This window comes from Haemophilus sp. SZY H35 (genome assembly GCF_018829705.1).
GTDB lineage: Bacteria > Pseudomonadota > Gammaproteobacteria > Enterobacterales > Pasteurellaceae > Haemophilus > Haemophilus haemolyticus_K.
Map to the genome: position 1 here is coordinate 1 of NZ_JAHKJZ010000006.1, position 57,671 is coordinate 57,671.

At 39.1% G+C, this 57,671-nt stretch carries 54 protein-coding genes (1 of these 54 running past the window's edge); 29 read left to right on the forward strand and 25 right to left on the reverse strand.

Annotated features, from left to right (window positions below; all coding sequences use genetic code 11):
• Positions 1-294: 294 nt before the first annotated feature.
• On the reverse strand, positions 295-849 hold the full coding sequence (gene gmhB, locus KP710_RS08570) for a D-glycero-beta-D-manno-heptose 1,7-bisphosphate 7-phosphatase (RefSeq protein ID WP_048953075.1): 555 nt from the start codon (positions 847-849) through the stop codon (positions 295-297).
• Between the two features lie 175 nt (positions 850-1,024).
• Here gmhB and metN point away from each other — a divergent pair, with 175 nt between their 5' ends.
• From metN to ilvA, 9 genes are all read left to right on the forward strand, one after another.
• On the forward strand, positions 1,025-2,062 hold the full coding sequence (metN, locus tag KP710_RS08575; RefSeq protein WP_048953076.1) for a methionine ABC transporter ATP-binding protein MetN: 1,038 nt from the start codon (positions 1,025-1,027) through the stop codon (positions 2,060-2,062).
• Positions 2,052-2,741 (forward strand): methionine ABC transporter permease, encoded by a 690-nt coding sequence (locus KP710_RS08580; protein WP_005629721.1) that lies wholly within the window; start codon positions 2,052-2,054, stop codon positions 2,739-2,741. Before metN ends, KP710_RS08580 begins: the two co-directional genes overlap by 11 nt.
• Positions 2,742-2,779: 38 nt before the next feature.
• Complete coding sequence (locus tag KP710_RS08585) at positions 2,780-3,601, forward strand: MetQ/NlpA family lipoprotein (protein WP_048953077.1); 822 nt, start codon at positions 2,780-2,782, stop codon at positions 3,599-3,601.
• Between the two features lie 76 nt (positions 3,602-3,677).
• On the forward strand, positions 3,678-4,133 hold the full coding sequence (locus tag KP710_RS08590) for a DUF3290 family protein (protein ID WP_048953078.1): 456 nt from the start codon (positions 3,678-3,680) through the stop codon (positions 4,131-4,133).
• The gene (locus KP710_RS08595) at positions 4,133-4,768 is read left to right on the forward strand and encodes a DUF421 domain-containing protein (protein WP_048953079.1); all 636 of its coding nucleotides are present in this window, start codon (positions 4,133-4,135) and stop codon (positions 4,766-4,768) included. The genes KP710_RS08590 and KP710_RS08595 overlap by 1 nt, the downstream gene beginning before the upstream one ends.
• 163 nt (positions 4,769-4,931) lie before the next feature.
• Positions 4,932-6,590 (forward strand): acetolactate synthase 2 catalytic subunit, encoded by a 1,659-nt coding sequence (gene ilvG / locus KP710_RS08600; protein WP_048953080.1) that lies wholly within the window; start codon positions 4,932-4,934, stop codon positions 6,588-6,590.
• Positions 6,590-6,808 (forward strand): acetolactate synthase 2 small subunit, encoded by a 219-nt coding sequence (gene ilvM, locus KP710_RS08605; protein WP_048953081.1) that lies wholly within the window; start codon positions 6,590-6,592, stop codon positions 6,806-6,808. Before ilvG ends, ilvM begins: the two co-directional genes overlap by 1 nt.
• 59 nt (positions 6,809-6,867) lie before the next feature.
• Entirely contained in the window at positions 6,868-8,706 is a 1,839-nt protein-coding gene (gene ilvD / locus KP710_RS08610) for a dihydroxy-acid dehydratase (RefSeq protein WP_048953082.1), read from the forward strand.
• Between the two features lie 81 nt (positions 8,707-8,787).
• Complete coding sequence (gene ilvA, locus KP710_RS08615) at positions 8,788-10,329, forward strand: threonine ammonia-lyase, biosynthetic (RefSeq protein WP_048953083.1); 1,542 nt, start codon at positions 8,788-8,790, stop codon at positions 10,327-10,329.
• 38 nt (positions 10,330-10,367) lie between these two features.
• Here the strand turns inward: ilvA and dnaE are convergent, their stop codons facing one another.
• Positions 10,368-13,847, reverse strand: coding sequence for a DNA polymerase III subunit alpha (gene dnaE, locus KP710_RS08620; RefSeq protein ID WP_048953084.1), 3,480 nt, complete (start codon positions 13,845-13,847; stop codon positions 10,368-10,370).
• 235 nt (positions 13,848-14,082) lie between these two features.
• Between dnaE and KP710_RS08625 the strand changes: the two genes are divergently transcribed.
• A complete protein-coding gene (locus tag KP710_RS08625) occupies positions 14,083-15,735 on the forward strand; it encodes a phospho-sugar mutase (protein ID WP_048953085.1) in 1,653 nt (550 codons plus the stop codon).
• A gap of 601 nt (positions 15,736-16,336) precedes the next feature.
• Here KP710_RS08625 and ispF read toward each other — a convergent pair.
• The 3 genes from ispF to ftsB are packed head-to-tail and all read right to left on the reverse strand — an operon-like array spanning position 16,337 to position 17,762.
• Complete coding sequence (ispF, locus tag KP710_RS08630) at positions 16,337-16,810, reverse strand: 2-C-methyl-D-erythritol 2,4-cyclodiphosphate synthase (RefSeq protein WP_048953086.1); 474 nt, start codon at positions 16,808-16,810, stop codon at positions 16,337-16,339.
• Positions 16,807-17,484, reverse strand: coding sequence for a 2-C-methyl-D-erythritol 4-phosphate cytidylyltransferase (gene ispD, locus KP710_RS08635; RefSeq protein WP_048953087.1), 678 nt, complete (start codon positions 17,482-17,484; stop codon positions 16,807-16,809). The genes ispF and ispD overlap by 4 nt, the downstream gene beginning before the upstream one ends.
• Entirely contained in the window at positions 17,484-17,762 is a 279-nt protein-coding gene (gene ftsB / locus KP710_RS08640) for a cell division protein FtsB (protein WP_048953088.1), read from the reverse strand. Before ftsB ends, ispD begins: the two co-directional genes overlap by 1 nt.
• A gap of 221 nt (positions 17,763-17,983) precedes the next feature.
• Between ftsB and KP710_RS08645 the strand changes: the two genes are divergently transcribed.
• Positions 17,984-18,808 carry a 5'-nucleotidase, lipoprotein e(P4) family gene (locus tag KP710_RS08645; protein WP_048953089.1) on the forward strand — a complete coding sequence of 275 codons (825 nt, stop codon included), beginning with the start codon at positions 17,984-17,986 and terminating at the stop codon, positions 18,806-18,808.
• A gap of 64 nt (positions 18,809-18,872) precedes the next feature.
• On the opposite strand, the gene KP710_RS08650 is transcribed toward KP710_RS08645, so the two are convergent.
• The 6 genes from KP710_RS08650 to glpA form a co-directional block, all read right to left on the reverse strand.
• Positions 18,873-19,688, reverse strand: coding sequence for a shikimate 5-dehydrogenase (locus KP710_RS08650; protein WP_048953090.1), 816 nt, complete (start codon positions 19,686-19,688; stop codon positions 18,873-18,875).
• A gap of 9 nt (positions 19,689-19,697) precedes the next feature.
• The gene (cysE, locus tag KP710_RS08655) at positions 19,698-20,501 is read right to left on the reverse strand and encodes a serine O-acetyltransferase (protein ID WP_048953091.1); all 804 of its coding nucleotides are present in this window, start codon (positions 20,499-20,501) and stop codon (positions 19,698-19,700) included.
• 83 nt (positions 20,502-20,584) lie between these two features.
• The gene (locus tag KP710_RS08660) at positions 20,585-23,113 is read right to left on the reverse strand and encodes a class I adenylate cyclase (protein ID WP_048953092.1); all 2,529 of its coding nucleotides are present in this window, start codon (positions 23,111-23,113) and stop codon (positions 20,585-20,587) included.
• Positions 23,114-23,272: 159 nt separating this feature from the next.
• The gene (gene glpC, locus KP710_RS08665) at positions 23,273-24,553 is read right to left on the reverse strand and encodes an anaerobic glycerol-3-phosphate dehydrogenase subunit GlpC (RefSeq protein WP_048953093.1); all 1,281 of its coding nucleotides are present in this window, start codon (positions 24,551-24,553) and stop codon (positions 23,273-23,275) included.
• A gap of 11 nt (positions 24,554-24,564) precedes the next feature.
• Positions 24,565-25,863: a glycerol-3-phosphate dehydrogenase subunit GlpB gene (gene glpB, locus KP710_RS08670; RefSeq protein ID WP_048953094.1), complete on the reverse strand. Its 1,299-nt coding sequence runs from the start codon at positions 25,861-25,863 to the stop codon at positions 24,565-24,567.
• Positions 25,853-27,544 (reverse strand): anaerobic glycerol-3-phosphate dehydrogenase subunit A, encoded by a 1,692-nt coding sequence (gene glpA, locus KP710_RS08675; protein WP_048953095.1) that lies wholly within the window; start codon positions 27,542-27,544, stop codon positions 25,853-25,855. The genes glpB and glpA overlap by 11 nt, the downstream gene beginning before the upstream one ends.
• A gap of 293 nt (positions 27,545-27,837) precedes the next feature.
• Here glpA and glpT point away from each other — a divergent pair, with 293 nt between their 5' ends.
• The 6 genes from glpT to KP710_RS08705 all read left to right on the forward strand — a co-directional run bounded on the left by glpT (position 27,838) and on the right by KP710_RS08705 (position 34,530).
• Positions 27,838-29,280: a glycerol-3-phosphate transporter gene (gene glpT / locus KP710_RS08680; RefSeq protein WP_048953096.1), complete on the forward strand. Its 1,443-nt coding sequence runs from the start codon at positions 27,838-27,840 to the stop codon at positions 29,278-29,280.
• A gap of 103 nt (positions 29,281-29,383) precedes the next feature.
• Complete coding sequence (gene glpQ / locus KP710_RS08685; RefSeq protein ID WP_048953097.1) at positions 29,384-30,478, forward strand: glycerophosphodiester phosphodiesterase; 1,095 nt, start codon at positions 29,384-29,386, stop codon at positions 30,476-30,478.
• 227 nt (positions 30,479-30,705) lie between these two features.
• The gene (locus KP710_RS08690; RefSeq protein ID WP_048953098.1) at positions 30,706-31,500 is read left to right on the forward strand and encodes an MIP/aquaporin family protein; all 795 of its coding nucleotides are present in this window, start codon (positions 30,706-30,708) and stop codon (positions 31,498-31,500) included.
• Positions 31,501-31,520: 20 nt separating this feature from the next.
• Positions 31,521-33,032, forward strand: coding sequence for a glycerol kinase GlpK (glpK, locus tag KP710_RS08695; RefSeq protein WP_005635293.1), 1,512 nt, complete (start codon positions 31,521-31,523; stop codon positions 33,030-33,032).
• 124 nt (positions 33,033-33,156) lie between these two features.
• Positions 33,157-33,834, forward strand: coding sequence for a ribulose-phosphate 3-epimerase (gene rpe / locus KP710_RS08700; protein WP_048953099.1), 678 nt, complete (start codon positions 33,157-33,159; stop codon positions 33,832-33,834).
• 21 nt (positions 33,835-33,855) lie between these two features.
• Entirely contained in the window at positions 33,856-34,530 is a 675-nt protein-coding gene (locus tag KP710_RS08705; RefSeq protein WP_048953100.1) for a phosphoglycolate phosphatase, read from the forward strand.
• A 43-nt stretch (positions 34,531-34,573) separates the two neighbouring features.
• Here KP710_RS08705 and KP710_RS08710 read toward each other — a convergent pair whose 3' ends face one another.
• The gene (locus KP710_RS08710; RefSeq protein ID WP_048953123.1) at positions 34,574-36,496 is read right to left on the reverse strand and encodes an ABC transporter ATP-binding protein; all 1,923 of its coding nucleotides are present in this window, start codon (positions 36,494-36,496) and stop codon (positions 34,574-34,576) included.
• 172 nt (positions 36,497-36,668) lie between these two features.
• Between KP710_RS08710 and KP710_RS08715 the strand changes: the two genes are divergently transcribed.
• The 3 genes from KP710_RS08715 to htpX all read left to right on the forward strand — a co-directional run bounded on the left by KP710_RS08715 (position 36,669) and on the right by htpX (position 38,854).
• Entirely contained in the window at positions 36,669-37,412 is a 744-nt protein-coding gene (locus KP710_RS08715; protein ID WP_048953101.1) for an MlaA family lipoprotein, read from the forward strand.
• 50 nt (positions 37,413-37,462) lie between these two features.
• Positions 37,463-37,852: a RidA family protein gene (locus KP710_RS08720; RefSeq protein WP_215771101.1), complete on the forward strand. Its 390-nt coding sequence runs from the start codon at positions 37,463-37,465 to the stop codon at positions 37,850-37,852.
• 147 nt (positions 37,853-37,999) lie between these two features.
• Complete coding sequence (gene htpX, locus KP710_RS08725; protein WP_164994248.1) at positions 38,000-38,854, forward strand: protease HtpX; 855 nt, start codon at positions 38,000-38,002, stop codon at positions 38,852-38,854.
• A gap of 45 nt (positions 38,855-38,899) precedes the next feature.
• On the opposite strand, the gene tusA is transcribed toward htpX, so the two are convergent.
• The 6 genes from tusA to truD form a co-directional block, all read right to left on the reverse strand.
• The gene (tusA, locus tag KP710_RS08730; RefSeq protein ID WP_048953104.1) at positions 38,900-39,139 is read right to left on the reverse strand and encodes a sulfurtransferase TusA; all 240 of its coding nucleotides are present in this window, start codon (positions 39,137-39,139) and stop codon (positions 38,900-38,902) included.
• Positions 39,140-39,206: 67 nt separating this feature from the next.
• Positions 39,207-40,520 (reverse strand): murein hydrolase activator NlpD, encoded by a 1,314-nt coding sequence (nlpD, locus tag KP710_RS08735; protein ID WP_048953105.1) that lies wholly within the window; start codon positions 40,518-40,520, stop codon positions 39,207-39,209.
• 23 nt (positions 40,521-40,543) lie between these two features.
• Complete coding sequence (locus KP710_RS08740) at positions 40,544-40,729, reverse strand: hypothetical protein (RefSeq protein ID WP_048953106.1); 186 nt, start codon at positions 40,727-40,729, stop codon at positions 40,544-40,546.
• Positions 40,730-40,737: 8 nt separating this feature from the next.
• Entirely contained in the window at positions 40,738-41,316 is a 579-nt protein-coding gene (locus KP710_RS08745) for a YqaA family protein (protein ID WP_048953107.1), read from the reverse strand.
• Between the two features lie 29 nt (positions 41,317-41,345).
• Entirely contained in the window at positions 41,346-42,086 is a 741-nt protein-coding gene (surE, locus tag KP710_RS08750) for a 5'/3'-nucleotidase SurE (protein ID WP_048953108.1), read from the reverse strand.
• A 9-nt stretch (positions 42,087-42,095) separates the two neighbouring features.
• Positions 42,096-43,115: a tRNA pseudouridine(13) synthase TruD gene (truD, locus tag KP710_RS08755; protein ID WP_048953109.1), complete on the reverse strand. Its 1,020-nt coding sequence runs from the start codon at positions 43,113-43,115 to the stop codon at positions 42,096-42,098.
• Between the two features lie 107 nt (positions 43,116-43,222).
• Between truD and rraB the strand changes: the two genes are divergently transcribed.
• Genes rraB through slyD form a run of 3 tightly spaced genes read left to right on the forward strand, consistent with a single transcriptional unit; the run spans position 43,223 to position 45,097 of the window.
• The gene (gene rraB, locus KP710_RS08760; protein ID WP_005638439.1) at positions 43,223-43,645 is read left to right on the forward strand and encodes a ribonuclease E inhibitor RraB; all 423 of its coding nucleotides are present in this window, start codon (positions 43,223-43,225) and stop codon (positions 43,643-43,645) included.
• A gap of 54 nt (positions 43,646-43,699) precedes the next feature.
• The gene (locus tag KP710_RS08765) at positions 43,700-44,422 is read left to right on the forward strand and encodes an SIMPL domain-containing protein (protein ID WP_048953110.1); all 723 of its coding nucleotides are present in this window, start codon (positions 43,700-43,702) and stop codon (positions 44,420-44,422) included.
• A 54-nt stretch (positions 44,423-44,476) separates the two neighbouring features.
• Positions 44,477-45,097 (forward strand): peptidylprolyl isomerase, encoded by a 621-nt coding sequence (gene slyD, locus KP710_RS08770; RefSeq protein ID WP_005644067.1) that lies wholly within the window; start codon positions 44,477-44,479, stop codon positions 45,095-45,097.
• 118 nt (positions 45,098-45,215) lie between these two features.
• On the opposite strand, the gene asnA is transcribed toward slyD, so the two are convergent.
• Complete coding sequence (gene asnA / locus KP710_RS08775; RefSeq protein WP_048953111.1) at positions 45,216-46,208, reverse strand: aspartate--ammonia ligase; 993 nt, start codon at positions 46,206-46,208, stop codon at positions 45,216-45,218.
• A gap of 153 nt (positions 46,209-46,361) precedes the next feature.
• On the opposite strand from asnA, the gene asnC reads away from it, so the two are divergent.
• Positions 46,362-46,814, forward strand: a complete 453-nt coding sequence (gene asnC, locus KP710_RS08780; RefSeq protein ID WP_048953112.1) for a transcriptional regulator AsnC — start codon at positions 46,362-46,364, stop codon at positions 46,812-46,814.
• Positions 46,815-46,860: 46 nt separating this feature from the next.
• On the opposite strand, the gene proS is transcribed toward asnC, so the two are convergent.
• The 3 genes from proS to cyaY all read right to left on the reverse strand — a co-directional run bounded on the left by proS (position 46,861) and on the right by cyaY (position 50,827).
• Positions 46,861-48,576 (reverse strand): proline--tRNA ligase, encoded by a 1,716-nt coding sequence (gene proS / locus KP710_RS08785; protein ID WP_048953113.1) that lies wholly within the window; start codon positions 48,574-48,576, stop codon positions 46,861-46,863.
• An 84-nt stretch (positions 48,577-48,660) separates the two neighbouring features.
• Positions 48,661-50,520, reverse strand: coding sequence for a DNA helicase RecQ (recQ, locus tag KP710_RS08790; RefSeq protein ID WP_048953114.1), 1,860 nt, complete (start codon positions 50,518-50,520; stop codon positions 48,661-48,663).
• Between the two features lies 1 nt (position 50,521).
• Positions 50,522-50,827, reverse strand: a complete 306-nt coding sequence (cyaY, locus tag KP710_RS08795; protein ID WP_005643206.1) for an iron donor protein CyaY — start codon at positions 50,825-50,827, stop codon at positions 50,522-50,524.
• Between the two features lie 97 nt (positions 50,828-50,924).
• Between cyaY and lptM the strand changes: the two genes are divergently transcribed.
• The 3 genes from lptM (at position 50,925) to KP710_RS08805 (ending at position 53,128) form a co-directional block, all read left to right on the forward strand.
• Positions 50,925-51,041, forward strand: a complete 117-nt coding sequence (gene lptM, locus KP710_RS09450; RefSeq protein ID WP_080351536.1) for an LPS translocon maturation chaperone LptM — start codon at positions 50,925-50,927, stop codon at positions 51,039-51,041.
• A gap of 45 nt (positions 51,042-51,086) precedes the next feature.
• On the forward strand, positions 51,087-52,334 hold the full coding sequence (gene lysA, locus KP710_RS08800; RefSeq protein WP_048953115.1) for a diaminopimelate decarboxylase: 1,248 nt from the start codon (positions 51,087-51,089) through the stop codon (positions 52,332-52,334).
• 164 nt (positions 52,335-52,498) lie between these two features.
• Positions 52,499-53,128 carry a response regulator gene (locus KP710_RS08805; RefSeq protein ID WP_048953116.1) on the forward strand — a complete coding sequence of 210 codons (630 nt, stop codon included), beginning with the start codon at positions 52,499-52,501 and terminating at the stop codon, positions 53,126-53,128.
• A 41-nt stretch (positions 53,129-53,169) separates the two neighbouring features.
• Here the strand turns inward: KP710_RS08805 and KP710_RS08810 are convergent, their stop codons facing one another.
• Both KP710_RS08810 and KP710_RS08815 read right to left on the reverse strand, forming a co-directional pair.
• Positions 53,170-53,766 carry a hypothetical protein gene (locus KP710_RS08810; RefSeq protein ID WP_048953117.1) on the reverse strand — a complete coding sequence of 199 codons (597 nt, stop codon included), beginning with the start codon at positions 53,764-53,766 and terminating at the stop codon, positions 53,170-53,172.
• Positions 53,767-53,842: 76 nt separating this feature from the next.
• Positions 53,843-54,526 carry a 2,3-diphosphoglycerate-dependent phosphoglycerate mutase gene (locus KP710_RS08815; RefSeq protein ID WP_005625827.1) on the reverse strand — a complete coding sequence of 228 codons (684 nt, stop codon included), beginning with the start codon at positions 54,524-54,526 and terminating at the stop codon, positions 53,843-53,845.
• A gap of 175 nt (positions 54,527-54,701) precedes the next feature.
• Between KP710_RS08815 and envC the strand changes: the two genes are divergently transcribed.
• Both envC and KP710_RS08825 read left to right on the forward strand, forming a co-directional pair.
• Positions 54,702-55,934 (forward strand): murein hydrolase activator EnvC, encoded by a 1,233-nt coding sequence (gene envC / locus KP710_RS08820; RefSeq protein ID WP_111407925.1) that lies wholly within the window; start codon positions 54,702-54,704, stop codon positions 55,932-55,934.
• The gene (locus tag KP710_RS08825) at positions 55,934-56,776 is read left to right on the forward strand and encodes a divergent polysaccharide deacetylase family protein (RefSeq protein ID WP_111407926.1); all 843 of its coding nucleotides are present in this window, start codon (positions 55,934-55,936) and stop codon (positions 56,774-56,776) included. The genes envC and KP710_RS08825 overlap by 1 nt, the downstream gene beginning before the upstream one ends.
• Positions 56,777-56,805: 29 nt before the next feature.
• Here the strand turns inward: KP710_RS08825 and murQ are convergent, their stop codons facing one another.
• Positions 56,806-57,671, reverse strand: the 3' portion of a protein-coding gene (gene murQ / locus KP710_RS08830; protein WP_111407927.1) for an N-acetylmuramic acid 6-phosphate etherase. It continues 46 nt past the right edge of the window; the window shows 866 of its 912 coding nt (coding positions 47-912); its start codon lies beyond the right edge, outside the window; it ends in the stop codon at positions 56,806-56,808.

Genomic DNA, 57,671 nt, shown 5'->3' on the forward strand with positions numbered 1-57,671 from the left:
CTACTTAAAAAAGTAATTATGAATTTTCAGTTAAGCACCTATTAAGACTTCAAAATTAAAATATTTTAAAACAAGTCAATCAACAAGTGCCCACACAGATTGTCTGATATATTGTTAAAGAGCAAAAAACAACGACGCACTTGGAAACTTAAAGACTTCACAACAGTGCGTCGTTGTGTGCGGTGCATTATAGGGATTTTCAAAACCCTTGCAAGTACTTTTTGTAAAAATATTAAAAAAAATGATCTTTTGATTAAAGCGCAAGCGATTAGAGCAAAATATAGATCTTTTGAGCTATTTTTTTAATCGTTTTAAAATTCTCGGAAGATCAACGAGAGAATCTAACACATAATCAGCTATCCTCTCGCCTTCTTCTGTTACTGGTTTACCTGTACGAACTAATACATTCATTTTCACCTTTGCGCCAATTCCCGCTTTTAGATCTTCAACTTTATCTCCAACCATAATAGATTGAGTAGGATCGATCTTTAATTCTTTGATCGCTTGCAATAACATTCCAGATTTAGGCTTCCGGCAATCACAGTCTTCTTTATATTCACCTTTTCCCTCAGGATGATGTGGGCAATAGTAAATACCATCCAAATCCACATCTTGTTCAGCCAATGACCAATCCATCCATTCTGTTAACTGTAAAAACTGCTCCTCAGAAAAATAACCACGCGCAATTCCAGATTGATTGGTAACCAACACCAATATATATCCCATTTTCTTTAATTCTCGCAATGCATCAATCGCACCATCAATAAACTTAAAGTTATCAATTTCGTGTACATAACCGTAATCAATATTTAACGTGCCATCGCGATCTAAAAATATAGCCTTATTCATTCTCTTACCTTTTATACATGTCAAATTGACGAAAATTATCTATTTAATCCAAGCAATTAGCAAATATAACTCATAACCAATCTGTCTAAAAAAGATAATCTGACATATTGACATAGCAATCTAGACATCTAGAATACCGAAACAGATTTAAAAATAGCAAATAAAAAGGGCTTATATGATTAAGCTAAGCAATATAACGAAGATTTTTGAGCTGCCTAGCAAGAAATTGACTGCGCTTGATAATGTCTCATTAAACATCGAAAAAGGTCAAATTTGCGGAGTAATCGGCGCATCTGGCGCAGGAAAAAGTACGTTAATTCGCTGTGTGAACTTATTAGAAAAACCAACTAGCGGTTCCGTTATTGTGGACGGTGTAGAATTAACAGGACTTTCTGATCGCGAGTTAGTACGTACTCGTCGTCAAATTGGAATGATTTTTCAGCATTTCAATTTACTAAGTTCTCGCACCGTATTTGAAAACGTGGCATTACCCTTAGAATTGGAAGGTGAGCCAAAAGCAAAAATCCAAGAAAAAATTACCGCACTTTTAGAGCTTGTTGGTTTAAGCGAAAAACGTGATGCTTACCCAAGTAATCTTTCTGGCGGGCAAAAACAACGTGTAGCCATTGCACGCGCCTTAGCCAGCGATCCTAAAGTCTTATTATGTGATGAAGCAACTAGCGCATTAGATCCTGCAACGACACAATCTATTCTGAAATTATTAAAAGAAATTAACCGCACTTTAGGTATTACGATTTTGCTGATTACCCATGAAATGGAAGTTGTTAAACAGATTTGTGATCAAGTTGCTGTCATTGATCAAGGTCGCCTAGTTGAACAAGGTACTGTCGGTGAAATTTTTGCAAACCCTAAAACAGAATTAGCACAAGAGTTTATTCGTTCGACCTTCCACATCAGCCTACCTGATGAATATTTGGAAAATCTTACTGATACGCCGAAACATAGCAAAGCGTATCCAATTATCAAATTTGAATTTACCGGTCGCTCAGTCGATGCTCCGTTACTTTCTCAAGCATCAAAAAAATTTGGCGTGGAGCTCAGTATTTTAACCTCACAAATTGATTATGCTGGAGGTGTGAAATTTGGTTATACCATTGCTGAAGTAGAAGGCGATGAAGATGCTATTACTCAAACCAAAGTTTATTTAATGGAAAACAACGTGCGCGTGGAGGTGCTAGGTTATGTTCAATGATTTCTTGGCAACATTCAGCCAGCAATTAACACCTCAAATGTGGGGTGTTGTCGCAACCGCAACTTATGAAACTATTTATATCAGCTTTGCATCTACTTTACTTGCCGTAGTAGTCGGGGTGCCTGTTGGCGTATGGACTTTCTTAACTGGAAAAAATGAGATTTTACAAAATAACCGCACTCATTTTGTGTTAAACACGATCATTAATATTGGACGTTCCATTCCATTTATTATTTTGCTCTTAATATTATTACCTGTAACTCGTTTTATCGTGGGAACCGTATTAGGCACAACGGCAGCGATTATTCCATTAAGTATTTGTGCGATGCCATTCGTAGCTCGCTTAACTGCTAATGCATTAATGGAAATTCCAAATGGTTTAACCGAAGCCGCTCAAGCAATGGGCGCGACTAAATGGCAAATTGTACGTAAATTCTATTTGCCAGAAGCACTACCGACACTAATTAATGGCATCACGCTCACACTAGTCACTTTAGTTGGTTATTCTGCAATGGCGGGGACGCAAGGCGGCGGTGGTTTAGGTAGCCTCGCTATCAACTACGGCGTATATCGCAATATGCCTTATGTCACCTGGGTGGCCACCATTATTATTGTGCTATTCGTTATGATTAGCCAAAAACTCGGCGATACACTGGCTAAAAAAGTGGATCATCGTTAATTAAACACAACTCTTAACTTAAACAGGAAGGAAATCCTATGAAATTAAAACAACTTTTTGCAATCACTGCAATCGCATCAGCTCTCGTTTTAACAGGCTGTAAAGAAGATAAAAAACCTGAAGCTGCAGCTGAACCACTTAAAATCAAAGTCGGCGTGATGTCTGGCCCTGAGCACCAAGTTGCAGAAATTGCCGCAAAAGTCGCTAAAGAAAAATATGGTTTAGACGTTCAATTCGTTGAATTCAATGACTACGCATTACCAAATGAAGCGGTATCTAAAGGTGATTTAGATGCAAACGCAATGCAACATAAACCTTATTTAGATGAAGATGCAAAAGCGAAAAATTTAAATAACTTAGTCATCGTGGGTAATACTTTCGTCTATCCATTAGCGGGTTATTCTAAAAAAATCAAAAATGTGAATGAATTACAAGAAGGTGCTAAAGTTGTTGTTCCTAACGATCCAACAAACCGTGGCCGTGCATTAATTCTTCTTGAAAAACAAGGTTTAATCAAATTAAAAGATGCAAATAACCTTCTTTCAACTGTATTAGATATTGTTGAAAATCCGAAAAAATTAAACATCACTGAAGTAGATACTTCCGTTGCGGCACGCGCATTAGACGATGTTGATTTAGCTGTAGTAAACAATACTTATGCGGGTCAAGTAGGCTTAAATGCTCAAGATAACGGTGTATTTGTAGAAGATAAAGATTCTCCATATGTGAACATTATCGTTTCTCGTACCGATAACAAAGACAGCAAAGCTGTTCAAGACTTCGTAAAATCTTACCAAACAGAAGAAGTTTACCAAGAAGCTAAAAAACACTTTAAAGATGGTGTTGTAAAAGGTTGGTAATTTCTACCGCACTTTAACGCATTACTAAATCCCTTGCTCTGCAAGGGATTTTCTTATCTAAGCTTGGGATATTTTTATGTCTTTTTTTACTTATTTCTATTTAGAAAACCGTATGTATTTTCAAGATTATTTTAAATACATCGCAATTTTTACTTCACTTGGTGCGCTTCTGTTAGTAACAAGTTTATATCTTCGCCATCGTTTAGAAACCAAATACCGAGATCTCAGTATTATTTTTCTGCTCTTAATTATTCTCTTACTTGGTATTCAATATAATCAATATGAACAAAATCAAGTATATGCAAATGATACTTCTCGCATTGTTACATTTTTGAACTCAGTAAAAACATCACAAAATTTACAATTTGAGGATCTACGAGTAAATAACCAGAAAATTACAAATGGTATGATCTTAAATATTAAGGATAAATACTATCAGGTAAATTTTAATAATGATTTTACTGCTTATACACTCTCTGAAATCAATTTAGTCAACCCGAATATCAATATTATTGATAAGGAAAATAAATAATGGAAAGTTATTCATTTCTTGCTATAAAACTTACAATGGGCATTATTGGTCTTGTTTTACAGATTAATTTAATGGGTAAGGGAAACCTTGCTCCAACATCAGCCATGGATCAAGTACAAAATTATGTACTGGGCGGCATTATTGGCGCTGTCATTTATAATGACAATATTGGCATACTACAATTTTCCCTTGTTCTCATTTTATGGACATTATTAATTTTTACACTACGTTTTATCAAAAATCATAACCGATTTGTGAAAAATATTATCGATGGGAGCCCAGTTTGGGTAATTTTAGATGGCAAAGTACAAACTAGTGAATGTATGAAAAATGGTATCTCAGCCCATGATTTAATGTTTAAACTCCGTGCAGCAGGCATATATGAAATCTCTACCGTAAAACGAGCTGTACTTGAACAAAATGGGCAACTATCAATCATTCAATACGGAGATGAAGATTTACGCTATCCATTAATTATTGATGGGCAAATTGATTACGATATTCTTGATATCATTAATCGAGATGAAAATTGGGTTCATGCTGAATTAGATACTAATAAACTCACTGTAAATCAGGTATATATTGGTGAATATTTGAATGGTCAATTAATTACACACCTTTATGACCCAAACTAATCTACTAATGAAAGTCACGACCAATAATTTAAGTTATTGGTCTTTTTTTTAAAATTTCTGTCTCAATATTTGACTTTTTTTCAGGCTAGCCCTACCAATGCTATAAAATTTCGTTACAATGAAAGCTCAGACAAAAATAATAAAAGACCCGGAAACAAACACAATGACAGGTGCACAACTCATCATGGAGTGCCTGAAAGCACACCACGTCACGACTCTTTTTGGCTATCCAGGTGGCGCAATCATGCCAACCTACGATGCCCTTTATGATGCAGGCTTAGATCACTTACTTTGTCGTAATGAACAAGGAGCTGCCATCGCGGCGATCGGTTATGCTCGCTCCACAGGAAAAGTGGGCGTCTGTATTGCAACATCAGGCCCAGGCGCCACCAATTTAGTCACTGGATTAGGCGATGCCATGATGGACTCCATTCCAGTTGTAGCCATTACCGGTCAAGTTTCCTCTCCATTAATCGGCACGGATGCGTTCCAAGAAGCTGATGTTCTAGGACTATCCCTTGCTTGCACTAAACACAGTTTTATCGTGCAAAGTACGGATGAATTAGCCGATGTTTTTGCGGAAGCCTTTGAAATTGCCCAAAGCGGACGCCCCGGCCCAGTTCTTATTGATGTGCCTCGCGATATTCAAATTGGTGAAGTGCCTGAGAATGTAAAAGCCTATGTTAAAACACCAGAAAAACCAACCGCACTTTCAGTAGATAAACTCGCTGAAGCAAAAGAATTATTAAAAAATGCTAAAAAACCGGTGCTTTATGTGGGTGGCGGTGTTGGTATGGCGAAAGCTGTTCCTGCCTTACGCGAATTTTTAGCTCAAACCCAAATGCCATCAGTCTCCACTTTAAAAGGTTTAGGTGCAATTCATCCAAACAATGATGTGTATATGGGAATGATTGGTATGCATGGTACAAAAGCTGCTAATTTTGCCGTGCAAGAAAGCGATTTATTACTCGTATGCGGTGCTCGTTTTGACGATCGTGTAACAGGTAAACTCGATACTTTTGCGCCTCATGCCAAAGTGATTCATTGTGATATTGATGCGGCAGAAATCCATAAATTACGCCGTGCAGATGTTGCATTACAAGGGGATTTAATCCAAGCACTTAATGCACTCAAACAAGATCTTGATATTGAACCTTGGCGTGAACAAATCAGAAATTTCAAAACAAAATTAGATTTCACTTATATTGAAAATCAAGGTAACCGCCCGATTGATCCTTGGGCATTACTCAACACCCTATCTAATCACAAACCAAATAATGCGGTAATTTGTACCGATGTAGGTCAGCATCAAATGTGGTCAGCGCAACATATGAAGCATTTTGCACCAGAGAACTACATTACTTCGGCAGGTTTCGGCACAATGGGCTTTGGCTTACCCGCCGCTGTTGGGGCAAAAAAAGCACGCCCGCAAGATGAAGTCATTTTGGTTACGGGTGATGGCTCACTCATGATGAATATCCAAGAATTGGGCTCAATCAAACGTGGCAATTTACCAGTAAAAATTTTGCTATTAGATAACCAACGCTTAGGTATGGTTCGTCAATGGCAAGATTTATTCTGGAATAAACGGCGCAGTGAAACCATTTTAGATGACAACCCAGATTTTGTGATGCTTGCTAATGCGTTCGGTATTCCTGCAGAACGTATTAAGTCAGCTGATGATGTGGATGCAGCACTCAACCGATTATTAAACAGCAAAACAGCCTATTTATTACAAGTATGTATTCCACCTGATGAATGTGTATGGCCACTTGTGCCACCGGGTGCATGTAACGCGGATATGGTAGAGGAGATGAACTAATGAATGAATATAAAATTGAACTCGTCGCTCGCCATCGTCCTGAAGTACTAGAACGCATTTTGCGTGTAGCACGCCATCGCGGGTTTACCGTTACAACAATGGAAATGACATTGATTGAAACCCAAGTGCGGTTAAAAATCACCGTAAAATCTGACCGCACTTTAGATCTATTAGTGAATCAGTTGGCGAAATTGCCAGATGTAAACGAAATAAAATAAGAATTAAGTGCAAGGCATTGCACACTACTCTAACAAAATTTTACTCGGAGAGATTATTTATGCCAAAACTACGTTCAGCGACTAGTACACAAGGTCGTAATATGGCAGGCGCTCGTGCCTTATGGCGTGCGACAGGAATGAAAGAAAATGACTTTGGTAAACCGATTATTGCGGTGGTGAACTCTTTCACCCAATTTGTGCCAGGGCATGTGCATTTAAAAGATATGGGACAGCTTGTTGCCGCAGAAATTGAAAAAGCGGGCGGTGTAGCAAAAGAATTTAACACCATTGCGGTGGATGATGGTATCGCGATGGGACACGGTGGAATGCTTTATTCTTTGCCAAGCCGTGATTTAATTGCAGACAGCGTGGAATATATGGTCAATGCACACTGTGCTGATGCGATGGTGTGTATTTCCAACTGTGACAAAATCACCCCAGGAATGTTAATGGCGGCAATGCGTTTAAATATTCCGACAATTTTTGTCTCAGGCGGCCCAATGGAAGCGGGTAAAACAAAACTTTCTGATCAATTAATCCGCTTAGATTTGGTTGATGCGATGATTGAGGCAGCCGATCCAAATGTGTCAGATGAACGCATTGATGCCATTGAACGCAGTGCGTGCCCAACTTGTGGTTCTTGCTCAGGAATGTTTACCGCAAACTCTATGAACTGCTTAACTGAAGCGTTAGGTTTATCTTTACCAGGCAATGGTTCTATGTTGGCGACCCATGCTGACCGAAAAGAATTATTCTTAAAAGCTGGTCGTCAAATTGTCGAGCTTTGCAAACGTTATTACGAACAAGATGATGCAAGCGTATTGCCTCGTTCAATCGGTACTTTTGATGCCTTTGAGAATGCAATGAGCCTCGATATCGCAATGGGTGGTTCAAGCAATACAGTTTTACACTTGTTAGCGGCAGCACAAGAAGCTGGCGTAGATTTTAAAATGGCAGATATTGACCGTTTATCGCGCAAAGTACCTTGTTTAAGCAAAATTGCACCAAACACCAATAAATACCACATGGAAGACGTACACCGCGCAGGCGGTATTATGGGATTGTTGGGGGAATTAGATCGCGCTGGATTAATTCATAAAAATACGCACACCGTGCTTGGAATGAGCATGGGAGAACAACTAGACCAATACGATATTATTCGCAATCAAGATGAAGAATTACATAAATTCTTCCGTGCAGGCCCTGCAGGCATCCGCACAACTCAAGCATTCTCACAAGATTGCCGCTGGGATACCGTCGATAATGATCGTGTAAATGGTTGTATTCGCAATAAAGAAAATGCGATTTCACAAGAAGGTGGCTTAGCCGTATTATTCGGTAATCTCGCTGAAGACGGATGTATCGTTAAAACCGCGGGTGTAGATGAATCTATTTGGAAATTCACCGGCCGTGCAATCGTATTTGAAAGCCAAGAAGATGCGGTTGCAGGTATTTTAGGTGGCAAAGTCAAAGAAGGTCATGTCGTTGTTATCCGTTACGAAGGCCCTAAAGGCGGACCTGGTATGCAAGAAATGTTATACCCAACCAGTTACTTAAAATCGATGGGCTTGGGCAAAAAATGTGCTTTATTAACGGATGGTCGTTTCTCTGGTGGTACATCAGGCTTGTCTATTGGACATGCTTCACCAGAAGCCGCTTCTGGCGGTGCAATCGGCTTAGTACGTGATGGCGATATTATCAACATTGATATTCCAAATCGTGCAATTAACTTAGAAATCAGTAATGAAGAACTCGCAGCACGCAGAACTGAACAAGATCAAAAAGGTTGGCAACCAGCTAACCGTGAGCGTGAAGTATCTTTCGCATTGAAAGTATTCGGTCACTTCGCCACCTCTGCGGACAAAGGTGCGGTACGCGATAAAACATTATTAAAATAATTTAACGGTTCCCCCCTCCTTCATAAGAGGGGGATAAAACAAAGGAAAAACTAACCGCACTTCATCATTAAAACAAACACTATGAAAAACCTACTCACCAATCCTCAACCTTCTCAATCAGATTATATCAATGCTATTGTTAAACTTGGTTCACGCGTATATGAAGCTGCGCAAGTGACCCCTTTACAAAAAATGGGAAAACTTTCTGAACGACTGCACAATAATATCTGGATTAAACGCGAAGACCGTCAGCCAGTAAATAGTTTTAAACTACGCGGTGCTTACGCAATGATTTCTAGCCTTTCAGCAGAACAAAAAGAAGCAGGAGTGATAGCGGCATCTGCGGGTAACCATGCACAAGGCGTGGCATTATCAGCGAAACAATTAGGCTTAAAAGCATTGATCGTCATGCCACAAAATACCCCAAGCATTAAAGTGGATGCAGTGCGTGGATTTGGTGGCGAGGTGTTGTTGCACGGTGCTAATTTCGATGAAGCCAAAGCAAAAGCGATTGAGCTTTCAAAAGAAAAAAATATGACATTTATTCCTCCATTCGATCATCCATTAGTGATCGCAGGACAAGGCACGTTAGCGATGGAAATGCTACAACAAGTGGCAGATTTGGATTATGTGTTTGTACAAGTCGGAGGCGGTGGTTTAGCTGCAGGCGTGGCAATTTTGCTTAAGCAATTTATGCCAGAAATTAAAATCATCGGTGTAGAATCAAAGGATTCTGCATGTTTAAAAGCCGCTCTCGATAAAGGCGAACCCACAGATTTAACCCATGTTGGATTATTTGCGGATGGTGTTGCCGTAAAACGCATTGGTGACGAAACATTCCGTCTATGTCAGCAATATCTTGACGATATGGTATTGGTCGATAGTGACGAAGCGTGCGCAGCAATGAAAGATTTATTTGAGAACGTTCGTGCTGTTGCGGAGCCATCAGGTGCATTAGGTTTAGCCGGTTTGAAAAAATATGTGAAACAAAACCATATTGAAGGCCAAAATATGGCGGCAATTTTGTCTGGCGCGAACTTGAATTTCCATACATTACGTTATGTATCTGAACGTTGTGAAATTGGTGAAAACCGAGAGGCTTTATTAGCTGTGACCATGCCTGAGCAACCCGGTAGTTTCTTAAAATTTGCTTATGTATTAGGTAACCGAGCTGTAACCGAATTCAGTTACCGTTATGCAGATGATAAACGTGCTTGCGTGTTTGTTGGGGTAAGAACGACAAATGAGCAAGAAAAAGCAGACATTATTGCAGACCTCACAAAAAATGGTTTTGATGTTGAGGATATGTCTGATGATGATATTGCGAAAACGCACGTTCGCTATTTAATGGGGGGACGAGCAGCCAATGATAACGAACGCTTATATACGTTCGAATTCCCTGAGCAAAAAGGTGCGTTATTAAAATTCTTGGAAACATTACAAAATCGTTGGAATATTTCATTATTCCACTATCGTGCCCACGGCGCGGACTATGGAAATATCCTTGCTGGTTTCCAAATTGAAAAACGCGAACAAGCAGAATTTGAACAGGCACTTGCTCAACTCAATTATGTTTTTGAAGATGTAACAGAAAGCAAATCTTATCGTTATTTCTTACGTTAATCTTATAAAAAAGGCGTGATATTTTTCACGCCTTTGTATTATTCAAACTCTAATTCCACCGCACTTTCGCCAAGTAAATTCACTAATTCTGTCAGAATTTCATCTGTTGGAATGATCGACCATTGCACGCCCAAACGTAACAACGCACGACCTCTCGGACTTTGGTAATACACGTTAATCGGCAAAGTTCCACCACTCACCGGCTCAAGTAATGCTTTAAGTTGTTTAATGAAACTTGGTGTAATTTGATGCTCAGAAAGACTAATAGCTAAGGATTTGACATAACGAGAACGAGCCTCATCTAAGGTCATTAACTCTCGCACCGTCATTTTTAAGCCACCTGAGAAATCATCAACACTGACCTGTCCAGAAGCAATCACTACAGTATCTTTTTGTAACTTTTCACCAAATTGCTCTAAACTTTCACCAAATAAAGTTAAATCTAAACGACCAGAACGATCATCTAATGTTGCAATACCGAGTCGATTACCTTTTTTAGTCATTGCTATACGAGATGAAACTAACAATCCTGCGGCAGTACTTATTTGCCCACGACGATTTGGTGTCAAATCTTTTAAACGTATTGATGTGTAATGAGATAATTCTTTTAAATATCGGCTTACAGGATGACTACTTAAATAAAGCCCTAGTGTTTCACGCTCACCATCAAGAATTTGTTTTTCTGAGTAAGGAGGGGTATTAGCATAGGCATTCTCGACTTCTTCGTGGGTTTCAGTCAGTACCCCAAACATATCCGTTTGTCCCATAGCTTCATCTTTAGCATGTTGATCAGATGCTTTAAGGGCATCTTCTAAATTCTTAGAAAGTGCGGCGCGATGTGGACCTAATTTATCAAAGGCACCGGACATAATTAGGCTTTCAAAAGTCCGGCGGTTAATTTTCTTCAAATCTACTCGAGCACATAAATCAAATAAGTCTTTGAAAATTCCCCCTTCATTTCTAGCGGTCACAAGTGCCTCAATCGGGCCTTCCCCCACACCTTTAATTGCGCCAATACCATATACAATTTCACCTTGGTCATTAACACTAAAATGATGCTTACCCACGTTAATATCTGGTGGAGCAACCTTTAATCCCATACGTAAACATTCATCATATAAACCCACAATTTTATCCGTGTTATCCATTTCAGATGTCATCACCGCAGCCATAAACTCTGCAGGGAAATGGGTTTTGAGCCAAAGCGTTTGGTAAGACACCAAGGCATAAGCAGCGGAGTGAGATTTATTAAAACCATAGCCAGCAAATTTTTCCACCAAGTCGAAAATCTTCATGGAAAGCTCACCATCAACACCGTTTTTTACCGCCCCCTCTTTAAACACAGAACGCTGCTTTGCCATTTCCTCTGGCTTCTTTTTCCCCATCGCTCGACGCAATAAGTCTGCTCCACCCAACGTATAACCAGCCAACACTTGCGCAATCTGCATCACTTGCTCTTGATACAAAATAATACCGTAAGTTGGCTCAAGAATAGGCTTCAAGCTTTCATGTTGATATTCTGCATCAGGGTAGGATACTTCTTCTCGTCCATGTTTACGATCAATAAAATTATCCACCATTCCTGACTGCAAAGGACCAGGACGGAACAATGCTACCAACGCGATAATATCTTCAAAACAGTCAGGTTGAAGGCGTTTGATCAAATCTTTCATACCACGAGATTCTAGCTGGAATACAGCTGTAGTTTCAGAACGTTTAAGCAGTTCAAAAGATTCATGATCATCTAGAGGGATCGCTGCAATATCAACAAGTGGCTTACCTTCTCGAGCCATGCGAGCATTAATCATATCTAATGCCCACTTAATGATAGTCAGAGTACGTAATCCTAAGAAATCAAACTTCACAAGCCCTGCATATTCCACATCGCTTTTATCAAAATGGGTAACAGGGTGAAGCCCTTCATTATCGCAATAAAGCGGCGCAAAATCCGTAATTAAAGTTGGAGAAATTACTACGCCTCCCGCATGTTTACCCGCATTACGGGTTACACCTTCCAACTTACGCGCCATATCTATTAAGGCTTGCACCTCTTCATCACTGTCATACGCCACTTGCAATTGTGGCTCAACTTCAAACGCTTTTGCGAGCGTCATTCCTGGATCTGGAGGAATCAATTTCGAAATACGATCAACGAAACCATAAGGATGTCCCAATACGCGCCCTACATCGCGAATCACCGCTTTTGCCGCCATGGTACCAAAGGTGATAATTTGTGATACTGCACCGCGTCCGTAAGTTTCAGCAACATGCTCAATAACACGATCTCGACCATCCATACAAAAATCCACGTCAAAGTCAGGCATAGATACCCGTTCTGGATTTAAAAAACGCTCAAACAGCAAATCAAACTCAAGCGGATCTAAATCGGTAATTTTCAATGCATAGGCAACTAAAGAACCAGCCCCCGAACCTCGTCCTGGTCCCACTGGAATATCATTATCTTTTGACCACTGAATAAATTCCATCACAATCAAGAAATAACCAGGGAATCCCATTTGGTTGATAACACCTAATTCCACTTCTAAACGTTCATCATATTCTGCCCGTCTTTCGGCCCTAATTTTCTCATCCGGAAATAGAAATACTAAACGCTCCTCTAGTCCTTCTCTGGCTTTTTTTATTAAGAAATCCTCCGTGCTCAATTCACCCGTTGGAAATTTTGGTAAAAAATATTGACCAAGACGAAGCGTTACACTACAACGCTGAGCAATTAAAAGCGTATTTTCTAAAGCTGAGGGAATATCTGCAAATAACTCACACATTTCCTCTTCTGAACGGAAATATTGTTCGGAGGTATAACGTTTTGGGCGTTTAGGATCATCTAAAGTATAACCATCTCTAATCGCCACACGAATTTCGTGGGCTTCAAAATCATCTTGCTTGAGGAATACCACATCATTTGTAGCAACTAACGGTAAATGGTAACGTTCAGCTAATTTTAGTGCTGCGTGGATATAACTTTCTTCATCCGCTCTTCCTGTGCGGCTAAGAGCAAGATAAAAATGCTCGGGAAAAAATTCTTGATAAAATGCGACCGTACTTTCAATCTCATCAGCATTATCTTTTAATAATTTCTTTCCCACATCTCCCTGTATACCACCAGATAAGATAATCACCCCTTCTCGATAATCAATAAGCCAATCTTGATCAATATAAGGTAAGTCGTTATAACCTCGCTGGTAAGCTTTTGATAACAATAAAGTAATATTTTTATAGCCTTCATTATTTTTAGCCAACAAAGTCAGATCAAAGTATTCATCGCCACATAATGTACTTTTGACTTTTACATCTGCCCCGATAATTGGCTTCATCCCTAAAGAAAGCATCTCGCCATAAAAGCGCACCACACCGCAAAAATTTGTAAAATCCGTTAGTGCCATTGCAACCATTTCATTAGCAGCACAGGCTTTTACTAGCGGTTTCACTTTGACGATACTGTCAATCATCGAAAAATCTGTGTGCGTGCGAAGATGGACGAAACGAGGCTGGGATGACATTGAAAATCCTTAAAGTGCGGTTAAATTTTGCCGTAAATATTGAGGCGGTATTATAGCGAATTTTTCAAACAAATGCCTATGCAACAAACGGCTTTCCTAATTAGCTCGGATAACCGATTGCGTGAACAAAAAATGTTAAGTAGATCAAAATTTTGATAATTATCCGTTCCCATTTTGGGTGATTTCGGCTAGTCTAGCAGCGATTTATTTATTTCAAGAGAATAAGGATGATCCTATGACAACTCTTTTTCATGTAGCGCAAAATTGGTTAAACCAAGATCCTGACGCAGAAACTCATGCAGAATTAACCGCACTTTTAGATGCGGCAAAAGGCGGAGATAAAGCAGCAGAAGCAGAATTACATGCGCGTTTTGATGGTCGTTTACAATTTGGTACGGCAGGTTTACGTGGCCGTTTACAAGCTGGCTCAATGGGGATGAACCGAGTGTTAGTTTCTCAAGCTGCTGGCGGTTTAGCGGAATATTTAAAAGATTACGATAAAGAACCATCTATCGTAATTGGTTACGACGGCCGTAAAAACTCTGATGTTTTTGCCCGTGACACGGCTGAAATTATGGCGGGTGCAGGCGTAAAAGCTTATTTATTACCACGTAAATTACCTACGCCAGTATTGGCTTATGCTATCCAATATTTTGATACCACTGCAGGTGTAATGGTGACAGCAAGCCATAATCCACCGGAAGATAACGGTTATAAAGTGTATTTAGGTAAAGCAAATGGCGGCGGTCAAATCGTTTCACCAGCAGATAAAGACATCGCAGCATTAATTGATAAAGTTTCGGCAGGCAATATCCAAGATTTACCACGTAGTGATAATTATGTGGTGTTAAATGATGAAGTGGTAGATGCGTACATTGCAAAAACTGCATCATTAGCTAAAGAGCCAGCTTGCGACATTAACTATGTTTATACCGCTATGCACGGTGTTGGCTATGAAGTTTTAAGTAAGACGCTGGCAAAAGCAGGCTTACCACAACCACACGTAGTCGCAGATCAAGTTTGGCCAGATGGCACATTCCCAACCGTGAACTTTCCAAATCCAGAAGAAAAAGGCGCATTAGATTTAGCAATTAAAGTGGCAAAAGAAAAGAATGCTGAATTTATCATTGCTAATGACCCAGATGCAGACCGTTTAGCGGTTGCTGTGCCTGATGCACAAGGCAACTGGAAATCACTACACGGCAACGTGGTAGGCTGTTTCTTAGGTTGGTACTTAGCAAAACAATATCAAGGCAAACAAGGCACATTGGCTTGCTCACTTGTTTCTTCTCCTGCGCTCGCTGAAATTGCGAAAAAATACGGTTTCCAATCAGAAGAAACCTTAACTGGTTTCAAATATATCGGTAAAGTATCTGGCTTATTGTTTGGTTTTGAAGAAGCATTGGGTTATTTAGTTGACCCAGACAAGGTACGCGATAAAGACGGTATTTCTGCAGCAATCGTGTTCTTAGATCTTGTGCGTAACTTGAAAAAACAAGGCAAAACTTTAGCGGATTATGCTGATGAATTTACCAAAGAATTTGGTGCTTATGTGAGTGGACAAATCTCTATTCGAGTAAGTGATCTTTCAGAAATCGGAAAATTAATGACCGCACTTCGTAACAATCCACTAGCAGAAATCGCTGGAGTGAAAGTGGCACAATTTATCGACCATACTAAAACAGATCGTCAAAGCGATATCCTTGTATTCAACTTGGAAAATGGCGGACGCTTAATTGCTCGTCCTTCAGGTACTGAACCAAAAATTAAATTCTACTTGGATGCGCGCGGTAAAGATCCAAAAGATGCAGATCGCGTATTAGCAGAATTTGATGAAGGTGTTCGTCACATTCTTCGCCAAGATGCTTATGGCAAACAAGCCTGCTAATTAATCGTTTCTAAAAATAAAACGCACTTTGTAGAAAGTGCGTTTTTTTATATCTGAAACCCAATAAATATCAGCAGATAAAATTAGAATTACAAGGATGACTAATAGATTAATAAAAATTAGAATTTGAGATAGTTTGACTAATGGAATGGTTACATCATTACACCCCATATAAGCATTCCATTAGCCAACAACAACTAACAATATCGCACCTAACAACAAGGTTGGTGGACAAAGAAGCGGACTGAAGCCCTCCATTTGCCCCACATCCAGCTATGGATGTTGTCCTATCATCAATGGCCACTTCATAATAAAGGTGAGCGACTCACTCGTTATCATTTCACTGATTAGGATATCGTTCGGGAATGTCAGACAACAGTCCGCCAAACCCAATAGGCAAGATGCACAGCTCTATGCCAAATGGCACAAACGTCCATTCTTGTGCCTAAATCTTGATTTATAGCTTGCGTCATTGACAACAAACTTACTGTGCAGATATATGGTATGACTTTTCACTTTTAGAAACTGTGATCTAGATCACAAAATTTGAAATACGATAAAATTCTTTTAGGCACGCTATCGCACTTACGATATATCACTATCAATATACTAACAATGCAACGGCCTCACAGGCGATGCCTTCACTTCGCCCTGTAAAACCTAATTTTTCCGTGGTCGTGGCCTTTACATTGACTTGCTCAATATCACATTGTAAATCCTCAGCAATTTTTACACGCATTGCATCAATATATGGGCGCATTTTGGGTGACTGAGCAATAATAGTTACATCAACATTCCCAATTTTATATCCCTTTTCTTGAACCTGACGAAAAGCTTCACGTAATAAACCACGACTATCTGCATTTTTATATTGCATATCTGTATCAGGGAAAAGTTTGCCAATATCGCCTAGTGCTGCCGCGCCTAAAATTGCATCAGTCAAGGCATGTAAAGCCACATCACCATCCGAATGTGCTATAAAACCAGTGTGATATGGTACTTCTACACCACCGATAATTAATGGGCGATTCTCTCCAAAAGCATGAACATCAAACCCATGTCCAATTCTCATCATAATTTATTCCTTGTTAAATAAAATTCAGCTAATGCCAAATCCTCGGGACGCGTGACTTTCAAATTATCACTACGACCAGCTACCAAGTGCGGTCGAAAACCCGCATGCTCCATTGCAGAAGCCTCATCCGTAATTTGAAGCCCTTGCTGTAGGGCTGTAGAAAGTGCTTTTTTCAAGCATTCCACTTGAAAAAATTGTGGTGTTTGAGCCTGCCAAAGCTGACTACGATCTTCAGTCACAACTATACGTTGTTGATTATCTGAACGCTTAATTGTGTCTGTTACGGGAATTGCTAAAATTGCCCCCTGTTCATCATCAATGGTTAATAATTTATCAATATCAGTATGCTGTAAACAAGGACGAGCCGCATCATGTACTAGTACCCAAGCATTTTTATCACAAATTGCATTCAAACCATTTAGCACTGATTCAGCCCTCGTTTCACCACCTTCTACCAATTGAATTTTAGGTGAAAGTGATAAATTGGCTATATAAGGATCATCTTTACTCACGACTAATATAATCTTCGAAATCGCTGTATGAGTTAGCATGATATCAAGCGTATGTTCTAACAACGTTTTACCTAACAACGCTAGGTATTGTTTTGGTTTATCCGCTTGCATACGCGAGCCTACTCCAGCTGCAGGTAATACAACAACAATTGGACGATCCATTATTTATTCTCTTTCACAATGTGATAAAACACTTCATTTTCTTTTACCATACCATGCTGCATCCTTGCTCGTTCTTCAATCGATTCAAACCCCTTTGTTAATCCTTGAATTTCCGCATTAATGCGTTGATTACGCTGGGAAAGTTTTTCATTTTCAGCATGATTTTCTACAATTTTTACCGCAGTTTCACGATAATCCCAAAATCCATTGCGTCCAAACCATAAATCATATTGAAACAGTGCCAATATGGCGAAAAGAATAAGAATCAAAAGTCGCATAATCTTTATGTTATACAAGAAAAATGCTGATAGTTTACCGTGAAAAAAGAGGAAAGGCGATAGCATAAAAAAATGCTGTACATATTCGTCACAAAATGAAAAGAAAAATGTGATCCATGTCACAAACTAAAGAGATATTCAGAGAAGATGAAGTAAAAAACCAAAAGACTTGATATACTCCCCACAGTATTTAACTGCCTTAATATGGAGAGTAATTTAACATGAAAACAACCTTAAAAATGACCGCACTTGCTGCAATTTCTGCTTTTGTTCTCGCTGGATGTAGTACTCATTCAATGGATTCAAAGGAACATGCTAATGCACAATTGCAACAACAAGCAGTTCTTGGATTAAACTGGATGCAAGATTCGGGTGAATACCAAGCATTAACTTATCAAGCATACAATGCAGCAAAAGTTGCCTTTGATCACGCAAAAGTTACTAAAGGAAAGAAAAAAGCGGTTGTTGTTGATTTAGATGAAACCATGTTAGATAACAGCCTTTATGCTGGTTGGCAAGTAAAAAACAATAAACCATTTGATGGAAAAGATTGGACGCGTTGGGTTGAAGCTCGCCAATCCCGAGCTATCCCTGGCGCAGTAGAATTTAATAATTATGTAAATTCACATAACGGTAAAATGTTTTACGTGACTAACCGTAAAGATAGCACAGAAAAAACCGGTACCATTGACGATATGAAACGTCTTGGCTTTAAAGGCTTAGATGATTCATCCTTTTACTTTAAAAAAGATAAATCTGCTAAAGCTGCGCGTTTTGCCGAGATTGAAAAACAAGGCTATGAGATTGTTCTTTACGCTGGCGATAACCTAGACGATTTCGGAGATACAGTCTACGGAAAAAGTAACAATGAACGTCGTTCATTTGTACAACAAAATCAGGCTAAATTTGGTAAAACCTTTATTGTATTACCAAATGCAAATTACGGTGGCTGGGAAGGTGGATTAGCTGACGGTTACTTTAAAAAAGATACCCAAGGCAAAATTAAAGCACGTCTAGATGCCGTACAAGCATGGGATGGTAAATAGTCTGTTATCATTAATAGTAGTTGATAAAAAATCTCCATTAAATGTTATTTAATGGAGATTTTATTTAACTTCTTGTTCTTGCAAATGCTGCCGCTTCTTCTATTAATTCATTACTTGGACGCTGATGCGTGTAAAGTTCAAATTGTTCAACCGCTTGTAAAACAATAACCTCAGCACCTGAAATAACCTTTTTCCCTTTAGATTCTGCATAACGGATAAAGGGGGTTTCAGCCGGAATAGCAACAACATCAAAAGCGATATTTGCAGCATTAATCATAGATTGTGGAAAAGCCAACTCAGTTTCTTCTTTTCCACCTTTCATGCCTATCGGGGTGACATTTACCAAAATTTCTGCACACTGATTTACCAACGAATCAATATATTCATAACCATAAAGTGCGGCTAAATATCGCCCTGTTTTTGCATTGCGAGCATAAATTTTAAGCTTCTCAAAGCCCCTATTTTTAAATGCAGCAACAACGGCCTTCGCCATCCCGCCACTGCCTTGTACAATCACGGAAGCATAATTATTCAGTTGATATTTCTCAATTAATTTTACAATAGCAATATAATCTGTGTTATAAGCACGTAAGAAACCATCATCATTCACAATAGTATTTACTGATTCTATCGCTTTTGCTGAAGAATGGATTTCATCTAAAAAAGGCATACAACTTTCTTTAAACGGCATAGAAACAGCACAACCACGAACACCTAATGCTCGTATACCTTTCACTGCATGTTCAATATCTTGTGTCGTAAAGGCTTTATAAATGAAATTTAACCCTAACTTTTCATATAAATAATTATGAAATGTGGTTCCAAAATTACCTGGTCGTCCTGACAACGACATACAGAGTTGAGTATCTTTATTTATCATTTTACTTTTCTAAATATTTAAATTCATACCATCATCAAGTCCAATAAAATATTGGTTCATATCAAATGCAGGTTTTGCAGCTTTATCTTGCCCAACAATTCTCGCCGGTACCCCAGCAGCTGTCGCGTATTCTGGTACAGGATGAAGCACGACTGAATTAGCCCCAATTTTGGCATATTTTCCAACTTCGATATTACCTAAAATTTTAGCACCAGCACCAATCATCACGCCCTCGCGTACTTTTGGATGACGATCACCAGATTCTTTACCTGTTCCGCCAAGTGTTACACCTTGCAAAATAGACACATCATTCTCAATTATAGAGGTCTCCCCTACGACAATTCCTGTGGCATGATCAAACATGATGCCATGACCAATTTTAGCTGCAGGATGAATATCTACATCAAAGGCTACTGAAATCTGATTTTGCAAATAAAGCGCAAGCGCTTTTCGATTCTGATTCCACAAATAATGTGTAATCCGATAACTCTGAATAGCATGGAAACCTTTTAAATAAAGTAATGGCGTAGTCCACAATTCCACCGCTGGATCGCGCTGACGCACAGCTTTAATATCACTTGCTGCACAATCAATAATTGAAGGATTAGCTTGATAGGCTTCTTCAATGATTTCTCGTAAAGAGATCGCTGGCATAATAGGATTCGCTAATTTATTAGCAAGTAAATAACTCAATGCACTACCAAGATTTTGATGTTTCAAAATAGTAGAGTGAAAGAAACTTGCTAACATAGGCTCATGCTCTGCGAGCATTTTGGCCTCTTGACGGATGTACTGCCATACCTCTAATGTCATATTATATCCCCTTTCTCCGCCCATTTTATTGGCAAGCCTGGCCATATCTTAATTTATCCAACAAAATTATAACGCAATATCAACTAAACATTAGCTAAACGAAATTGAAAAGGCACTATCACCCTTCCTTTTTCACTATTTTGTAATTGATAAAATTGCGGATAATTAAAATTACGCAAAATGATATTATAAGGATTATTATCTCCCTCATGCTTAGCATTTTGGTAAAGTTGATTAATCTCACGCACTTTATCATCCTTTTCACCATCACATCGGCGATAAATTTCAAGACGATTAGCTTCATCTAAAATATAAACATTAAAACTGTGATCTGGATTATCTTCAAAGAAAAACTGTAAGAAACCTTCTCGAGCAAACGCATCCATTTCTGCTGGATAACAACGGCTTTCTTGGGTCATTTCACTATCCTTAATAGGATTTTGTAAAACTTCATCAAAATCTACCGCACTTTTTATATCATCAAGCGCAGAATCATTCTGGATTTCTTGTAAAGTGATACCACGCTCTTCAAAGAAGAATTGCCAATTTTTACCGGCAACACGTAAACGAGAGGAATGACTTAATGACGTCTCTCCAACCTGAATACTCACACAACGATTAACTAACCCGCTAACAAGCTGGCATAAATCTTGTCTATAACGTTTGCTATAACAATATACTTGAATCGAATCAGGTCGATTCACTCCACGATAAATTTTGTTAGAAAGCACTTTTAGAGCAAGCAAAATCGCATTTTGACCTTCAAAATGAAGGGTACGAATTTCATTCCAAATATTACGATAAGTAAAATCAATACTTCCTACAAGGCTTTGCTCCATTGCACCAAAACTAAATAAATCTCTTGATGAAATATCTGTTAATACTTCTTCTACATTCGCTGTTGGATCTAACGTCAGATTAATAGCAATAAACAAACTACGAATTTCACACTGATTTAATAAATCACTATTACTTGGTTGAGGTGCGACAGTACTTGGAAATGCCACTCGAAGATTACTTACAAAACGATATAATGTTGCTGAACTCACTTTTTTACTGAAAATAGATAAGTGCGTCTTCTCAGTTAAAAGACGATTAAAATATGCCCATGCGACGAGTTTATTTAAGCTCTCACCATATTCAATCACTCGCTCTTTAGAAAACATAATATGATTTGGCGACTGATTAATAAGATACCAGCCATCTTTAAAATGCTTATTTCCTCGTACTTCTAAGAAGGTAATATGATCTTCCGACAAATTATGGGAAATTTGCGTGTTGAGTAAAGTGACCTTACCCGGAATTGCTTCAAAGGCCGTATAAAGTTTACGTGAAAGAATATTAATATCTTGTGGTACAACACTTGAGTGAATTCGATGTTTTCGAGCAAACTCAACTAAGTTACGGTAACTCAACATCAAAAACTTCACCACATTATCATGATTTTCTTTGACTGCTTTGATTTTCCAAAGTGGGCGACAATTAAGGAATTGTACAGTTTCATCAGACCATCCCCATTCCCGAGCCAAAATTTCCATATAACGGATACGCCAATTATCTGCTTGGTAAAGTGCAAGATCCTTCGTTGCTTTCACATAAAAACAACGACGTACAAAATCAAGGCGCTTAAATTCAGAAAGTGCGGTTAAATATTGAGTAACTTTTGAAAGGATAGCAATATAAGGATCAAAATGGTGATCTGGATTAGCACAACCTGAAAGTAAATCGCGTTTAAAGGTGCGTGCAATTAAACAGGTATTAGGATATTCTTTAGAATAAGCTTCTAGCAGTAAAATTTTGAGTACTGATTTATAAGGAGAATCAATTCCTTTATAAAGCTGCCATAAGCTAGCCCCAAAATATTCACTCGCCGAGAATTGACCTAAACCGCCAAAATCAACCCAATCATTTGGATCGAGTTCCCCAGATTCAATCAGTCGTTCAACTTCCTTTTCATAATCCTTTTCGTTTTCAACCCATAAATGTAGCCATAACAAAGGTTTACCCGCTAAACGAACTGCTGACCGATAAAATTCATCCAACAGCAACATATACTGTGCGGATCCACTATTTTCGGCGGTGAGTGAATCAGCATAATGTTCATGGCGAAAGCGTTGCTGATCTACTAAATAGAAATTAATTTCTACATTAAACTGAGTCGCCCATTCAGAAATACGTTTAGCTTTTTTGGTAATAAGTGCACATTCATCTGAACTAAGGCCATCACGGACACAAATCCAAGTATCTAAATCAGAAGATGAAGTTTGGCTAATAGAACCAAAACTCCCCATCACATACACACCTAAAATAGGAGGCAAAACAGATTGAAAATTTACCGCACTTTGATGATTTATATATTTACAATCGGCATAATTAATACCGTATTCATTAACAAGCCATCGCTTTTGATAATCAGAAATATGGAAACCGGAAACCCCTGATGGAGCATGAATGACATAGCCAGGAAGCTGTGGGTGATTACTCTGTAAAAGTAAAGGAACTATTGATAACACATGTTGAAACGCATCGCCAGAACCCAGTAACGCTCGTTCAAAACGACGTTTATCTAAAGCCTTTACCCATTGTTTGGCTCGTTCAAGATTATATTCCAAGCGGCGTCCTTACCAGAACAGCAAAAATTACTAAGTAATTTACCACTTGAGGTGTAGGAAAGCAAAAGAATTAAACGAAATAGCGCGGTACTATTCTATCATTCGATTTATTACACCTTAATCTAGAATATAGATGATTAAGGTGTAACATTTTCTTAACTAAGCATCCATCGACATACAGAGTAAGGTTAATGGGTGAATACAGGTCACATTGGATGACATATCAATTTGCCATTTACAGGTTTGGCATTCAGATATGACGTAATCAAACCCACCTTCGTTAATATTATCGAATAGGTTTTTACCAATAGATTGTGAAACCTCATAGTTTTCTGATTTAAAACCGTAAGTCCCAGCAATACCACAGCATTGGCTAGGTAACATAATGATTTCTAAACCAGGAATTTTTTTCAACACTTCCAAAGTATAAGGTGCCCAACCCGCCTTATCTACGTGACAAGCGGTGTGATAAGCCACTCGAAGTTTAAGTGGTTTCAACGGTAATGTTTTACCTTCTTTGAACAGTTGGTATAAGAATGGCGTCACCATATGAATATGCGGACGCACTTTAGCATTATCGATACCTAAAATATGATGGTATTCATCACGCAGATTAAGTGAACAACTTGATGCCTCACTTATCACATCTAGTCCATTTTCATCTACCATTTTTCCAATGTAATCGGTATTGAACCGTGCGATATTACGTGCACGTTCTGGGAAACCATTCACCATTAATGGTAAACCACAGCATTTTTCTTTTTCTAGTAACATCACTCCAATGTTCATCGCATTGAATACTTTAAGGAATTCTTTACCAAGCTGCGGATTATTGTAGTTCACATAACAACCATGATAATACGCGACTTTACGCTCAAATTTTTGTTGGCCTTGTAACGCATTTTTCATATACCAGCTGCGGAACGTGCCAAACGCATATTTAGGTAAAGTACGTTCTTTACTAATTTTAAGCGTTTTTTCCAACATAAATTTGGTAGCTTTTAGGCTTGTGATAGTGTTTACAATCGGCGCTAATGGCGTATTGATTTTCCCCATGACATCCGTGTTACTTAAAATCGCATCACGCAATTTATTCATTAACGGTTTTTTAGATTGTGCTAAGTGGTTATTACGTGCACGCACAATTAAATCACCGATTTTCACATCAGACGGACAAGCCACTTCACAACGTTTACAGTTGGTACAATATTTAAGTGCTTCATCGTAAAGTTCAGCAGATTTTAAGCGTAAACGCTCACCATCTGGGCCAGATTGTTTTGGACCAGGATAAAGCGGATTGTTGCGTGAAACCGGACAAACAGCGGTACAAGCCGTACATTTAATACAGCTTTCAAAACTTTCGTCGATATATTTATGGCTTTCAGGTGAATTTAGGGATTGTTTTGCACTATCAATGAGTCGTTGAATATTATTATCCATATTATTCCCCCTTATTTCGCCAAGATTTCATCAGCAACCGCCAAGGCAGTTACAACTGCGACACCCGAACCACAACCTAGTTCAAGCGCATTAAAACCACCAATTACATTACCGACGGCATATAAATTCGTTAAATATTGACCGCTCTTTTGCACTTGGCATTGCGCATTAATTGCCACACCAGCAGATTGATAAGGTTGTGGATGAGCAAAACGATGAGCAGTCCAAGTAAAACGATCTTTATCGTTAAACCCTTCAACACCGATAATATCGGATTCAAAAACCGGCTCATAAATTTTATCGAATTCAGAAATGAGTCCTTTACTGAAGAAACTGCCTGAAGCTAGTACGAAGTTATCTGCAGTAATTTCTTCATCTTCGAGCAAGCGAGTGTTGATACAACGTACTTGGTTTCCTTCAAATGTTGCGCTCAATGCACTATCACCGTTAATCATTAAACCACCAAGGGATTCAAATTTACGGCGTAATTGAATACGTTGACGCATACCAAGTAATGATGGTGGCAACGTTGGTAATTCAAATAATGCGAGTTTAGTTGCATCACGAAGTGCGGTCATAAATTCTTGGTTTTCTAAACCAAAACAAGCCGGTAAAAATACTGCTTCTGCACCTTGCGCTGATTCAATAATTTCTTTAACAAGATCATTAAACGCAAGTTTGTGCTCTAGAAGTTGAGAGATGTTTACACTGCGGAACTCACGAGCATTTTTACGAAGCTCGTCTAATTGTGGAATATTTAAGAAACCACTAGTCACCTCACAATGCTCAAATTGTGGGTTTAACACCAAATTTGCCGCCAAAAGTTGCGGTTGAAAATCGTGATAACCTTCAATACCAAGCACAGCAATACGTTTATGCGGAAAACGTTCATTGCCTTGTACAATTGGCACACTATTTGGTGAAAGCCACGCACCACGCAAACTGCCTAAGCCAGTTACACGCCAATGGTTCTTTTCCGTAGAACCAATTAAATCAAGATTTAATTCATTAGCTAAACGTTCAAAATCTTGCGCTTTAGCAAGTACTTTCTCTGCACCTAATAAACTATAAGGGTGAGCAGGTAATTCATTGCGAAGTGCGGTAATATTTTCTTTTAAATTTTCTACCGCGCGACCTTCTCCATTTGGAGTTGATGGTATACGGCTTAATAAATCTAAAGAGCCGGATGCAAAATCAATGGCTGCTTGACCGTTGTTGATTATCACGCAACGTTTGCCGCGTTGTTGAAGAGCGATACCACAGGTTAAACCCGCTAAACCACCGCCAATAATGGCTACATCAAAATTCATTGCTATCCGTCCCTTGTTGTGCTTGTTCATCAAGCGGTTTCACATCATTTAAACCTAATACGCTACCATACATCCAAGATGTAAATTCGGCTTCGCGAATAGCTTCACCCCAAGCAATCGGCTCAATACCGCGCCAGCGTTCTTCCATAAAGGCAGAAAGTTGAGTCGTTGATTGAGTTGGTGTTGCCACTTCAAAACGGTTCATTAAGCCAGCAGCACGACATGCACAAAGCTCAGCTTGGCAAGTACCCATACCAACACGAGTACGGCGACGTAAATCCACAATGTTATTTACGCCCAGTTCATCAATCGCATAGCGCACTTCGCCCGCCGTCACCGCTTCACATTCGCAAACCATTGAACGATCTAAACGTTCTTTTTCAAGCAAACGAGTAGCACGTGAACCATGACGATACACGGCGGAATAACGAATAGTACTTGGTAATGAAATGACTTTTTGATTGGTCTCTTGACGGCTTTCAGTAGAGCCTGGCAAAGGTTGCTCCGCAGTGACACAACGAGCCGTTTTATTGAGTTTTTTACAAACAAGGTCGGTCGCCCATTCAGCCATTAAACGATAAGTCATTAACTTACCGCCTGTAATAGTAATAAAGCCATCTAAGCCATCGCGTTCTGCGTGGTCAAGTAACACAATACCACGACTCACATTACGACCTGATGGATCATCATCACTCGCAACTAATGGACGCACCCCTGCATAAGCACGTAATACGCGAGTATGACGTAAACTCGGTGCAAGTTTTTCACCTTCACGGAAAAGAATATCCACCTCCTCTGGCGTCACTTGCATGTTATCGATTTGATCATAAGGCACACGACTTGACGTTGTACCAATAACACAAATTGTATCGCCTGGAACAAGAATATCCGCATCAGCTGGTTTACGGCAGCGGTTAATGACAAGTTTATTAATACGATGGCCCATTACGAGCAATGCACCTTTCGCAGGGAACATTTTGATTTTGAGATCGACATATTCCGCAATCCCTTGTCCCCAAATACCACCAGCATTCACAACCAACGGTGCAAAAAATTGGCGTTCTCTACGATTTTTATGATCGTACACATTCACACCAATCACTTTTCCACCTTCACGAATCAAATTTTTTACTTCGCAATAAGTGAACATTTTTGCGCCGTTTTCTGTCGCATCCATCATATTAGAGGCAGTTAAACGGAATGGGTCAATAGAACCATCTGGCACAACAACAGCGCCCACTAAATCTGGATTTACAGAAGGCTCCATAATTTTAGCTAAGTCAGGATCAATGGCTTGCGCATCAATTCCAGATTTTGCACAACTCTCAAGGAAGGTTTTTTGATAGTCGAGAGAATCTTCAGGCAAAGTGATAAATAAGCCTTCCGTTTCATCTACGCAATGGCGCGCAATTTTGCGCAAAATGCGGTTTTCTTTAATACATTCTTCAGCAGATTCTTGGTCGTTTACGGCATAACGTGCACCACTGTGTAATAATCCGTGGTTACGTCCTGTCGCACCCGTTGCGATGTCTCGGCGTTCCAATAAAATACAATCAATACCACGAAGTGCACAGTCACGCGCAATACCAGCACCCGTTGCGCCACCACCAATAATAATGACATCGGTACTGAGTGGCGAAAAATCTCCAACATCTTTGTACATGCTAGGCGATAATCCCATGTTTACCCCCAATTCCCAAAATTTAACAAAAAAGTAATATAAAAAATACAGAGAGTATTGTATTTAAGTATGCTTAAATTAACAACATTTTGAGCGGAAAAGAAAATGAATTTGTGAAGTTGATCACAATAATTTTCGCATTCGCTCAGACAAAGTAAAATTTTTGTGAAACACTTCACATTTTTGCATTTTACTACTTTCTTATTTTTTATTTTCTTTTATGATGCAGCACATCCCTTACTATCTGAAGGGTAAATTTCAATAACACATAATTACAAAGTTGGAGAAAAATTATGTTTGGTCCATTTAAACCCGCTCCGCATATTGCGGAACTTCCAGCGGAAAAAATTGATTCCACGTATAGACGCTTACGTTGGCAAGTATTCGCAGGGATCTTCTTTGGTTATGCCGCATACTATTTCGTGCGTGCAAACTTTGACTTAGCACAACCTGGTTTAATTCAAGCAGGTCTTTATACAAAAGCTGAGCTTGGTGTAATCGGTTCTGCAGCTGGTCTTGCTTACGGTTTATCAAAATTCGTCATGGCTGGTATGTCTGACCGTTCTAACCCTCGTGTATTCCTACCATTTGGTTTATTACTATCTGGTTTATGTATGACCTTAATGGGTCTATTCCCATGGGCAACCTCTGGCATCGCTATCATGTGGGCGATGATCTTCTTAAATGGTTGGTTCCAAGGTATGGGATGGCCTCCATGTGGTCGTACTATGGTGCACTGGTGGTCTAAATCTGAACGCGGTACTATCGTGTCAATTTGGAATACTGCGCACAATATCGGTGGTATGATGCCTGGTGCAATGGTGCTATTAGCAAGTGCCGTCTTCTTCAGCACTCATGGTATCGAAGCACAAGCAAAAGACATTTGGCAACAATCCCTATACTATCCGGGTATTGCAGCAATGATCTGTGCAATTCCAGTTTACTTCGTGATGCGTGATACTCCACAATCTTGTGGTTTACCATCTATCGAAAAATGGCGTAATGACTACCCTGATGACTATAACGAAAAAACTTACGAAAACGATTTAAGCACAAAAGAAATCTTCGTTACTTATGTATTGAAAAACAAATTGTTATGGTACATCGCACTTGCTAACGTGTTCGTATATTTAATCCGCTACGGTGTATTAAAATGGTCTCCGGTTTATTTGAGCGAAGTAAAACACTTCAACATCAAAGGTACCGCATGGGCGTATACAATCTATGAATTAGCAGCGGTTCCAGGTACATTATTATGTGGTTGGGTATCAGATAAAGTATTCAAAGGTAAACGTGGTTTAACTGGTTTCATCTTCATGATCTTAACAACTGCAGCGGTTATTGCGTACTGGATGAACCCTGCTACACCAGAAGCTGAATTAGCAAACTACAGCGCATGGTATCAAAACCCATACCAATTAACTGACTTCATTTTAATGACTTTAATCGGTTTCTTAATCTATGGTCCTGTAATGTTAATCGGTTTACATGCTCTTGAGTTAGCACCGAAAAAAGCAGCAGGTACTGCAGCAGGTTTCACCGGTTTATTCGGTTACTTAGGTGGTACAGTTTCTGCATCTGCAGTTATCGGTTGGGCTGCTCAACATTACGGATGGGACGGTGGTTTCTACGTAATGATCGGCGGTGGCGTATTAGCTGTGTTATTACTCTTAATCGTAATGGTTGAAGAAGGAAAACACAAAGCGAAATTAGGCGATACTTACGGTACTAAATAATTAGCTTAAAAAAGGCGACGGGCAAATTGCTTAGTCGCCTTTTTTGTAACTAAAATCTAAAAAAACCATAAAAATTTACCGCACTCTTAAGGAGAAAATACTTATGAAACTTAAAACTTTAGCGCTTTCTTTATTAGCAGCTGGCGTACTTGCAGGTTGCAGCAGCCATTCATCAAGCATGGCAAACACCCAAATGAAATCAGACAAAATCATTATTGCTCACCGTGGTGCTAGCGGTTATTTACCAGAGCATACTTTAGAATCTAAAGCACTTGCGTTTGCACAACATGCTGATTATTTAGAGCAAGATTTAGCCATGACTAAAGATGGTCGTTTAGTGGTTATTCACGATCACTTTTTAGATGGCTTGACTGATGTAGCGAAAAAATTCCCACATCGTCACCGTAAAGACGGTCGTTACTATGTCATCGACTTTACCTTGAAAGAAATTCAAAGTTTAGAAATGACAGAAAACTTTGAAACCAAAGATGGCAAACAAGCACAAGTTTATCCTGGTCGTTTCCCACTTTGGAAATCACACTTCAGAATTCACACCTTTGAAGATGAAATTGAATTTATCCAAGGCTTGGAAAAATCTACAGGCAAAAAAGTAGGGATTTATCCAGAAATCAAGGCACCTTGGTTCCACCATCAAAATGGCAAAGATATTGCCGTAGAAACGCTCAAAGTATTGAAAAAATATGGCTATGATAAGAAAACCGATATGGTTTACTTACAAACTTTCGACTTTAATGAGTTAAAACGTATCAAAACTGAATTACTTCCAAAAATGGGCATGGATTTGAAATTAGTTCAATTAGTGGCTTATACAGATTGGAAAGAAACGCAAGAAAAAGATGCGAAAGGTAAATGGGTAAACTACGATTACGATTGGATGTTTAAACCAGGTGCAATGGCAGAAGTGGTAAAATATGCTGATGGTGTTGGTCCGGGTTGGTATATGTTAGTAGATAAAGAAAAATCTAAACCAGGCAACATTGTATACACACCATTAGTAAAAGAGCTTGCTCAATACAAAGTTGAACTTCATCCATATACAGTGCGTAAAGACGCATTGCCAGAATTCTTCACAGATGTAAATCAAATGTACGATGCATTATTGAATAAATCAGGTGCAACAGGCGTATTTACTGATTTCCCAGATACTGGCGTGGAATTCTTAAAAGGGAAAAAATAATATCCCTCACAACCGTGGGTAAACATACCCACGGTTAACTAGGTTTCTATATTGTAGAAGCTAAAAATTTACTCTAACAGAGTAACATCATAATCAATCTAGGTGTTCTAACCTAGAATTCAAATAAGGAGGCTATTTCAAAACACTCCGTATTCTTTTTAATAAATTCTTCCCCTTTATTTAGGGAAAACACTCTTCATTTCAACCGCACTTCTAAGGAGTGATCTATGGATAAATCATTAAAAGCGAACTGTATTGGCGAGTTTTTAGGTACAGCCTTATTGATTTTCTTTGGTGTGGGCTGCGTTGCAGCACTAAAAGTAGCAGGCGCTAGTTTTGGCTTGTGGGAAATCAGCATTATGTGGGGGATGGGCGTTGCACTTGCAGTATATGCAACAGCTGGTTTATCTGGCGCACATTTAAACCCAGCAGTAACCATTGCCCTTTGGAAATTTGCTTGCTTTGATGGCAAAAAAGTAATTCCTTACATCATTTCACAAATGCTCGGCGCATTCTTTGCTGCAGCATTAGTTTATGCCTTATACCGCAATGTTTTTATCGATTATGAAACAGCCCACAATATTGTTCGCGGTACACAAGAAAGTTTAAGCCTTGCGGGTACATTCTCCACTTATCCTCATCCAAGTTTAAGCGTTGGTGGCGCCTTTGCTGTGGAATTTGTGATTACTGCAATTCTTATGGCATTAATTATGGCATTAACTGACGATGGAAACGGTGTACCTCGTGGTCCACTTGCCCCATTATTAATTGGTGTATTAATCGCGGTTCTCGGCGGTGCTATGGGCCCATTAACAGGTTTTGCCATGAATCCAGCACGTGACTTCGGACCAAAATTCTTTGCTTATCTCGCTGGCTGGGGCGAACTCGCTTTAACTGGCGGACGCGAAATCCCTTATTTTATCGTTCCAATGGTTGCACCCGTTTTAGGCGCATTAGCTGGTGCATGGTTATACAAAAAAGCAATTGGCGGCAATTTACCTTGTAATTGCGGCTGCGAATAATTATTTGAAGGAGTAATACTATGACAGACAAAAAATACATCATTGCATTAGACCAAGGCACAACAAGCTCTCGCGCAGTATTATTAGATCATAATGCGAATGTGGTTGAAATTGCACAACGTGAATTTACCCAAATCTACCCTCGAGCAGGCTGGGTAGAACATAACCCTATGGAAATTTGGGCAACTCAAAGCTCAACCTTAAACGAAGTCGTTGCCAAAGCGGGCATTACATCTGATGAAATTGCTGCTATCGGTATCACCAACCAACGTGAAACCACCATTGTATGGGAAAAAGCAACTGGTACGCCTGTTTATAACGCTATCGTATGGCAATGTCGCCGTACTGCAGACATTACCGATAAATTAAAAGCCGATGGTCATGAAGAATACATTCGCAATACCACAGGCTTAGTGGTTGACCCTTACTTCTCTGGTACAAAAGTGAAATGGATTTTGGATAATGTTGAAGGTGCTCGAGAAAAAGCAGAACGAGGCGAATTATTATTTGGTACCGTTGATACTTGGCTTGTATGGAAACTGACTCAAGGCCGAGTGCACGTAACCGATTACACCAATGCATCTCGTACCATGTTATTCAACATTCATACCAAACAATGGGACGACAAGATGCTTGAAATCTTGAATATTCCACGTTCAATGTTACCTGAAGTACGCAACTCTTCTGAAATTTACGGCCAAACCAATATCGGTGGTAAAGGCGGTGTTCGTATTCCTGTTGCAGGGATTGCAGGTGACCAACAAGCTGCACTTTACGGACATCTTTGCGTACATGCAGGCCAAGCCAAAAACACTTACGGCACAGGTTGCTTTATGTTGCTCCACACAGGTAACAAAGCTATTACATCCAAAAATGGACTTCTCACAACCATTGCTTGTAATGCAAAAGGCGAACCAGAATATGCCTTAGAAGGTTCAGTATTTATCGCGGGTGCATCAATCCAATGGCTCCGTGATGAACTCAAAATTGTTCACGATAGTTTTGACTCTGAATACTTTGCACAAAAAGTAACTGATAGTAATGGCGTATATGTTGTTCCAGCTTTCACTGGGTTAGGTGCACCATATTGGGATCCATATGCGCGCGGTGCAATTTTTGGCCTTTCTCGCGGTGCAAACCGTAATCATATTGTTCGTGCAACATTAGAATCTATTGCTTACCAAACCCGCGATGTCTTAGAGGCTATGCAATCAGATTCAGGTGAACGCTTACAATACCTCCGTGTAGATGGTGGCGCGACCAACAATAACTTCTTAATGCAATTCCAAGCTGATATTTTAGATGTAAATGTTGAGCGCCCAGTTGTAAAAGAAGTGACTGCGCTAGGCGCCGCTTACCTTGCAGGTTTAGCAACAGGCTTCTGGAAAGATTTAGACGAGCTTCGTGATAAAGCCCGTGTAGAACGCACTTTCAGCCCAGACAGCGACAATGAAAAACGCGAACGTCGCTACAAAGGCTGGAAAAAAGCCGTTAAACGCTCATTAGAATGGGCAAAAGAGGATGAAGAATAATTTTTTATTGCCTATTTTCAAATGTTCATTACTTCAAAACGATCGTAAGTGCGGTCGTTTTTTATTGGTTTTTTTATCTCAAATCAGTAAACTAAAGATATTATTTTCTCAATGGAGAATCATCATGAAACCTTATCTCATTGCCCCCTCTATTCTGTCTGCCGATCTTGCTCGACTTGGAGATGATGTACAACGTGTGCTTAATGCTGGCGCAGATGTCATTCATTTCGATGTGATGGATAACCATTATGTGCCTAATCTCACTTTTGGCCCCGCAGTATGCCAGTCCTTACGGGATTATGGGATTACCGCGCCAATTGATGTACATTTAATGGTAAAACCTGTGGATAGAATTATTCCTGACTTTGCCAAAGCTGGGGCAAACTATATTACATTTCATCCAGAATCTAGCGAACATATTGACCGCACTTTACAACTCATTCGTGATCACGGTTGTAAATCTGGTTTAGTTTTTAACCCCGCAACACCACTAAGTTATTTAGATTATGTGTTAGACAAAATTGACATTGTATTATTAATGTCAGTAAACCCAGGTTTTGGTGGTCAATCCTTTATTCCTGCAACCTTACAAAAACTTCAACAAGCACGTAAAATTATTGATAACAGTGGCTATGATATTCGTCTCGAAGTTGATGGTGGTGTTAAAGTCGATAATATTGCAGAAATTGCTGCTGCAGGTGCTGATATGTTTGTGGCGGGCTCAGCCATTTTTGGAAAATCCGATTATAGACAAGTAATAGATCAAATGCGTACACAATTATCAAATATGAAAGCCCAATAATATTTTTAGAAGAGATAACAAATGAATACACAATTTAAACTTATTGGATTTGATTTAGACGGAACCTTAGTAAATAGCCTGCCAGATTTAGCCTTATCAGTAAACTCTGCATTAACTGAATTTAGCTTACCTCAAGCATCCGAAGAATTAGTACTCACTTGGATTGGCAACGGTGCACCTGTCTTAATTGCCCGAGCATTAGATTGGGCTTGTGCTCAAAGCGGTCGAGAATTAACAGTGTCTGAGATTGAAAAAGTAAAAGCGCGGTTTAATTTTTACTACGGTGAAAATTTATGCAATATCAGCCGTTTATATCCCAATGTGAAGGAAACTTTAGAAAATTTAAAAGAAAAAGGCTATACGCTTGCAGTCGTAACAAATAAGCCAACACGTCATGTTCAACCTGTGTTGTCCGCATTTAGTATTGATCATTTATTTAGCGAAATGCTTGGTGGACAATCACTACCTGCAATCAAACCCCATCCAGGGCCACTTTATTATTTATGTGGGAAATTCGGTGTTGAACCACGCCAAATACTTTTTGTTGGTGATTCTAAAAATGATATTCTTGCTGCACACGCAGCAGGTTGCCCCGCTGTCGGATTAACCTATGGGTATAACTATAATATGCCTATTAGCGATTCCAACCCAGATTGGGTATTCGATGATTTTTCTCAGTTACTAACAATTTTGTAAGATATCTTTAAAATAGGGCGGCAGTTTTCCGCCCTAACTCAATCTAAAGATTCAACATTCCTTCCAACGTTTCCTGCGCAATCATCCAATCTGCTTCCACTATTTCTAACGACTTTTTCACTGTCACTTGTTCATTCAAAAGTGCGGTTAATTTTTCTTTATTTTCTGCATTATAAAGCTCTGAATCCGACAGCTGATTTTCGATCTCTACAAGTTGTTGAGAGTACTTATCCATTTTGTCTTCCAACTGAACAATTTTTTTACGAAATGGTGCGGTTTGTTGACGTAATTCCGCCTCACGGCGTTTTTGTTCTTTACGATTTTGGTTAGAAGTAGCATTTTCTGTAGCTTCAATTTCATCATTAGATTTGGATATCAATTGACTATTTTGTTCGGTTAACCATTTCTGATAATCGTCTAAGTCCCCCTTAAATTCTTCCACTTGTTTATCATGTACTAAATAAAATTCTTCTACCGTATTACGTAGTAAATGACGATCGTGAGAGACAACAACTAGCGAACCTTCGTAATCAACCAAGGCTTCTGTTAAAGCTTGGCGCATATCTAAATCCAAGTGGTTAGTTGGCTCATCCAATAACAGCAAATTTGGGCGTTGCCATACAATTAATGCTAAAACTAATCTCGCTTTTTCACCACCGGAAAAGGACTTCACCGCTTGATTCACTTTATCTCCGTGAAAAGCAAAACTACCAAGATAATCACGTACCTGTTGTTCAGTTTGTTCTGGTGCGATTTTTTGCATATGCCAAAGCGCAGATTCTTCCGCACGAAGCGTATCCAACTGATGTTGAGCAAAATAACCAAGCTGTACACCTTTAGCAAGTTGAACATTGCCTGAAAGTGCGGTCAGCTCTCCAGCTAAAAGTTTAATCAAAGTTGATTTACCTGCACCATTTTTCCCCAATAAACCAATGCGTGAACCTGGCACAAGATTAAGTTTAATTTTACTCAAAATTTCAACCACACTTTCCCCTTCTCCATAACCCGCACTAGCTTGTTCAATCATCACTAAAGGGCTTGGCAAAGTAGCAGGGGAACGAAATGCAAAGGTGAAGGGATTATCTGCATAAGCTGGTGCAATAAGTTCCATTCGTTCTAACGCTTTCACTCGACTTTGCGCCTGTTTTGCCTTAGTCGCTTTTGCCTTAAAGCGATCAATATAGTTTTGTAAATGAGCAATTTTTTGTTGTTGCTGTCGATACATCGCAACCTGTTGTGCAAGTTTAGTCGCGCGCTGCACCTCAAAAGACGAATAATCACCGGTGTATTCATTCAGTTTTTGATGTTCAATATGCAAAATTTTATTCACGATCGGATCAAGAAAATCACGGTCGTGAGAAATCAGCACCAATGTACCTTGATAATTCACTAACCAACGTTCCAACCAAATCACTGCCTCCAAATCTAAGTGGTTCGTCGGCTCATCAAGTAACAATAAATCTGACGGGCAAAGCAACGCCTGTGCTAAATTCAATCTCATTCGCCAACCACCGGAGAAGGATTTCACAGCATGACTGGTTTCTACCTGAGTAAAGCCCAAACCATGTAAAAGTGTTTCCGCACGAGAGCGAATTGTCCACGCATTAATAGCATCAAGTCTATCGTGAATACGTGCAATCGCATTACCATCGTTTTGTTCATTCGCCCAAGCTAATTCTTGCTGTAAGCGGCAATATTCTCGATCACCTTGAATTACATAATCAATTGCAGAAACATCCAGTGCAGGCGTTTCTTGATTCACCCAAGATACCGCCCAATTTGATGGATAAGTCACATCTCCGCCTTCTGGCTGAAGTTCTTTTTTTAACAACGCCAAAAGAGAGGATTTACCACAACCATTTTTACCCACTAAACCAACTTTTTGTTTAGGGGTAATCGTAGCTACCGCATTGTCGAGTAATTCCGTTTGTCCACGCTTTAAGGAAATATTATTAAATACAATCATTTTTCTAAAACACATCTTAATTTTTGCTTATTTTGCAACATTATGTTCAATATGCAAAACTTATTACAAAATCAATTTCAATCAGTAAGAAATAACTACTTACGGCAGATTTATTTTGTTGTTACTAGGCAAATTAGGTAGAATAAGCCAAATTTTATACTGGAGATTATGAATGAAAAAACAAGCAATTTTAGCCGCACTTTTAGGTACATTCTTACTAACAGGATGTGCAAATAAACCTGATGGAGAACGTAATGACTCCCTTGAAGGGTTCAATAGAACAATGTGGAAGTTTAACTATAATGTGATGGATCGTTATGTTCTTGAACCTGTAGCTAAGGGCTGGAATAATTACGTCCCTAAGCGCGTTTCTTCAGGCCTTACAAGTATGGCGAACAATCTTGATGAGCCTGTAAGCTTTGTAAACCGATTAATTGAAGGTGAACCGAAAAAAGCCTTTGTACATTTTAACCGTTTTTGGATCAACACTATATTTGGTTTAGGTGGTTTTGTTGATTTTGCGAGTGCAAGTAAAGAATTACGCATTGATCACCAACGCGGATTTGGTGAAACACTTGGAAGCTATGGCGTTGATGCTGGCACATATATTGTTTTACCTATCTATAATGCCACTACACCGCGCCAATTAACTGGTGCCGTAGTAGATGCCGCTTATATGTATCCTTTCTGGGAATGGATAGGCGGGCCATGGTCCCTCGTTAAATATGGTGTTCAAGCTGTAGATACCCGTGCTAAAAATCTCGATAACGCAGAGCTATTACGTCAAGCCCAAGATCCATACGTAACATTTCGCGAGGCTTATTACCAAAATCTTCAATTCAAGGTCAGTAATGGAAAATCTGAAGATCATCAAGAGACACTTCCTGATGATGTGCTAAAAGAAATTGATCAATAAACAAAAGTGCGGTAATTTTCTCCGCACTTTCATCAATCAAGGAGAAAACCATGACAACAATTATTCATACCGAGCATGCCCCTGCAGCAATTGGCCCTTATGTTCAAGCCATTGATTTAGGCAATTTAGTACTTACATCGGGTCAAATTCCTGTCAATCCAACAACAGGAGATATACCAACAGATATCGTAGCGCAAGCACGCCAATCCTTAGAAAATATAAAAGCAATCATTGAACAAGCAGGTTTAACTGTAGCAGATATTGTCAAAACAACAGTTTTTGTAAAAGATCTCAATGACTTCGCAACAGTAAATGCTGAATATGAACGTTTTTTCAAAGAAAATCATCATCCTCACTTTCCCGCACGCTCTTGCGTAGAAGTAGCGCGATTACCAAAAGATGTAGGGTTAGAAATTGAAGCCATTGCAATACGAAAATAATAACTTCTGCAACCAATTATCAAAAATGCGGTCATAAACTTGCGTGTTTCTGACCGCATTTTTATATAAATATTTCTATTCTACCTTGAATTTTAATAACCCTTCCCCACTAAAAGAGGAAGATTAATCCTAACTTAGAGAGAACATATTATGATGCGTATTCTTCTTTTCCTTGCTACCAATATGGCCGTTATGTTGGTGTTGGGAATTATTTTAAGTGTCACAGGTATAGCTGGAAACAGTACCAGTGGTATTTTAATTATGGCCTTACTATTTGGTTTTGCCGGATCTTTGATTTCTTTATTTCTGTCAAAAACAATGGCATTGCGTTCAGTTGATGGCGAAGTTATTACTCAACCTCGTAACCAAACAGAACATTGGTTAATGGACACCGTTGCTCGACAAGCACAACTTGCGGGGATTCCAATGCCAGAAGTAGCAATTTACCATTCACCAGATGTCAACGCTTTTGCAACAGGTGCAACAAAAAGTAATTCATTAGTCGCAGTGAGTACTGGCTTATTGAATAACATGACAGAAGCCGAAGCGGAAGCCGTACTTGCTCATGAGATTTCTCATATAGCAAATGGTGATATGGTAACTATGGCTTTATTACAAGGTGTGTTAAATACTTTTGTAATTTTCTTATCACGTATTATTGCAACAGCAGTCGCAAGCTCACGTAATAATAACGGTGAGGAAACGCGTAGTTCTAGCTTATATTTTTTAGTGTCAATGGTGTTAGAGATGGTATTTGGCGTACTTGCCAGCATTATTGCAATGTGGTTCTCACGTTATCGTGAATTTCGAGCCGATGCGGGTTCTGCAAGCCTTGTCGGCAAAGAAAAAATGATTATGGCATTACAGCGTTTACAACAATTACATGAACCACAAAACCTTGAAGGCTCACTCAATGCTTTCATGATTAACGGTAAACGTAGTGAACTCTTTATGAGTCATCCACCGCTTGAAAAACGCATTGAAGCATTACGTAATCTTTAAAAAATAGATAAAAAATCGGTCACCCTTTCATGATGACCGATTTTTTTATTTTCCTTTCTTCACCCAATATTTGAATGGCGGTGCTCCTACTTCACTTTGCAACAACGTATGATCCATAAATTGACAAAAACTAGGAATATCACGTGTTGTGGCCGGATCATCAGCAATAATAAGTAATACCTCTCCCTCATTTAAATGACGAATATTTTTACGTACAAGCATGACCGGTTCTGGGCAACGAAGCCCCATAGTATCAAGAGTTTGAGTAATAATAATTTCAGACATTTTCTTTTTTATCATTAAAAATGTGCGGTAAAAACCACAGTATTTTTACCGCCCTATATAACTTAGCTTAACGTCTTGGTAAATAACGAATAGGATCAACTGATTTACCTTTATAACGAATCTCAAAATGAAGTTTCACAGTATTTGTACCGGAGCTACCCATTTTTGCGATTTCTTGACCAGCTTTGACTTCTTGTTGATCGGTTACAAGAATTTTGTCGTTATGCGCATAAGCACTTAAGAAATCATCATTATGTTTGATGATGATTAAATTACCGTAACCACGTAAAGCATTGCCAGCATACACAACGCGACCTGATGCAGCTGCTTTTACAGACTGTCCACGAGAACCACTAATATCAATTCCTTTATTTCCACCATCAGTATCTGAGAAACCTTGGATAATATTACCTGAAGTCGGCCATTGCCATGCAACATTCGATGCGATTGGCGCAACAACATTGGCATTAATCGGTGTACTATTGGTGTTATCTACTGGCGTAGTTGGTACTGATGGCGTTGTCGCAGGAGCAACTGGTGTTGTCGCAACCGGTACCATTGCTGGTGCGCTATTCGCTACACCTGCACCAGATTTAATTGGGCCAATGATTGTTCCATCTGATCCTATTTGCGTACCGTTTGCGCCTGGCGTATAGGTGACTACCGATTCTGCTGGTGCTGTCGGTACAGCCGCAGTAGTTGTTGTCGTTGCTGCCGCAGGTTGTTTTACAGGAACCGTTGTTGTCACGGTTTTTGTACCACAATTAGAGATTTTTAAAGTTTGTCCTAGACTCAAACTATAAGGCTCAGTCATGTTGTTCAATGCAGCTAATTCTTTTACATCAATCCCCGCCAAGTAGGCTATTAAGAACATGGTATCGCCTTTGTTCACTTTATAGGTATTGCCTTTGTAAGAGCCTTTTTCAATTTGGCTATAATCTGGTGCATTGGTATTTGGATTGCGTGGAACATTAATATGTTGCGAACCTACGCAATCAGAAACAGTTTTAGTGATGGTTTTTGTTTGCACAGCTGGCGCTGGAGCTGGTGTTGGCGCTACTGGTTTTTGAGCTGGCTGAAACGCTGGCTGTGCAGGTTTAAATGCCGGCTGAGCAGGCGTCGCTGGCATAGTAGGCTGTTGATAGGTTGGTTGGAAATTTGGCTGTGGAGTTTGCATGCCTGTTGGTACGCCACCCATCGCGGGTACCGTGTTTTTTTGAATTTCAGGTTGCCAAGAACCACCCGCACTTTCACCATTTACGGGTTGCATGATACCAGGTGAAAGATTGCCATCAGCATTGCTGATTGGAGCGGGAGAATTAGAGGTACAAGCCGATAATACAACAAGACTCAAAGGGAGTAAGAGAAATGATTTTTTCATAGTAATTCCTTATTGTTCCTCTATTATTTCGTTTGCGCTGGCATTGTGTTTTTTTGAATTTCTGGCATAAAGCTACCGCCAGCAACAGCACCTGTGCCTTCTACTGGTTGCATGATGCCGTTTGGCAACGCGTCTGGATCTTTTACTTGTTCTGATGCACATCCAGCTAATACTAATCCAGTCATTAAAATAAGACCTAATTTATTCATTTTTTATCCTAGTTTTTCAATATAAAGTAAGTAATGACAGCCAGCACAACGACTGACCAACCAATAATTTCAATAGATCTTCGCAATTTTGCTGCGAATTTTTCACCGCCCCACGCGGCTAATTTTGCCACCAGCAAGAAACGCGCTAAACGTGAAACAAATGCCGTGATGGCAAAAGGGAAAAATGCCATTTGCATTACGCCAGAGCAGAGAGTAAACACCTTATAAGGAATTGGGCTAAACCCAGCCACAAACACAACTAATACGCCCCATTGCTCAAACCAATTTATGGCTTTTGCCCAATGCGCACTATATCCCCATTGTTGTACAATGTTTTCCACCCAGTCCGTTGCATAATAACCAATTGCATAACCGATAACCCCACCGATGACAGAAGAAATTGCCGTATAAAATGCAAATTTCACCGCACTTTTTGGCTTTGACATAGACATTGGGATCAACATCACATCAGGCGGAATAGGAAAAAATATCGCCTCGATAAAACTAACAAAAGAGAGCCAGAAAGTCGCAAAACGGTGCGTTGACCATTGCATGGTTTTATCGTACATCGTGCCGAAAATTTTCATATTTCTTCTCTATTTGGTAAAACGCGCCATTATTCCTGCTCTAACCAATCTTGTAAAGCTGAAAGTGAATGATGTGCAGTAAGATCTACCTGAATTGGCGTGATAGACACATAACCATTTTTCACCGCATGGAAATCTGTTCCCTCGCTTTCATCTTCGGGTAATGCTGAAGGGCCAATCCAATAAATGGTTTCATCTCTAGGATCCCTTTGTTTGATGACTTCTGCAGACGACGCACGGTAACCCAAGCGACATACCTTGTAACCCTTTAATTCTTCAAAAGGTAAATCCGGCACATTAATATTAATAATTTCACGAGGATTTAATAATTGATGATGTAATTTTGGAATGAGATCACACACCACTCGTGCTGCTGTTTCATAATGTTGACGACCATCTAACGAAACCGCAATAGCAGGCAAGCCTAAATGACGCCCTTCAAGAGCTGCTGCTAATGTGCCTGAATAAATCGTATCATCGCCCATATTACAACCCGCATTAATGCCCGATACCACTAAATCCACTTTGCCAGATAAAAATCCGTTTAATGCTAAATGTACACAATCTGCTGGCGTACCATTCACACAATAATCGCCATTGTCTAAATGGCGTGGGCGAAGTGGCTCCACTAATGTAAGCGAGCTTGATGCTGCACTTCGATTACGATCAGGTGCAACAACAATAACTTCTGCAATTTTTCTTAATTCAGTTGCTAAAACTTGAATGCCTTCCGCGTGAAAACCGTCATCATTACTGACTAAAATTCGCATTGTACTTCCTTATGCTTCTGTATAATTTACTAACTCACGAACTAATGCCGTGGCATAACTGCCCGCAGGCAAATAAAATTTCAAACGCAATCCTTCAGGCTCAAATGCCCAAGAAAACGCTTTTGCCTTCATTAATAATGGGCGACGCGCTGCCTTCATTCTCTCTTGTTTCATTAAAGGATCGAAAACTGAATGTTGATTTACGATTTCATTTTCAATATCACTTGCGGCCAACACATCTTCGCCAATTAAAGGGGCGGTGAGTAAAATATCTTGATTTTCTAACCGCACTTGCAAGGCATTTAAGTCTTCTTTTTCATCCGCTTTGAACCAACTGTGCGAACCGGATAATTGCACAATATCATTTGGCAAAACTTGATTTGTTGCGCTCTTTTCAATACGAGCTGCCACAACTAAATTAAAAATTTCACTGCGCGCGGCGGAAAGATAAAAACTACGTTTTTTGCGATCTTTTACCTTGATTTCCCCTTGCGCCCAACGCAATGCTTGCGTGAGGTTATGACCATCTCGACCAAAACGTTGTTCCGTAAAATAATTGGGGAAACCAAAATTTGCCACAAAATCTAACCGAGCTTTAAGCTCATCTGATTCTTCCGCACCGCGCAATAAAATATCGAAATAATTTCCCTCAAGGCTACCCGTGCGAATTTTTCGGTTATGTCGAGTAACCGTTAAAATCTCTACGCCATCTAATTCAAATTGACTGAAATCGGGCGTTTCCATTCCTGGCATTTGCAAACAAAACCATTGTTCTGTCACCGCTCGACGATCTTTCAACCCCGCATATCCCATATTGCGTTCAGAAACACCGGCAAATTTAGCTAATTTTTCGCCAACAAATAAGGTGTTGCAATCTGTTTTACGTACATACAACGCAACAAACTCACCTTCGCCTGACATTTCATAGCCTAAATGCTCTTTTACAATAAAATCCACACATTCAGCCTTTAAAAGTGCGGTGGTTTTTGGCGGTGTTTTTAATGCCAAATAAGGGAGTTGTTCGAGCATGGTTAGGGTTCTTTTTTATAGAAAACAATTGCACGAAATTTTATGCGACTTTTAGTGATTTATCCACTAAAATAACCGCACTTTTGTTCTTGTTGAAGGATTTTATTATGTCAAAATTGGCTGAATTACAAGCAGAAACCCGTGAAATTATCGCTGATTTACTTAACGATGGTAGTGACCCGGATGCGCTTTACATTATTGAGCATCACATTGCTCATCACGATTTTGATTTATTAGAAAAAATCGCCGTAGATGCTTTTAAAGCCGGTTATGAAGTTTCCGAAGCAGAAGAATTTGAAGATGATGATGGCAAACCAATTTTTTGTTTTGACATTATCAGTGAAGTAGAATTAAAAGCGGAAATTATTGATGCGCAACAAAAAGAAATTCTTCCGTTATTAGAAAAACATAAAGGCATTTATGATGGTTGGGGCACCTATTTTGAAGACCCGAATGCTGATGACGATGAATACGGTGATGATGGGGAATTTTTTGATGACGAGGATGTCGAAGAGCCTCGTGTGCATTAATCATTCTTTTTAACCGCACTTGATAAGTGCGGTTATTTTTTTAGGAGTTTCAATATGAAATTAAAATCTCTTTCCTTGGCATTATTGGCATTGCCTCTTGCTTTGCCTGCATTGGCAGATAATTCTCAAAGTGCGGTGCAAAATAATATTGTTTCTTTTAATGCTGAAGTCGAAAAAGAAGTTTCACGAGATTTGTTACAAGTTACGCTTTTTTATCAGGCAGAAGGCACATCACTTTCAACCCTAAATAAAACAATCAATGAGAAATTAAGCAAAGCGCTTTCTATCGCGAAAAACGAAAGTGCCGTAGAAATCAAAGATCATTTTCGTCATACCAGTGTGCGTTATAACAATCAAGGCAAGCAATCTGGCTGGATTGATCGTGTGGAACTTGTATTAGAAAGCAAAGATTTCCAAGCTATCTCCAAAGTGATTAGCGAGCTTGATGGTGTTATGGCGGTGGAAAGTACGAATACACTTATTTCATCAGAAAAATTAATGAGTTTAGAAAATGAATTAACTCAAGCCGCATTGGATAAATTTAAAAACAAAGCTACATTAATTCAAAATTCATTGAATATGAAAGGCTATCAAATTTTAGATTTAGATGTGTCTTCCGTGAATGAACAAACCATGAGCCCACGACCTTATATGATGGCGATGGCAAAATCTGCCGATATAAGTGCGGTGGATCCTTCTAGCGATGCTTATCTTGAAAATAGTAAAGAGAAAATAAAAGCACGCATTAGTGCGCGAATTGCATTGCGTGCGGAATAATTTTCGCTACAATGGTACGACTTTTTTAACCGATTTTTTTATAAGGAAAACATAATGAAAGTAGCAAAAAATGTAGTGGTGAGCATTGCTTACCAAGTTCGCACACAAGATGGCGTATTGGTAGATGAAGCTCCAGCGAATCAACCACTAGAATATTTACAAGGCCACAATAATTTAGTGATCGGTCTTGAAAAAGCGCTTGAAGGTAAAGAAGTAGGCGACAAATTTGAAGTACGTGTACAACCTGAAGAAGGTTACGGTGCATACAGCGAAAATATGGTTCAACGTGTACCAAAAGATGTATTCCAAGGTGTTGATGAACTTGAAGTCGGCATGCGTTTCTTAGCGGATACTGACATTGGCCCAGTTCCAGTGGTGATTACTGAAATCGATGGTGATGAAGTTGTCGTTGATGGAAATCACATGTTAGCGGGTCAAGAATTACACTTCACCGTTGAAGTTGTCGCAACGCGTGAAGCAACATTAGAAGAAATCGCACACGGCCACGTTCATGGCGCACATAGCCACCACCACGATGATGACGAAGAAGGTCACGGTTGTGGCTGTGGCGGTCATCACCACCATCACGACCATGATCACGAGCACAGCGGATGCTGCGGCGGTGGTCACGGGCATGGACACGGTCACGGCAGCTGTGGCTGTGGCGGTCATTAATTAAAAACAGCCGAAAACATTACCGCACTTTAGCAATGAAGTCTGCTATTGCTTTCTGAAATAAAAAACACGATGAGAAATCATCGTGTTTTTTTGTATCTTTGTATTAATACCTATCTTATAAAATATGGGCAAACTCTTCTAACATTTCTTTTGGCCATACGCTTGATTGTACTTCACCAATATGTTTTTTACGAAGTAAAAGCATCGCTAAGCGAGATTGGCCGATACCACCGCCGATAGTTAATGGTAATTTTCCGTTTAATAAATCTTGGTGCCAATCCATTTTTAAACGGTCTTCATCACCCGTTATACCAACTTGTAAACGTAATGCACTTTCATCTACGCGGATACCCATTGAGGAAAGTTCAAATGCTTTGCCTAATTGATCATTCCATACCAAAATATCACCGTTTAATCCTTTGTAGCCGTTTTCAGATTCAGTTGTCCAGTCATCATAGTCAGGTGCACGACCATCATGAGGTTTGCCATCTGAAAGTTTACCGCCAATCCCAATCAAGAATACTGCGCCGTATTCTTTACAAATTGCGTTTTCACGCTCTTTACTGCTTAAATCTGGATAGCGTTTTACTAAATCTTCGCTATGCACAAAGGTAATGTGTTTTGGAAGAATTGAAGGGATATCAAAGCGTGCTTCTACGGCTAATTCCGTTAAGCGAATAGCACGATAAATAGAATTTACCGTTTCTTTTAAGTATTCAAAATTACGACGACCTTCAGGAATCACTTTTTCCCAGTCCCATTGATCCACATAAACAGAGTGAGTTGGGTCAAGAGAGTCTTCATCTGGACGTAATGCTTTCATATGAACAAACAAGCCTTCGCCTTCTTTAAAATTGAAGCGAGCAAGGGTATGGCGTTTCCATTTAGCTAGGGAATGCACCACTTCAAATACTGCATTTGGAATACATTTCACGTTAACCTGAACGGCTTTTTCAATACCAGATAAGTTATCTTGCATTCCGTTACCCACTTGGCTCAAGATCGGACCTTGTACTTCAATAATGCCAAGTTGTTCAATAAGGTTTTGGGTGAAGGTATTCTTCACAAAGCTGATTTCTTGTTGTTGTAAAATAAATGTCTTTTTCATTTTTATAACCTTTTTAATCTGTTGTTTTATTTGTTAAGCATTATTTAATAAAATCGAGCATTATTTCAAGTATTTTATTTACTTTCTTTTATAAGTTAAATATTATCTAATCTAAGTTATAAAAATTAAATAAAATCTAAAGGAGATGATTTTATGCACAACATTGATAATTTAGATCAGCAAATCTTACGTGTACTCACCAAAGATGCGAGAACTCCCTATGCCGAAATGGCTAAAAACTTTGGTGTAAGCCCAGGAACAATCCATGTACGTGTAGAAAAAATGCGCCAATCCGGCATTATTGAAGGCACAAAAGTCATTATTGATGAACAAAAATTAGGTTATGACGTTTGCTGCTTTATAGGTATTATTTTGAAAAGTGCAAAAGACTACGAAAAAGTTATTAAAAAGTTAGAAAGTTTTGATGAAGTTGTTGAAGCCTATTACACAACTGGCAATTATTCAATTTTTCTGAAAGTAATGACACATACTATTGCAGAATTACATTCCGTTCTGGCAACTAAAATTCAGCTAATTGATGAGATTCAATCTACAGAAACACTGATTTCAATGCAAAATCCAATTTTAAGAGATATTAAGCCATAAAATAAAAATGCGGTGAACGTTTACCGCATTTTACTTGATAAGAAAACTATGCCTTCACATTCTCTTCCAAAAATGCCAATAGCTCATCTTTAGCAATCATTTTCTTTTCACCGGTAAGACGGTTCTTATATTCAATTTCACCGTTCTCTAGGTTTTTCTCTCCAATTACCACCATATGTGGCACGCCAATCAATTCCATATCAGCGAACATCACGCCCGGGCGTTCTTTACGATCATCAAAAATCACATCTACGCCTTGTGATTGTAAAATGCGGTAAAGTTCTTCAGAGTATTTTTGCACGGTTTCAGATTTGTGCATATTCATTGGCACGATTGCCACGGTGAATGGGGCGATTTCATCAGAAGGCCAGATGATACCGCGGTCGTCGTGGTGCTGTTCAATCGCAGAAGCTACCACGCGAGTCACGCCGATACCATAACAACCCATGGTCATTACAAGCGGTTTGCCGTCTTCGCCTTGCACGGTCGCTTTCATTGCTTCGGAGTATTTTTTGCCCAGTTGGAAGATGTGTCCAACCTCAATCCCACGTTTGATTTGAAGCACGCCTTTACCATCTGGGCTTGGGTCGCCTTCCACCACGTTACGCAAGTCGAACACTTCAGGCATTGCTACATCGCGTTCCCAGTTTACATTGAAATAATGTTTTCCATCGATATTCGCGCCACAACTAAAATCAGACATTAACGCCACAGTGCGGTCAATAATTACTGGAATATTTAAATTCACAGGACCTAATGAACCAACTCCCGCACCAATTTTCCCTTTAATATCAGCTTCATCTGCAAACTCAAGAGGATCTGCTACTAATGGGTGTTTTTGTGCTTTGATTTCGTTTAACTCGTGGTCGCCGCGAATGATTAACGCTACAAGCGGTTGATTTTCGTCTGCGCCTTTCACAATCAAGGTTTTTACAGTTTTCGTAATTGGTAAGTTGAATTGCTCAACCAACTCTGCAATAGTTTTCGCATTTGGCGTATCCACCAATGTCATTTCTGCGGTTGGCGCTTGACGCTCACCGATAGCTACCGCTTCAGCAAGCTCAATATTCGCGGCAAAATCCGATTCTGTTGAGAATACCACGTCATCTTCACCGCTTGAAGCTAACACTTGGAACTCATGGGAAGCAGAACCACCAATAGACCCTGTATCCGCTTGTACCGCACGGAAATCTAAGCCTAAACGGTTAAAAATGTTACTGTACACTTGGTACATCACATCATAGGTTTCTTGCAAACTTTCTTGTGTAGTGTGAAACGAGTAGGCATCTTTCATAATAAATTCACGTGAACGCATCACACCAAAACGAGGACGTACTTCATCACGGAATTTGGTTTGAATTTGGTATAAATTAAGTGGAAGTTGTTTATATGAAGAAACTTCTCGGCGCACTAAATCAGTAATTACTTCTTCGTGAGTTGGACCAAGTACAAAGTTACGGTTTCCGCGGTCTTCGAAACGAAGGAGCTCAGGACCATATTGCTCCCAACGACCAGACTCTTCCCATAATTCCGCAGGTTGCACCACTGGCATTAATACCTCAATTGCACCACCTTTGTTCATCTCTTCGCGAATAATCTTTTCTACTTTTTTCAATACGCGAATACCCGTCGGCAACCAGTTATATAAACCTGATGCCATTGGGCGAATCATACCCGCACGCAACATTAATTGGTGGCTCACTACCTGAGCATCATTTGGCGTTTCTTTAAGGGTGGAAAATAAATATTGACTTGTACGCATTGTTTAACCTTAGATTCTAAGAACTGAAAAAATTGGCGTAAGTATAACAAAAAGTGCGGTGATTTTTAACCGCACTTTCGATACTTACTGATTATTTTGCGATTTCGCCAAAATTGCTTTATGTTCCTGAATCAATACCATAAACGGCTGGCCAAACCGTTCTAATTTGATAGAGCCCACACCATTAATTTGCAGCATTTCAATATTGCTTGTTGGCATATATTGTGCCATTTCTTGCAACGTCGCATCATTAAAGACAATGTACGGCGGAATATTTTCTTTATCGGCAATTTGTTTGCGTAAGAAACGCAAGCGTGCAAATAAATCCTTATCGTAATTTGCAACACCTTGACGTTGTGGATTATGGGCAATCTTACTAATTGCAGAAATACGAGGCATTGCCAGTTCCAATGGTTCCTCACCTTTCAAAATCGCTTTTGCACTTTCAGTAAGTTGTAACGTTGTATTTAATTCGCTAATGACCTGTTGCACAAAACCCAAATGGATAAGCTGACGAATGACAGACTGCCAATGCTCTTTGCTTTTATCTTTTCCAATGCCATATACTGAAAGTTTATCATGTTGGCGTTCAATAATTTTTTGATTGTGCATGCCACGCAGCACCGCAATCACATAATGTGCACCGAAACATTGTCCCACTCGATAAATAGTAGACATTACTTTTTGCGCATCGACTAATCCATCATATTTTTTAGGAGGATCAAGGCAAATATCACAATTATTGCACGGTGTTTGTCTATGCTCACCAAAATAATTGAGAAGCACTAAACGGCGACAGGTCTGGCTTTCTGCAAATTCACCAATAGCTTCTAATTTATGTTGCTCAATCTGACGCTGTGGCGTTTCTGTTTTTTCTAAAAGAATTTTTTGTAACCAAGCGTAATCCGCTGGCTCATAAAACAAAACCGCCTCAGCTGGTAAATCATCACGTCCCGCTCGCCCCGTTTCCTGATAGTAAGATTCAATGCTACGAGGTAAATCAAAATGGGCAACAAACCGTACATTGGATTTATTAATCCCCATTCCAAAAGCAATGGTTGCGACCACCACTTGAACATTATCACGCTGAAAATCTTGTTGCACGCGCTCACGCAGTGCCGTTTCCATTCCCGCATGATAAGCTGCAGCAGAGACGCCTTTATTGCGTAAACTTTCCGCAATTCGCTCAACCTTGTTCCGGCTGTTGCAATAAATAATCCCACTCTTGCCCTTTTGAACCAACACAAAACGCGTCAATTGCTCCATTGGTTTATATTTTTCTTCCAAGGTATAACGAATGTTTGGTCGATCAAAACTACCAATATATTTATGCGGATTTTCCAGCTTGAGGTGAGTCAAAATATCTTGGCGAGTGGCATAATCTGCTGTCGCGGTGAGCGCCATAATTGGCGCATGAGGGAAACTAGCTTTTAAACCGCCAAGCTGGGTATACTCAGGGCGAAAATCATGCCCCCATTGAGAAATGCAGTGTGCTTCATCAATCGCAATAAAGCTGACTTTACTATAAGAAATAAGTGGAAAGAAACTGTTCGTCATCACTTTTTCTGGCGACACATAAAGCAGTTTAAGTTGCCCAGAAATAAGCTTATTTTGTACTTGTTGCTGCTGTTCTAAAGTCTGACTAGAATTAAGAAAATCTGCCTCAATTCCATTAGCTTGAAGCTGATCTACTTGATCTTTCATCAAGGAAATCAGCGGAGAAATCACTAAAGTTAACCCCTCAAAACAAAGCGCGGGAATTTGGTAACAAAGCGATTTGCCATTCCCTGTTGCCATTACCACCAAAGCATCTTGTCCGTTTAATGCGGCATTGATGACTTCTTCCTGTCCTTTACGGAAAGATTGATAACCGAAAACCGATTTCAAAACAGAAAGTGCGGTCGGTTTTTCTATTATTTTTGGTGATAAAGGAGAATCAAGCATCTTAGAACTGCACGTTCTCGCCATGTGCAGCACAAGCTTCTACTAAACAATCCCAAAAACGTTTTCCGTCGTTAGAAACCCAGTCGCCATTTTTAAAAGCAAAATGAAAACCACCTAATTTACTCGCAATCCAAAGCTCAAGTAATGGTTCTTGCTTGTTAATCACTATTTGTGTGCGATTATCAAAGGTGATGGTAAATACTGAACCTTGCGTTTCACAATCTACATCCGCACCTTGCTCTTCTAATTCTTCTTCAATTTTTTGCCAAACTTGTTCAATATTTTGGTGAAATTCTGCAATATTCATAAAATGTTCCTATTTAAATCTGATAGAATGCGGCAAATTATAAAGCCTTTCTTAAACTTGTGAAAGGCGGATTTACCGATAAGTAAGAGAGAGAAAAATGAAAAAACTACTATCAATTTTAGTGCTTAGTACAATTTGCATTATGGCAACAGGATGTGGCGTGAAAGGTCCTTTATATTTCCCAGAAAAAGAACAAGCACAACAAACTAAATAAACCATTATCCAGTTACAATCCAAAAATAAAAAACAGGAACACAATATGAATTTCTTCCAATATAAAAATAATAAGCTTTATGCTGAAGATATTCCGGTTCAACAACTTGCTGAACAATTCGGTACACCTCTTTATGTATATTCTCGTGCAACGCTTGAACGCCATTGGCATGCTTTTGACTCAGCCTTCGGTAAGCATCCTCACTTAATTTGCTTTGCCGTAAAATCTTGCTCGAATATCGGCGTATTAAATATCATGGCAAAACTAGGTTCAGGTTTCGATATTGTCTCGCAAGGCGAACTTGAGCGTGTACTCGCCGCAGATGGAGATGCATCAAAAGTAGTCTTTTCGGGCGTTGCCAAATCCCGAGAAGAAATTATTCATGCACTAGAAGTTGGAATACGTTGCTTTAATGTGGAATCAGTTTCTGAACTCAAATACATTAACCATATCGCAGGCGAGATGGGGAAAATAGCGCCAATATCTTTACGAGTAAATCCAGATGTTGATGCGCATACACACCCTTATATCTCAACAGGATTAAAAGAAAATAAATTTGGTGTAAACGTAAATGAAGCTCGAGAGGTATATAAATTAGCCTCAACGTTGCCAAATATAAAAATAACAGGGATGGATTGCCACATAGGATCACAGCTCACTGAATTACAACCATTTTTAGATGCAACGGATCGCTTAATTGTCCTAATGGAACAATTAAAAGAAGATGGAATAAAATTAAAACATCTCGATCTGGGCGGTGGTTTAGGCGTGACTTATACGGATGAAACACCACCGCATCCAAGTGATTACGCGAATGCATTGTTAGAAAAACTACAAAATTATCCTGAACTTGAAATTATTCTTGAACCTGGCAGAGCGATTTCTGCAAATGCGGGAATTTTAGTGGCCAAAGTGCAATACCTAAAAAATAATGAAAGTCGTAATTTCGCGATTACCGACACTGGAATGAACGATATGATCCGCCCTGCATTGTATGAGGCTTATATGAATATCGTAGAAATTGACCGCACTTTAGCAAGAGAAAAAGCCATTTATGATGTTGTGGGGCCAGTTTGCGAAACGTCTGATTTCTTGGGTAAACAACGGGAACTTTCTATTTCTGAAGGTGATTATATTGCTCAATGCTCAGCTGGCGCCTATGGAGCAAGCATGTCATCAAACTATAACTCAAGACCTCGTACTGCAGAAGTTTTAGTAGATGGCGATAAATCTTATTTAATTCGTCGTCGAGAAACCTTACAGGAACTTTGGGCATTAGAGTCAACCATTTAATCACCTTTTGATTAAATTTTAATCTAACCATATAATTTATTCACTTATAATATACCTAAAAAACAGTAACTTTATGCGTAAAATCAAATTTCTATCGGTTCGTCATTGGAACTAATAGAAATTATTTATAAAATGGCACGTTTATCGTCACTAAGGGGGAATTTATGCAAGAAAAACTAAGCGTTTTATTAATTGACGATCATCCATTAATGCGTCGTGGCATTAAACAACTTATAGAATTAGACGATAACTTTGAAGTGGTGGCTGACGTAGGCAGTGGCACAGAAGGGATTTCCGTGGCATTACAAACATCACCTGATGTGATCATTTTAGATCTCAACATGAAAGGACTTTCAGGGTTAGATACGCTCAAAGGATTACGCGCAGAAGGCGTTGATGCGCGGATCCTAATTTTAACTGTCTCTGATGCTAAAAATGATATTTATACGTTAATTGACGCCGGCGCTGATGGCTATTTGCTAAAGGATACAGAACCCGAAACCTTACTAGAACAAATTAAGCAAATAGCGCAAGGTGAAGTGATCTTAAGTGATTCTATTAAAGATTTATTACTTGAACGAAGACATGAGCAAAATCCATTAGATAGCTTAACAGATCGTGAAATGGATGTACTTCGTCAAATTGCGACAGGATTATCAAACAAACAAATTGCAGCCCAACTTTTTATTTCAGAAGAAACCGTGAAAGTACATATTCGTAATTTATTACGTAAACTCAATGTGCACTCTCGTGTAGCCGCAACTGTACTCTTTTTTGAACAAAACAATAAATAGTTTACAAAAATGCGCAAGGTTAAAAAGCCAAGCGCATTTTTCTACTGAGCATTTTCTACTTGAATAAAGAATCCTTTATCATTCAAAATAACGCTGTAATCTGTTTGATAACTTTTTCCATCCGTCACCACTAAAGCATGGCAGCTTCGAATGCCTTTTTGTGGATAAAATTGCGTTTCTCTTGCTTGAAAAATTTGTTTCACCATCATACTGGTTTTAGTTGCATCTCCTTGCTGCTTAAATGCATCAGATAACACTTTTGATACAGAAAAATCATTACACTGTGGCACGATCACTGGCTTATAAACTGATTTGTCCTTTGCTGTTTTTTCATGTTTTGTTGAAACAACTGTTGTCGGTTTTTTCTCAATAGATACCTTAGGTTTCGAGCTAATTTGCTTTACCAAAGCTTTAGACTTTTTGTCTGTCAATTTCTCAACTTGTTTTTTATTCTTAGTACTATTTTTCTTGGTTAGAACTAATTTAGTTTCTTTCGTTTTTTTAGTTTGTTGTTTTTTATCCAAAGATTTAGTTACTACAATTTTTTTATTTATTTGATTTTTATGTACTGGTGCTGCAATAACTGATGTTGTAAAAAATGGCAACAATACCAAAATGAACATTATCAATTTTCTCATTCATGTCTCCTTAAACATAAAGTGCGGTTAAAATTAACCGCACTTTGAATGTTAAATTAAAAAATAAAGCGATAAATTAAAGGTAGTAGTGTTCTACGTAATTTAATTTATCATCTAGTTTTAACACTAAAGGTTGACCTGTTGGGATTTCAAAATCCATAATTTCAGCATCAGAAATACCAATAATATGTTTTGCTAATGCACGGAGTGAATTACCGTGAGCAACAACTAAAACGCGTTTACCAGAAAGCATTGCTGGTGCAATTTGATCTTCCCAGAATGGAAGTGCACGCTCTAAAGTAATTTTTAAGTTTTCTGCATTTGGCACAACGTCAGACGGAATATTTGCGTAACGACGGTCATTATGTGCAGAATTTGGATCTTGTGGATCTAAATCTGGTGGAGAAATGTCATAAGAACGACGCCAAATATGAACTTGTTCGTCACCGTATTGTTCCGCAGTCGCTTTTTTATCTAAACCTTGTAAAGCACCATAATGACGTTCATTTAAACGCCAGTTTTTCACTTGAGGAATCCATAATTGATGGGATTCTTCTAACACGATGTTACAAGTTTTGATTGCACGAGTTAGCACAGATGTAAATGCGATATCAAACTCATAGCCAGCATCTAATAATTTTTTGCCCGCTGCTTTTGCTTCTTCTACACCGCGTTCTGTTAAATTTACATCACGCCAGCCTGTGAACAAGTTTTTCGCATTCCATTCACTAAAACCGTGACGGATAAATACTAATTCCATAAGAATCTCCTAAAATTTAAGTAAAAGATAATTCACACTTTATAGCAAAAATTGAGTATGTTTAAAAGCAAAAAGGCGAGTTTTCCTGATCTTTAGCAAAAAATAGAGGCTAAACTTTTTCGCCTTTTAACAAATATGATAAGATTTGTGCGATTTTAAGAATTTAGGAAAAATTATGCAGTCTTCGGGATTAAACAAAAAAATATCGCCATTTTTCACCGCACTTTTTAGCTGCGGGTTGTTGATTTTTTCCCCAATAAGTCATGCTTCCGATCTTAACCAGATTCAAAAGCAAATTAAGCAACAAGAATCTAAAATTGCTGAACAAAAACGCGAGCAAGCTAAGTTACAAGCTAATTTAAAAAACCATGAAAGTAAAATTAATGCTGTCGTGGGTGAGTTACATGAAACAGAAATGAGCTTGAAAGAAATTCGTAAGCAAATTTCTGATTCAGATAAACAACTCAAACAATTGGAAAAACAAGAATCTGAACAAAAATCACGCTTAGCGAAACAAATGGATATGATTTATCGCTCAGGTTTAAATCCTTCCGTCATTGAAAGAATGTTTTCTAAAAATGCGGAAAAAGCAGAACGCATGAAAGTGTACTATCAACATTTAAACCAAGTTCGAATCGAAATAATTGATAGTTTAAAAGCAACACAAGCTCAAATTGTATCCCAAAAAGAATCAATTTTAGGCCAACAAAAAAATCATCGAGATCAACTTTTAACGCAAAAAAAACAGCAACAAGAATTACAAAAATCACAACAAGAACGTCAATCTACACTAAATGAACTTAATAAAAATTTAGCGAGAGATCAAAATAAATTAGATAGCCTAAAGGCTAATGAGCAAGCACTCCGTCAAGAAATTCAACGAGCAGAAAAAGCGGCCTTAGAACAAGAAAAAAGAGAGCGAGAAGCACTTGCACAACGACAAAAAGCTGAAGAAAAACGGACTTCCAAGCCTTATCAACCGACAGCACAAGAACGTCAATTGCTTAACAGCACAAGTGGTTTAGGGATTGCAAAAAAACAATATTCTGCACCAGTTTCAGGTCCAACTTTACATAATTTTGGAACTATTCAGGCCGGTGAAGTTCGTTGGAAAGGCATGGTTATTGGTGCCTCCGCTGGAACTGCAGTCAAAGCCATTGCAGCTGGACGTGTAATTTTAGCTGGGTATTTGAATGGCTACGGTTATATGGTCATCGTTAAACATGGAGAAACCGACTTAAGTTTGTATGGTTTCAATCAAGCCGTATTGGTAAAAATTGGTCAACTTGTTTCTGCTGGACAAACTATTGCTCAAGTGGGTAATACTGGTGAAATCTCTCGTTCCGCACTCTATTTTGGAATTAGCCGAAAAGGCACACCAGTGAATCCAGCTGGATGGATCCGTTAATGAAACTTCTCATAAAAAGTGCGGTGAAAAATTTCATCGTTTTTTCTACCGCACTTTATACTTCTATCTCCCTTGCGCAAAATAAACTTGCTATTGTTATTGATGATGTAGGCTATCATCTCAAAGAAGATGCGGCTATTTTTGCAATGCCGCGAGAAATTTCCGTAGCAATTATTCCTGCTGCACCTCATGCTCGAGCACGAAATCAAGAAGCAAAATCTCAAGGTCGAGACATTTTAATTCATATGCCGATGCAACCAGTAAGTGCGGTGAAAATAGAGGATGGAGGACTACATTTAGGAATGTCTTCAGCGCAGGTCAATGATCGGGTAAATACAGCCAAAAATATCGTGAATTATGCAATTGGCATGAATAATCACATGGGCAGTGCGGCTACGGCCGATCCCCAATTAATGACTTATTTAATGACCGCACTTCAAGAAAAACATTTATTCTTTTTAGATAGCCGAACAATAGGAAAATCTGTAGCAGGAAAAATAGCAAAAGAACAAGGGGTTCGTTCATTAGATCGTCATATATTTTTAGATGACAGTAACGAACTAGCTGCGGTTCAACATCAATTTCAAGCAGCAATTCAATATGCAAGGAAACATGGTACAGCGATTGCGATAGGACATCCTCGCCCAAATACAATAGCAGTGTTACAAGCAGGAATTAACAATTTACCTGAAGATATCCAACTTGTTGGAATGGGCAACTTATGGCATAATGAAAAAGTAACCCCGCCTAAACCATTTATTTTATTATTTACAGAAATGCCTGCACCAACCTCAATGGGACCTTTTGAACCCGTAGGATTACTACGTGGAATTCCAAAATAAAAACCTGATTTTAAAATCAGGTTTTTGTCTTATTTAGAAAGTGCATTTCTTAATTTACCTTGATGTCTTTCTAATAATGCCTTCGCCTCTAATTTTGATAAATTACTTAAAATCATCATAATTGCAAGCTTGGCATTTTGATCTGTTTCAATTAATGTCTGCTCAGCGAGCACTTTATCACAATCCGTTGCTTGCATCACAATGCGTACAGCGCGTGCTTTAAGCTTTTCATTACTGGCTTGTACATCGACCATCAAATTTTCGTAACATTTACCCAATAAAATCATACTTGCCGTAGTCAGCATATTCAGTACCATTTTTTGTGCGGTGCCAGATTTTAAGCGGCTAGAACCCGTCAATATTTCAGGGCCAACAATAGTCTCAATCACAATATCGGCTATCTCAGCCATCGCAGATTTTGGATTACTCGCAATACAAATTGTCAAAGCACCAAGAGATTTAGCGTACTGAAGACCTGCAATAACATAAGGTGTGCGGCCACTTGCAGCGATACCAACTAATACATCATTTTTTGAAAAATGAATACGCTGTAGATCATCAAGTACTGTTTTAGTATTATCTTCCGCACCTTCAACAGGATGACGAATAGCACGTTCCCCCCCCGCAATAATACCTTTGACCATTTCCGAAGATACACCAAATGTAGGAGGACATTCTGACGCATCCAATACGCCGAGACGACCGCTCGTCCCAGCCCCAATATATACTAGACGCCCTCCCTGTTGAAAAGCATAAACGATTTTATCTACCGCTAACGAAATCTCAGGCAAACATGCTTCAATAGCTAAAGGAACTTGTTTATCTTCCTTATTCATTAATCGAACAATATCTAAAGCACTTTGACGATCAATATCAACTGAATTCGGATTTCGTT

Bases quoted from the DNA above. Each gene is read 5' to 3' on its own strand.
- ilvA (WP_048953083.1), top strand. From the start codon at position 8,788: ATGAAAAACCTACTCACCAATCCTCAACCTTCTCAATCAGATTATATC.
- KP710_RS08825 (WP_111407926.1), top strand. From the start codon at position 55,934: ATGAAACTTCTCATAAAAAGTGCGGTGAAAAATTTCATCGTTTTTTCT.
- KP710_RS08740 (WP_048953106.1), bottom strand. From the start codon at position 40,729: ATGAATAAATTAGGTCTTATTTTAATGACTGGATTAGTATTAGCTGGA.
- envC (WP_111407925.1), top strand. From the start codon at position 54,702: ATGCAGTCTTCGGGATTAAACAAAAAAATATCGCCATTTTTCACCGCA.
- KP710_RS08765 (WP_048953110.1), top strand. From the start codon at position 43,700: ATGAAATTAAAATCTCTTTCCTTGGCATTATTGGCATTGCCTCTTGCT.
- KP710_RS08650 (WP_048953090.1), bottom strand. From the start codon at position 19,688: ATGATAAATAAAGATACTCAACTCTGTATGTCGTTGTCAGGACGACCA.
- KP710_RS08815 (WP_005625827.1), bottom strand. From the start codon at position 54,526: ATGGAATTAGTATTTATCCGTCACGGTTTTAGTGAATGGAATGCGAAA.
- ilvD (WP_048953082.1), top strand. From the start codon at position 6,868: ATGCCAAAACTACGTTCAGCGACTAGTACACAAGGTCGTAATATGGCA.
- KP710_RS08645 (WP_048953089.1), top strand. From the start codon at position 17,984: ATGAAAACAACCTTAAAAATGACCGCACTTGCTGCAATTTCTGCTTTT.
- rpe (WP_048953099.1), top strand. From the start codon at position 33,157: ATGAAACCTTATCTCATTGCCCCCTCTATTCTGTCTGCCGATCTTGCT.
- tusA (WP_048953104.1), bottom strand. From the start codon at position 39,139: ATGTCTGAAATTATTATTACTCAAACTCTTGATACTATGGGGCTTCGT.
- recQ (WP_048953114.1), bottom strand. From the start codon at position 50,520: ATGCTTGATTCTCCTTTATCACCAAAAATAATAGAAAAACCGACCGCA.
- lptM (WP_080351536.1), top strand. From the start codon at position 50,925: ATGAAAAAACTACTATCAATTTTAGTGCTTAGTACAATTTGCATTATG.
- metN (WP_048953076.1), top strand. From the start codon at position 1,025: ATGATTAAGCTAAGCAATATAACGAAGATTTTTGAGCTGCCTAGCAAG.
- glpT (WP_048953096.1), top strand. From the start codon at position 27,838: ATGTTTGGTCCATTTAAACCCGCTCCGCATATTGCGGAACTTCCAGCG.
- KP710_RS08810 (WP_048953117.1), bottom strand. From the start codon at position 53,766: ATGAGAAAATTGATAATGTTCATTTTGGTATTGTTGCCATTTTTTACA.
- glpB (WP_048953094.1), bottom strand. From the start codon at position 25,863: ATGAATTTTGATGTAGCCATTATTGGCGGTGGTTTAGCGGGTTTAACC.
- glpQ (WP_048953097.1), top strand. From the start codon at position 29,384: ATGAAACTTAAAACTTTAGCGCTTTCTTTATTAGCAGCTGGCGTACTT.
- truD (WP_048953109.1), bottom strand. From the start codon at position 43,115: ATGCTCGAACAACTCCCTTATTTGGCATTAAAAACACCGCCAAAAACC.
- KP710_RS08580 (WP_005629721.1), top strand. From the start codon at position 2,052: ATGTTCAATGATTTCTTGGCAACATTCAGCCAGCAATTAACACCTCAA.
- ispF (WP_048953086.1), bottom strand. From the start codon at position 16,810: ATGATGAGAATTGGACATGGGTTTGATGTTCATGCTTTTGGAGAGAAT.
- KP710_RS08710 (WP_048953123.1), bottom strand. From the start codon at position 36,496: ATGATTGTATTTAATAATATTTCCTTAAAGCGTGGACAAACGGAATTA.
- dnaE (WP_048953084.1), bottom strand. From the start codon at position 13,847: ATGTCATCCCAGCCTCGTTTCGTCCATCTTCGCACGCACACAGATTTT.
- KP710_RS08715 (WP_048953101.1), top strand. From the start codon at position 36,669: ATGAAAAAACAAGCAATTTTAGCCGCACTTTTAGGTACATTCTTACTA.
- asnA (WP_048953111.1), bottom strand. From the start codon at position 46,208: ATGAAAAAGACATTTATTTTACAACAACAAGAAATCAGCTTTGTGAAG.
- ftsB (WP_048953088.1), bottom strand. From the start codon at position 17,762: ATGCGACTTTTGATTCTTATTCTTTTCGCCATATTGGCACTGTTTCAA.
- glpA (WP_048953095.1), bottom strand. From the start codon at position 27,544: ATGGGATTATCGCCTAGCATGTACAAAGATGTTGGAGATTTTTCGCCA.
- glpC (WP_048953093.1), bottom strand. From the start codon at position 24,553: ATGGATAATAATATTCAACGACTCATTGATAGTGCAAAACAATCCCTA.
- ilvG (WP_048953080.1), top strand. From the start codon at position 4,932: ATGACAGGTGCACAACTCATCATGGAGTGCCTGAAAGCACACCACGTC.
- proS (WP_048953113.1), bottom strand. From the start codon at position 48,576: ATGCGTACAAGTCAATATTTATTTTCCACCCTTAAAGAAACGCCAAAT.
- KP710_RS08595 (WP_048953079.1), top strand. From the start codon at position 4,133: ATGGAAAGTTATTCATTTCTTGCTATAAAACTTACAATGGGCATTATT.
- ilvM (WP_048953081.1), top strand. From the start codon at position 6,590: ATGAATGAATATAAAATTGAACTCGTCGCTCGCCATCGTCCTGAAGTA.
- KP710_RS08745 (WP_048953107.1), bottom strand. From the start codon at position 41,316: ATGAAAATTTTCGGCACGATGTACGATAAAACCATGCAATGGTCAACG.
- KP710_RS08590 (WP_048953078.1), top strand. From the start codon at position 3,678: ATGTCTTTTTTTACTTATTTCTATTTAGAAAACCGTATGTATTTTCAA.
- KP710_RS08705 (WP_048953100.1), top strand. From the start codon at position 33,856: ATGAATACACAATTTAAACTTATTGGATTTGATTTAGACGGAACCTTA.
- ispD (WP_048953087.1), bottom strand. From the start codon at position 17,484: ATGGATCGTCCAATTGTTGTTGTATTACCTGCAGCTGGAGTAGGCTCG.
- cyaY (WP_005643206.1), bottom strand. From the start codon at position 50,827: ATGAATATTGCAGAATTTCACCAAAATATTGAACAAGTTTGGCAAAAA.
- glpK (WP_005635293.1), top strand. From the start codon at position 31,521: ATGACAGACAAAAAATACATCATTGCATTAGACCAAGGCACAACAAGC.
- KP710_RS08690 (WP_048953098.1), top strand. From the start codon at position 30,706: ATGGATAAATCATTAAAAGCGAACTGTATTGGCGAGTTTTTAGGTACA.
- surE (WP_048953108.1), bottom strand. From the start codon at position 42,086: ATGCGAATTTTAGTCAGTAATGATGACGGTTTTCACGCGGAAGGCATT.
- asnC (WP_048953112.1), top strand. From the start codon at position 46,362: ATGCACAACATTGATAATTTAGATCAGCAAATCTTACGTGTACTCACC.
- rraB (WP_005638439.1), top strand. From the start codon at position 43,223: ATGTCAAAATTGGCTGAATTACAAGCAGAAACCCGTGAAATTATCGCT.
- KP710_RS08720 (WP_215771101.1), top strand. From the start codon at position 37,463: ATGACAACAATTATTCATACCGAGCATGCCCCTGCAGCAATTGGCCCT.
- slyD (WP_005644067.1), top strand. From the start codon at position 44,477: ATGAAAGTAGCAAAAAATGTAGTGGTGAGCATTGCTTACCAAGTTCGC.
- KP710_RS08585 (WP_048953077.1), top strand. From the start codon at position 2,780: ATGAAATTAAAACAACTTTTTGCAATCACTGCAATCGCATCAGCTCTC.
- KP710_RS08805 (WP_048953116.1), top strand. From the start codon at position 52,499: ATGCAAGAAAAACTAAGCGTTTTATTAATTGACGATCATCCATTAATG.
- nlpD (WP_048953105.1), bottom strand. From the start codon at position 40,520: ATGAAAAAATCATTTCTCTTACTCCCTTTGAGTCTTGTTGTATTATCG.
- lysA (WP_048953115.1), top strand. From the start codon at position 51,087: ATGAATTTCTTCCAATATAAAAATAATAAGCTTTATGCTGAAGATATT.
- KP710_RS08625 (WP_048953085.1), top strand. From the start codon at position 14,083: ATGACAACTCTTTTTCATGTAGCGCAAAATTGGTTAAACCAAGATCCT.
- gmhB (WP_048953075.1), bottom strand. From the start codon at position 849: ATGAATAAGGCTATATTTTTAGATCGCGATGGCACGTTAAATATTGAT.
- cysE (WP_048953091.1), bottom strand. From the start codon at position 20,501: ATGACATTAGAGGTATGGCAGTACATCCGTCAAGAGGCCAAAATGCTC.